This is a genomic window from Burkholderia sp. 4NA327C6, from assembly GCF_005502655.1.
Lineage (GTDB): Bacteria > Pseudomonadota > Gammaproteobacteria > Burkholderiales > Burkholderiaceae > Burkholderia > Burkholderia contaminans.
This window is the reverse complement of sequence record NZ_SCNZ01000045.1, coordinates 1-56,275: the sequence shown is the minus strand read 5'-3', so window position 1 is coordinate 56,275 and position 56,275 is coordinate 1. Positions and strand designations below refer to the sequence as shown.

General features: G+C 68.2%; 54 protein-coding genes (1 of these 54 cut by a window edge). 19 read left to right on the top strand and 35 right to left on the bottom strand.

Translation table 11 applies throughout. The features are described 5' to 3' along the window. The 13 genes from FFS49_RS32695 to FFS49_RS32635 all read right to left on the bottom strand — a co-directional run. A protein-coding gene (locus FFS49_RS32695) for a solute carrier family 23 protein (RefSeq protein WP_071335214.1) crosses the window boundary here: on the bottom strand, positions 1-246 show its beginning. The gene continues 1,062 nt to the left of window position 1, outside the view; the window shows 246 of its 1,308 coding nt (coding positions 1-246); it begins with the start codon at positions 244-246; the stop codon falls past the left edge of the window. Between the two features lie 287 nt (positions 247-533). Further along, entirely contained in the window at positions 534-1,775 is a 1,242-nt protein-coding gene (flgL, locus tag FFS49_RS32690) for a flagellar hook-associated protein FlgL (protein ID WP_105817502.1), read from the bottom strand. A gap of 22 nt (positions 1,776-1,797) precedes the next feature. Further along, the gene (gene flgK, locus FFS49_RS32685; RefSeq protein WP_105817501.1) at positions 1,798-3,780 is read right to left on the bottom strand and encodes a flagellar hook-associated protein FlgK; all 1,983 of its coding nucleotides are present in this window, start codon (positions 3,778-3,780) and stop codon (positions 1,798-1,800) included. A gap of 197 nt (positions 3,781-3,977) precedes the next feature. Next, positions 3,978-4,733: a flagellar brake protein gene (locus FFS49_RS32680; RefSeq protein ID WP_039369150.1), complete on the bottom strand. Its 756-nt coding sequence runs from the start codon at positions 4,731-4,733 to the stop codon at positions 3,978-3,980. Positions 4,734-4,953: 220 nt separating this feature from the next. Next, positions 4,954-5,937: a flagellar assembly peptidoglycan hydrolase FlgJ gene (gene flgJ / locus FFS49_RS32675; RefSeq protein WP_039369153.1), complete on the bottom strand. Its 984-nt coding sequence runs from the start codon at positions 5,935-5,937 to the stop codon at positions 4,954-4,956. Then, complete coding sequence (locus FFS49_RS32670; protein ID WP_105817500.1) at positions 5,938-7,128, bottom strand: flagellar basal body P-ring protein FlgI; 1,191 nt, start codon at positions 7,126-7,128, stop codon at positions 5,938-5,940. It lies immediately after the preceding gene. Beyond that, entirely contained in the window at positions 7,128-7,820 is a 693-nt protein-coding gene (gene flgH, locus FFS49_RS32665; RefSeq protein ID WP_039369155.1) for a flagellar basal body L-ring protein FlgH, read from the bottom strand. The genes FFS49_RS32670 and flgH overlap by 1 nt, the downstream gene beginning before the upstream one ends. Positions 7,821-7,840: 20 nt before the next feature. Continuing rightward, positions 7,841-8,629: a flagellar basal-body rod protein FlgG gene (gene flgG / locus FFS49_RS32660; RefSeq protein ID WP_039369158.1), complete on the bottom strand. Its 789-nt coding sequence runs from the start codon at positions 8,627-8,629 to the stop codon at positions 7,841-7,843. A gap of 34 nt (positions 8,630-8,663) precedes the next feature. Beyond that, positions 8,664-9,422, bottom strand: coding sequence for a flagellar basal-body rod protein FlgF (flgF, locus tag FFS49_RS32655; RefSeq protein ID WP_071335218.1), 759 nt, complete (start codon positions 9,420-9,422; stop codon positions 8,664-8,666). Between the two features lie 19 nt (positions 9,423-9,441). Then, on the bottom strand, positions 9,442-10,683 hold the full coding sequence (flgE, locus tag FFS49_RS32650) for a flagellar hook protein FlgE (RefSeq protein ID WP_039369164.1): 1,242 nt from the start codon (positions 10,681-10,683) through the stop codon (positions 9,442-9,444). 33 nt (positions 10,684-10,716) lie between these two features. After that, complete coding sequence (locus FFS49_RS32645) at positions 10,717-11,472, bottom strand: flagellar hook assembly protein FlgD (RefSeq protein ID WP_039369167.1); 756 nt, start codon at positions 11,470-11,472, stop codon at positions 10,717-10,719. Between the two features lie 48 nt (positions 11,473-11,520). After that, positions 11,521-11,946: a flagellar basal body rod protein FlgC gene (flgC, locus tag FFS49_RS32640; RefSeq protein ID WP_011353470.1), complete on the bottom strand. Its 426-nt coding sequence runs from the start codon at positions 11,944-11,946 to the stop codon at positions 11,521-11,523. 40 nt (positions 11,947-11,986) lie between these two features. Beyond that, entirely contained in the window at positions 11,987-12,475 is a 489-nt protein-coding gene (locus tag FFS49_RS32635; RefSeq protein ID WP_105817499.1) for a flagellar basal body rod protein FlgB, read from the bottom strand. 204 nt (positions 12,476-12,679) lie between these two features. Between FFS49_RS32635 and flgA the strand changes: the two genes are divergently transcribed. From flgA to FFS49_RS32615, 4 genes are all read left to right on the top strand, one after another. Then, positions 12,680-13,951 carry a flagellar basal body P-ring formation chaperone FlgA gene (gene flgA, locus FFS49_RS32630; protein WP_105817498.1) on the top strand — a complete coding sequence of 424 codons (1,272 nt, stop codon included), beginning with the start codon at positions 12,680-12,682 and terminating at the stop codon, positions 13,949-13,951. A gap of 118 nt (positions 13,952-14,069) precedes the next feature. After that, complete coding sequence (flgM, locus tag FFS49_RS32625; RefSeq protein ID WP_039369176.1) at positions 14,070-14,399, top strand: flagellar biosynthesis anti-sigma factor FlgM; 330 nt, start codon at positions 14,070-14,072, stop codon at positions 14,397-14,399. A gap of 73 nt (positions 14,400-14,472) precedes the next feature. After that, positions 14,473-14,913, top strand: a complete 441-nt coding sequence (locus tag FFS49_RS32620; protein WP_039369179.1) for a flagellar protein FlgN — start codon at positions 14,473-14,475, stop codon at positions 14,911-14,913. Between the two features lie 171 nt (positions 14,914-15,084). Then, the gene (locus FFS49_RS32615) at positions 15,085-16,440 is read left to right on the top strand and encodes an SGNH/GDSL hydrolase family protein (protein WP_105817497.1); all 1,356 of its coding nucleotides are present in this window, start codon (positions 15,085-15,087) and stop codon (positions 16,438-16,440) included. 19 nt (positions 16,441-16,459) lie between these two features. On the opposite strand, the gene FFS49_RS32610 is transcribed toward FFS49_RS32615, so the two are convergent. Continuing rightward, on the bottom strand, positions 16,460-18,310 hold the full coding sequence (locus tag FFS49_RS32610; protein ID WP_105817496.1) for a M24 family metallopeptidase: 1,851 nt from the start codon (positions 18,308-18,310) through the stop codon (positions 16,460-16,462). A gap of 423 nt (positions 18,311-18,733) precedes the next feature. On the opposite strand from FFS49_RS32610, the gene FFS49_RS32605 reads away from it, so the two are divergent. Further along, the gene (locus FFS49_RS32605) at positions 18,734-19,519 is read left to right on the top strand and encodes an XRE family transcriptional regulator (RefSeq protein ID WP_105817495.1); all 786 of its coding nucleotides are present in this window, start codon (positions 18,734-18,736) and stop codon (positions 19,517-19,519) included. Positions 19,520-19,571: 52 nt separating this feature from the next. On the opposite strand, the gene FFS49_RS32600 is transcribed toward FFS49_RS32605, so the two are convergent. From FFS49_RS32600 to FFS49_RS32585, 4 genes are read right to left on the bottom strand one after another with little or no spacing between them, the layout of a single operon-like run. Continuing rightward, the gene (locus FFS49_RS32600; RefSeq protein ID WP_039354830.1) at positions 19,572-20,813 is read right to left on the bottom strand and encodes a multifunctional CCA addition/repair protein; all 1,242 of its coding nucleotides are present in this window, start codon (positions 20,811-20,813) and stop codon (positions 19,572-19,574) included. After that, entirely contained in the window at positions 20,810-21,457 is a 648-nt protein-coding gene (locus FFS49_RS32595) for a glutathione S-transferase family protein (protein WP_105817494.1), read from the bottom strand. Before FFS49_RS32595 ends, FFS49_RS32600 begins: the two co-directional genes overlap by 4 nt. A 47-nt stretch (positions 21,458-21,504) precedes the next feature. Next, positions 21,505-22,464, bottom strand: a complete 960-nt coding sequence (locus FFS49_RS32590) for a complex I NDUFA9 subunit family protein (RefSeq protein ID WP_105817493.1) — start codon at positions 22,462-22,464, stop codon at positions 21,505-21,507. 57 nt (positions 22,465-22,521) lie between these two features. After that, positions 22,522-24,474 (bottom strand): lytic transglycosylase domain-containing protein, encoded by a 1,953-nt coding sequence (locus tag FFS49_RS32585; protein ID WP_039354823.1) that lies wholly within the window; start codon positions 24,472-24,474, stop codon positions 22,522-22,524. A gap of 8 nt (positions 24,475-24,482) precedes the next feature. Between FFS49_RS32585 and FFS49_RS32580 the strand changes: the two genes are divergently transcribed. Next, positions 24,483-25,091, top strand: coding sequence for a 5-formyltetrahydrofolate cyclo-ligase (locus FFS49_RS32580; protein WP_071335227.1), 609 nt, complete (start codon positions 24,483-24,485; stop codon positions 25,089-25,091). A 74-nt stretch (positions 25,092-25,165) separates the two neighbouring features. On the opposite strand, the gene FFS49_RS32575 is transcribed toward FFS49_RS32580, so the two are convergent. Continuing rightward, on the bottom strand, positions 25,166-25,678 hold the full coding sequence (locus tag FFS49_RS32575) for a winged helix DNA-binding protein (protein WP_039354820.1): 513 nt from the start codon (positions 25,676-25,678) through the stop codon (positions 25,166-25,168). Positions 25,679-25,826: 148 nt separating this feature from the next. On the opposite strand from FFS49_RS32575, the gene pxpB reads away from it, so the two are divergent. The 3 genes from pxpB to pxpA all read left to right on the top strand — a co-directional run bounded on the left by pxpB (position 25,827) and on the right by pxpA (position 28,385). Continuing rightward, on the top strand, positions 25,827-26,483 hold the full coding sequence (gene pxpB, locus FFS49_RS32570; RefSeq protein ID WP_039354818.1) for a 5-oxoprolinase subunit PxpB: 657 nt from the start codon (positions 25,827-25,829) through the stop codon (positions 26,481-26,483). Beyond that, positions 26,480-27,547, top strand: coding sequence for a biotin-dependent carboxyltransferase family protein (locus FFS49_RS32565; protein ID WP_039354815.1), 1,068 nt, complete (start codon positions 26,480-26,482; stop codon positions 27,545-27,547). The genes pxpB and FFS49_RS32565 overlap by 4 nt, the downstream gene beginning before the upstream one ends. 73 nt (positions 27,548-27,620) lie before the next feature. Beyond that, entirely contained in the window at positions 27,621-28,385 is a 765-nt protein-coding gene (gene pxpA, locus FFS49_RS32560) for a 5-oxoprolinase subunit PxpA (RefSeq protein ID WP_011353486.1), read from the top strand. 560 nt (positions 28,386-28,945) lie between these two features. Here pxpA and FFS49_RS32555 read toward each other — a convergent pair. The 10 genes from FFS49_RS32555 to FFS49_RS32510 form a co-directional block, all read right to left on the bottom strand. Next, on the bottom strand, positions 28,946-30,091 hold the full coding sequence (locus tag FFS49_RS32555; protein ID WP_039354812.1) for a TraB/GumN family protein: 1,146 nt from the start codon (positions 30,089-30,091) through the stop codon (positions 28,946-28,948). Beyond that, positions 30,084-31,100, bottom strand: coding sequence for a peptide ABC transporter ATP-binding protein (locus FFS49_RS32550; RefSeq protein ID WP_039354810.1), 1,017 nt, complete (start codon positions 31,098-31,100; stop codon positions 30,084-30,086). Before FFS49_RS32550 ends, FFS49_RS32555 begins: the two co-directional genes overlap by 8 nt. Then, on the bottom strand, positions 31,097-32,095 hold the full coding sequence (locus tag FFS49_RS32545) for an ABC transporter ATP-binding protein (protein WP_039354807.1): 999 nt from the start codon (positions 32,093-32,095) through the stop codon (positions 31,097-31,099). Before FFS49_RS32545 ends, FFS49_RS32550 begins: the two co-directional genes overlap by 4 nt. A gap of 2 nt (positions 32,096-32,097) precedes the next feature. Continuing rightward, on the bottom strand, positions 32,098-33,015 hold the full coding sequence (locus FFS49_RS32540) for an ABC transporter permease subunit (RefSeq protein ID WP_039354804.1): 918 nt from the start codon (positions 33,013-33,015) through the stop codon (positions 32,098-32,100). Between the two features lie 4 nt (positions 33,016-33,019). After that, positions 33,020-34,030 carry an ABC transporter permease subunit gene (locus FFS49_RS32535; protein ID WP_014895775.1) on the bottom strand — a complete coding sequence of 337 codons (1,011 nt, stop codon included), beginning with the start codon at positions 34,028-34,030 and terminating at the stop codon, positions 33,020-33,022. Positions 34,031-34,147: 117 nt separating this feature from the next. Next, positions 34,148-35,776: an ABC transporter substrate-binding protein gene (locus tag FFS49_RS32530; protein WP_039354798.1), complete on the bottom strand. Its 1,629-nt coding sequence runs from the start codon at positions 35,774-35,776 to the stop codon at positions 34,148-34,150. A 326-nt stretch (positions 35,777-36,102) separates the two neighbouring features. Continuing rightward, a complete protein-coding gene (locus FFS49_RS32525; RefSeq protein ID WP_039354795.1) occupies positions 36,103-37,410 on the bottom strand; it encodes an MFS transporter in 1,308 nt (435 codons plus the stop codon). A gap of 191 nt (positions 37,411-37,601) precedes the next feature. Further along, the gene (locus FFS49_RS32520) at positions 37,602-37,913 is read right to left on the bottom strand and encodes a high-potential iron-sulfur protein (RefSeq protein WP_039354792.1); all 312 of its coding nucleotides are present in this window, start codon (positions 37,911-37,913) and stop codon (positions 37,602-37,604) included. A 137-nt stretch (positions 37,914-38,050) separates the two neighbouring features. Continuing rightward, positions 38,051-39,160 carry an NAD(P)/FAD-dependent oxidoreductase gene (locus tag FFS49_RS32515; protein WP_105817492.1) on the bottom strand — a complete coding sequence of 370 codons (1,110 nt, stop codon included), beginning with the start codon at positions 39,158-39,160 and terminating at the stop codon, positions 38,051-38,053. Positions 39,161-39,332: 172 nt separating this feature from the next. Next, positions 39,333-40,313, bottom strand: coding sequence for an AAA family ATPase (locus FFS49_RS32510; RefSeq protein ID WP_047852328.1), 981 nt, complete (start codon positions 40,311-40,313; stop codon positions 39,333-39,335). A gap of 228 nt (positions 40,314-40,541) precedes the next feature. Between FFS49_RS32510 and FFS49_RS32505 the strand changes: the two genes are divergently transcribed. The 8 genes from FFS49_RS32505 (at position 40,542) to FFS49_RS32465 (ending at position 49,047) form a co-directional block, all read left to right on the top strand. Next, positions 40,542-41,261 (top strand): nitroreductase, encoded by a 720-nt coding sequence (locus FFS49_RS32505; protein ID WP_039354833.1) that lies wholly within the window; start codon positions 40,542-40,544, stop codon positions 41,259-41,261. A gap of 147 nt (positions 41,262-41,408) precedes the next feature. Next, positions 41,409-41,897 (top strand): hypothetical protein, encoded by a 489-nt coding sequence (locus tag FFS49_RS32500; protein ID WP_071335229.1) that lies wholly within the window; start codon positions 41,409-41,411, stop codon positions 41,895-41,897. Between the two features lie 5 nt (positions 41,898-41,902). After that, positions 41,903-42,718, top strand: coding sequence for an endonuclease/exonuclease/phosphatase family protein (locus FFS49_RS32495; protein ID WP_039354781.1), 816 nt, complete (start codon positions 41,903-41,905; stop codon positions 42,716-42,718). A gap of 363 nt (positions 42,719-43,081) precedes the next feature. Further along, positions 43,082-43,852 (top strand): ferredoxin--NADP reductase, encoded by a 771-nt coding sequence (locus FFS49_RS32490; RefSeq protein ID WP_071335230.1) that lies wholly within the window; start codon positions 43,082-43,084, stop codon positions 43,850-43,852. Positions 43,853-44,555: 703 nt separating this feature from the next. Next, positions 44,556-45,368 carry a quorum system sensor histidine kinase RqpS gene (rqpS, locus tag FFS49_RS32480; protein ID WP_105817490.1) on the top strand — a complete coding sequence of 271 codons (813 nt, stop codon included), beginning with the start codon at positions 44,556-44,558 and terminating at the stop codon, positions 45,366-45,368. Between the two features lie 7 nt (positions 45,369-45,375). Then, entirely contained in the window at positions 45,376-46,032 is a 657-nt protein-coding gene (gene rqpR, locus FFS49_RS32475) for a response regulator transcription factor RqpR (RefSeq protein WP_039354771.1), read from the top strand. A gap of 208 nt (positions 46,033-46,240) precedes the next feature. Continuing rightward, positions 46,241-47,647 (top strand): amino acid permease, encoded by a 1,407-nt coding sequence (locus FFS49_RS32470; RefSeq protein ID WP_039354768.1) that lies wholly within the window; start codon positions 46,241-46,243, stop codon positions 47,645-47,647. A gap of 374 nt (positions 47,648-48,021) precedes the next feature. Further along, complete coding sequence (locus tag FFS49_RS32465) at positions 48,022-49,047, top strand: XdhC family protein (RefSeq protein WP_039354764.1); 1,026 nt, start codon at positions 48,022-48,024, stop codon at positions 49,045-49,047. A 104-nt stretch (positions 49,048-49,151) separates the two neighbouring features. Here FFS49_RS32465 and FFS49_RS32460 read toward each other — a convergent pair whose 3' ends face one another. From FFS49_RS32460 to fliE, 6 genes are all read right to left on the bottom strand, one after another. Beyond that, positions 49,152-49,886 carry a PepSY-associated TM helix domain-containing protein gene (locus FFS49_RS32460; RefSeq protein ID WP_105817489.1) on the bottom strand — a complete coding sequence of 245 codons (735 nt, stop codon included), beginning with the start codon at positions 49,884-49,886 and terminating at the stop codon, positions 49,152-49,154. A 269-nt stretch (positions 49,887-50,155) separates the two neighbouring features. Beyond that, the gene (locus tag FFS49_RS32455) at positions 50,156-50,473 is read right to left on the bottom strand and encodes an EscU/YscU/HrcU family type III secretion system export apparatus switch protein (RefSeq protein WP_071335233.1); all 318 of its coding nucleotides are present in this window, start codon (positions 50,471-50,473) and stop codon (positions 50,156-50,158) included. Beyond that, entirely contained in the window at positions 50,470-51,828 is a 1,359-nt protein-coding gene (locus FFS49_RS32450; protein WP_137951040.1) for a flagellar hook-length control protein FliK, read from the bottom strand. Before FFS49_RS32450 ends, FFS49_RS32455 begins: the two co-directional genes overlap by 4 nt. 130 nt (positions 51,829-51,958) lie before the next feature. Continuing rightward, the gene (locus FFS49_RS32445) at positions 51,959-52,291 is read right to left on the bottom strand and encodes a flagellar protein FliT (RefSeq protein ID WP_039354754.1); all 333 of its coding nucleotides are present in this window, start codon (positions 52,289-52,291) and stop codon (positions 51,959-51,961) included. After that, positions 52,288-52,722, bottom strand: a complete 435-nt coding sequence (fliS, locus tag FFS49_RS32440; RefSeq protein WP_105817487.1) for a flagellar export chaperone FliS — start codon at positions 52,720-52,722, stop codon at positions 52,288-52,290. Before fliS ends, FFS49_RS32445 begins: the two co-directional genes overlap by 4 nt. Positions 52,723-52,916: 194 nt before the next feature. After that, on the bottom strand, positions 52,917-53,261 hold the full coding sequence (gene fliE / locus FFS49_RS32435; RefSeq protein ID WP_039354748.1) for a flagellar hook-basal body complex protein FliE: 345 nt from the start codon (positions 53,259-53,261) through the stop codon (positions 52,917-52,919). A gap of 248 nt (positions 53,262-53,509) precedes the next feature. On the opposite strand from fliE, the gene fliF reads away from it, so the two are divergent. Together fliF and fliG are read left to right on the top strand one after the other, a co-directional pair. Then, positions 53,510-55,273, top strand: coding sequence for a flagellar basal-body MS-ring/collar protein FliF (fliF, locus tag FFS49_RS32425; protein ID WP_046544212.1), 1,764 nt, complete (start codon positions 53,510-53,512; stop codon positions 55,271-55,273). Then, the coding region (gene fliG / locus FFS49_RS32420; RefSeq protein ID WP_137951039.1) for a flagellar motor switch protein FliG at positions 55,263-56,275 on the top strand (1,013 nt) is incomplete at its 3' end. The genes fliF and fliG, both read left to right, overlap by 11 nt.

The following is a 56,275-nucleotide window of genomic DNA, read 5'->3' as shown; positions in this document are numbered from 1 at the left end:
GCTTGGCACGCGGCCGCCGACCAGCACGAAGAACAGCAGCGTGCCGATGCCCGACATGAAGATGCACAGGTTCGGGTCGAAGCCCATCAGCAGCGGCGCGAGCACGGTCGAGCCGAACATCGCGACGACGTGCTGCACGCCCATTGCGACCATCTGCGGCCACGCGAGGCGCTCGTCGGGGCCGACCACGCGCGAGGCCGCGCCGGTCGATTGCACCCGCCAGCGCGGGAAATAGGAATCGGACATGGGGAAAAGGGCTCCTGTCGGTCGCCGGCTGCGGAGGATGCGCCGGTCTGGAATCTGGCGCGAGTTTACGGAGCGGAAATGGGGCTGGCAAGCGGGCCGCAAGCAGGCCGATAAGCGGGCCGACGAGCGGGGCCGACGAGCACGATGCGCGGCTTGCCGCGTGTGCGAAACGGGGCACGATGGTGCGCCCCGGTGAAGCGCCCGCCCGCGCGGGAACCTGCGCGGGCGGCGATCGGCGCCGGCCGGGACGCAAGCGTGCGCTCACATCGCGGCCGGCGCGGCTGACATCAGGGGTTGATGTACTGGAACAACGACAGGTTCTGCAACTGCGCGTAAGCCTTCTGCGAGCCCGTCAGCGCGTTCTGCATCTGCAGGAACTGGCTGATCGTCGTCACCATGTTGGTGCTCGTCAGGTCGGACAGGTTGCTGGTGACCTGCAGCGACGCGGTCTGGTTGACGGTCTGCATCGCCTTGACTTCCTGCTCGCGGCCACCGACCGATGCCTGGATCGTCGTGACGTTGCGCATCGTGTTGCCAAGCTTGGTCGAGCCGGTCATCAGCGCGTTCTTCAGCGCCGTGGTCGCCACCGGGTTGCCCGTCACGGGCGTCTTCAGCGCCGCGATCATCGCGTCGAGCGTCGAGAACACGTCCGAGCCGCCGCTCGCCTGCGGCGCCGGCTCGACAGCAAACTTGTCGCCGGCGGACGGCGTGCCCGACACCGCCACCGTCATTCCGCCGCCGAGCGAGATCGCCGCGCCCGACGAATAGGCCTGCGCCGGCGTGGTGGTCGGCGGGGTGACCGAGTTGTCGGTCACGGTGTAGGTCGGCGCGGCGGCCGTACCGCCAAATGTGATCGAGAACTGATGGCCGTTCGTCGCGATCGCCGGGTTCGTCACCGTGACCGCGCCGATCGTGCCGGTGCCCGTGTTGCCCGCGAGGGCCGACGGCACCGGCGAGCTGCCGATCGCCTGCACCGACATGAAGACGGCCGCGCCCGAGTCGCCCTGCGACACGGTGCTCGAATCGGCGATCTGCACCTGGCGCGTGCCGGTGTCGCCGACATAGTTGACGCTGCCGCTCGACGTCGTCGAAAACGGCGCCGCCGAATTCTTCGTGCCGGCGAACAGGTAGTTGCCCGCGCCGTCGTTGGTGTTCGCGAGCGTCATCAACTGGTCGCGGTAACCCTGCAGCTGCGTGGCGAGCGCCGAGCGGTCGCTGTCGGACATCGAACCGTCGCCGGCGCGCACGAGCAGCGACTGCGTGTTCGTCAGCACGGTGCTCACGCTCTGCAGCGTCTGGTCCTCGGCCTGCAGCGACGCGAGCGCCGCGTTCTGGTTGGTCGCGTACTGCGACAGCGTCGCCGACGTCATCGACAGCTGCACGGCCTGCGCCGCGCCGGCCGGATTGTCCGCCGCCGTCTGCAGGCTCACACCGCTCGAGATCTGCTGATACAGCTGCGCAAGCTGGGCCTGCTGATCGTTCATTTGTGAAACGTTCAGCTGGAAGAACTGGGCGCTGGAAATCCGCATCGCTTCTATCCCTCGAATCCGGTCAATTGAACAGGCCGAGCACGGTCTGGAACAGCGTCGCCGCCGTCTGGATCACTTTCGCGTTCGCCTGGTAGAACTGCTGGTATTGCATCAGGTTGGCCGCTTCCTCGTTGGTGCTCACGCCCGACACCGACTGCTGCGCCTCGGTGATCTGGCCGATCAGCCCGGTCTGCGCGGCGCTCGACGATTTCAACTGGGTCGTCGTGTTGCCGATGCCGTTCACGTAGCTCGCATACGCGCCCGTGAGCGTCGTCGTGCCGTTGCCGAACGCCTTCGAGTTGACCAGCTTCGACAGCGCGAGCGCGTTGGAGCCGTCGCTGGTGCCGCCCGCATACGGCCCGATCGTGAACGAGTCGCCGGTCGCCGGTGCGCCGGACAGCGTGACGCTCACGCCGTTGAGCGCGCCCGCGGCCGTTCCCGACATCGTCATCGTCGCGCCGGCCGCCGGATCGTACGGGACGGTGTCCGTCGGGGTGTTGATCGTGACCGACGTCGGCGGCGTGGTGCCGATCGTCACCGTGGTGCCGACCGGGAAACCCGTCAGCGTCTTCGCCGTCGCGTCATAGGTCAGCTTGGTCGTCGGCACTTGATAGCCCGCGGTTACGCCGCCCAGCGTGATCTTGCCCGTGCCCGTGTTGGTGCTCGCCGCCGACGTGACGGCCGGCGATGCCGCCGCGATCGCCAACGCGCTCGTCGTGGCGAGGCCGAAGCCGTTCAGCGCGCCGCGCGTCGGCAGCACGGTGAACTTGTCGCCGGCACTCATCGAGCCCGTCGGGATCGAGAAATTCAGGCCGCCGAGCGAAACAGGCATCGGCCCCGCCTTCTGGTCGACCACCGCGCCGCTCGCGCGGTCGGTCAGCGTGTAGTTCGCGCCGTCGAAGGACAGCGTGTAGTCGCTCGCCGTCGGCTGCGACGCGTTCGCGAACGACACGGACAGCGTCGCGTTGCCGGTATTGCCCTGGTTCGCGTACACGGTCGGCGACGGCGTCGTGAACAGGTTGCCGCCCTTGTTGCCCGACAGGTCGATGCCGAGCGCGTTCTGCGCGTTGACCTGCGCGGCGAAGCTGGTCGCGATCGCGCCGAGCTGGGCCTGTGCGGGGTCGAGCGTCTGGCTGCGGAACGCGAGCAGGCCGCCGAGCGTGCCGCCCGACAGCGACGAATCGGGCAACGCCTGGTTCGGCCCCTGCGGCTTCGCGCCGGCGATCCCCTGCGACACGACGGTCAGTTCGCTCGGATCCGACGGCGACGTGACGGCCGCAAGCTGGTAGCTCTTGTCGGCGACGACGAGCGGTTGGCCGCCCGACATGAACACGCTGTAGCCGCTGTCGTTGCGCACGACCTGGATACCGGCCAGGCCCGACAGGTTCGACACCGCGAGGTCGCGCTGGTCCAGCAGCTGGTTCGGCGGCTGCCCCTGGCTGCTCGCCGCCGAGATCTGCTGGTTCAGCTGCGCGATCTGCGCGGTGTACGTGTTGATCTGCGACACGGTGCTGGTGAGCTGCGTGTTCACGCTCTGGCGCAGCGCGTCGTACTGCTGGCCGGCCGCGTTGAGCTGGTTGGCCAGCGTCTGCGCGTTGCTGATCGCGGTCTGCCGCACCGACGGGTCGGACGCGTTGTTCGCGACGTTCTGCAGCCCGGTGAAGTAGTTCGTGATCCCGGTCGAGACGCCCGCCGTCGGGCTGCCGATGTAGTTGTTCAGCTGCGCGACGAGCGTGTACCACGTCGACAGCGCGCCGCCCTGCGTCTGCGCGGTGTTCAGCTGGTCGCTCAGGTACTGGCTGTACTGCCGCTGCACGGTGACGGTGTTCACGCCTTGCGGCATGTAACCGCTGCCCGAGTATTGGCTGCTCGCTTCCGCATACACGGGCCGCTGGACCGAATAGCCGGGCGTCGCCGCGTTGCTGATGTTGTTGCTGGTCGTCGTGAGGCCCCAGAGCGCGGCATTCAGGCCGCTGACGCCGAGGTTCATGAGTGTGTTGGACATGCGCGATCCTGATGAGCCGGCCGCGCGTCGCGGCCGCCGGGTTGCGTGACTCCCGGTATAACGGCCGCCAATCGAAAAAATTGAGGAAAAAATGTACGCGCGACGCGCACTCGTGCGTCGCCGGTTCTGGCGTGCGGCCGAGGGTGCCGCAAACGCCGTGCGGGCCGCCCCGGGCGGGGCCGGCCGCCGCTTGCGCGTCAGGCCCGCGCGAGCGAGCGGCGCTTCATCTCGAGCTGCGTGATCAGCCGCTGCAGCGTGTTTTCCGCGCTGCCCGGCAGCGACATGTAGCGGAAGCCGAGCTGGAAGCGCCGCGACCCGTTCGGCATCTGCGTCGAACGCTGCGACACGAGCTGCAGGTCGAGCGACAGCTTGCCGTGGCCCGTCAGCTCGAGCTCGACGTCGGGCAGCAGCGTGCCGACCTCGAGCGCCTCGACGCGTTCGTCGGCCGTGCGCAGCCCCACGCCGCCGAGCGACAGGTTGTGCACCTCGAACAGGAAGCTTTCGCCGTCCGGCAGCTTGCCGCGGCACAGGAACGGATCGACGATCGGCGCATCGACGCGGAAATATTCGCGGCGCTGGATGCACATCAGCACGTCGGGGAAATCGGCGACGAACGCGGGCAGCCCTTCGTAGCGCGTCTCGCGCGGCGTACCCGTGGAGAATTCGACGCGCACGCCCTCCGGCGCGGCCGCGAACGTGCAGTGCGACGCGCCGAGGATGCCGGCGTTCTGCTCCGCCAGCGCACCCCAGTCGAACGTAAACGTCCGTGCGCCGACATCCACCTCGAGCAGGCGCGTGACGAGCTGGCCGCCCGGGTACTGGACGGTCAGGAAATCGCCGCGATTGACGAGGTTGCGCAGCTGCACGCCGATTTCCAGCGGATTGCGGCGGGCATAGTCGGGCCCGGAGTGGCCTGCATCCAGGCTGGGGTCCGTCGACGTTTCGATATTCATGGCTAGCCGGTCTTTCTTGTCATGGGCGCCCGGGCAACCGGTGCGCAATAAAACCGGGCCAGAACGGGGGCCCGGTCGCAGGTCTCTCACACTTAGCGGCAGTGCTGACCGAAAGTTTAGATCGAATTGGGGATTTTTTTCGCGCAAACGTTGAAACCGCGCGCGGCGGGCTGCCGGGCGCGGTCCAGAGGGTGCAACAGGCGGGAGCCGACGGGGGCCGTCAGCCGATCTGCTGCATGATCGAGATCAGCTTCTTCGCGTAATTCGGGTCGGTCGCGTAGCCGGCCTTCTGCATCCCGTGCGCGAACCCTTCGACGCTGCGGCTCGCGCTCAGCACGCCCGAGTAGCGCGGGTTGTTCTTCAGCAGGTTCGCGTAATCGGTCATCGCGTGCTCATACGAATCGTACGCGCGGAATTTCGCGACCACGCGGCGCGGCGTGCCGTTCACGTATTCGGTGGTCAGCGCCGACACCGTGCGGCCCGTCCAGCCCTTGGTCGCCTTGATGCCGAACACGTTGTAGCTCGTCGAGCCGTCGGTCGCGCGGATCTCGCGCTTGCCCCAGCCCGATTCGAGCGCCGCCTGCCCGACGATGAAGCGCGCCGGGATGCCGGTCGACGCGCTGGCCGCCTGCGCGGGGCCCGCGAGCCGGTCGACGAACGCGTCGGCGTCCTGCACGCCGCTCGCGCCCTTCAGCGGCGGCGTCAGCGCGCTGCCGGCCGAATAGCCGCGCGTGCCGGCGAGCCCGCCGTTGTTGGCCGCGTTCGCGTAGGCCTTCGCCATCGCGTTCATCGCGGCGAGGCCGCCTTCGTTGCCGGACCCGCCGAGGCCGGCCGCGCCCAGCCCGGCCGCGCCGACGTCGGCCGCCGTGTCGCTGCCCGCGCCCTGCCCCGCATTGCGCAGCAGCTGCTTCATCAGCGCGTCGGCCACGCCGATCCCGCGCGTCGACATCTGCTGCGCGAGCTGCTGGTCGAGCATCGACGTGTACATCTTCGACGTATGCGAATCGAACAGCCCGCCGTCGGGCGACGCGTCGCGCATGCTCTTGAGCATCATCTGCGTGAACATCGCGTCGAATTGGCCGGCGACCGCCTTCGCGCCGGCCTGCGGCGACTGCTTCGCCTGCGCGCGCAGGGCGTCGAAACCCTGCACGTCGAGCGCAAAGCGCTGCGTGAGGTCGTTCGCGTTCGGGAGACTGGCTGCCATTTAGATGATCTCCAGGTCGGCGCGCAGCGCGCCGGCGGCCTTCATCGCCTGCAGGATCGACATCAGGTCCGCGGGCGTTGCGCCGAGCGTATTCAGCGCCTTCACGACGTCGGCGAGATTCGCGCCGGCCGTCACCATCTTCAGCGCGCCGTTGTCCTGCTTCAGCTGGATCTGCGACTGCTGCGCCACCACCGTCTGCCCGTTCGAGAACGGCCCCGGCTGCGATACCACCGGCTGCGTGTTGACCACGACCGACAGGTTGCCGTGCGCGACCGCGCAGCTCTGCAGCGTGACCATCTGGTTCATCACGATCGAGCCGGTGCGCGCGTTCAGGATCACCTTCGCCGCGGCCTTGTCCGGGCTGACGTCGAGGTTCTGCAGCCGCGCCATGAACGCGACCTGCTGCGCCGAATCGGCCGGCGCGGCCAGCTGGATCGTGCGGCCGTCGAGCGCCGTCGCGGTGCCCGGGCCGAAGCTCGAATTGACCGCGGACACGATCCGCTGCGCGGTGCCGTAATCCATGTCGTTCAGTTGCAGCTGCAGCACGCCGTTCATCTGCGCGATCGCGTTCGGCACCGAACGCTCGACGATCGCGCCGCCGACGATCCGGCCGGCCGCGAGCTGGTTCACCTGCACGCGGCTGCCGTTCGCGCTGGCGCCGGCGCCGCCGACCGCCATGTTGCCCTGCGCGAGCGCATAGACCTGGCCGTCCGCGCCTTTCAGCGGCGTCAGCAGCAGCGTGCCGCCGCGCAGGCTCTTCGCGTTGCCGAGCGACGACACGGTGACGTCGAGCGCCTCGCCCGGCCGCGCGAACGGCGGCAGCGTGGCGGTCACCATCACGGCCGCGACGTTCTTCAGCTGCATGTTGCTCAGCTGCGACGCGCCGCCGTTGGCCGAACCGTTGTTGATCGAGATGCCGAGGTTCGCGAGCATGTTCGCGAGCGTCTGCGTCGTGAACGGCGTCTGCATCGTCTGGTCGCCCGTGCCGTCGAGGCCGACGACGAGGCCATAGCCGATCAGCGGGTTGTCGCGCACGCCCTGGATCTGCGCGAGATCCTTCAGGCGTTCCGCGTGCGCGGGCGCCGCGCCGAGCAAGCACGCCGCGGCCACCGCCGCGAACGCGACGGCGAGCCGTGCGGCGGCCTGCGCGCGGGCCGGGAAGCGGTCGAGAAGCATCTTCTTCATCGTCATCACCACGGCGCGATGTTGAGGAAGAAGCGCTGCAGCCAGCCCATCGTCTCGGCTTCGTTGATGTAGCCCTTCGACGAGTATTCGATCTTCGCGTCGGCGACCTGCGTCGAGTAGACGGAGTTCGCGCCCGAGATCGTGTTCGGGTTCACGACACCCGAGAAGCGTACGAATTCGTTGCCCTGGTTGATCAGCATCTGCTTCTCGCCGCTGACCACCAGGTTGCCGTTCGGCAGCACGTTGGTGACGGTCACCGTGATCGTGCCGTTGAACGTGTTCGCCGCGCTCGCGCCGCCGGTCGCCGCGAACTTGTTGTTGCCCGCCGCCGACAGGTTCGCCTTCGCGAACAGCCCGCCGAGGAAGCCGGCCGTCGGCACGTTGAAGTCGGTGTTGCCCTGCCGGTTCGTGTTCGCGCCCGACGACTTGGTCGCGTTGATGTTCTCCGCGATCATGATCGTCAGGATGTCGCCGACGTTGCGCGGACGCTGATCCTCGAAGAGCGGCCGCCCCGCGTAGCCCGGGTTGTAGATCGAGCCGGGCGCCTGCATCGACATCGGCGTCGGCGGCTGCGCCGTCATCGGCTGCTGGATGATCGGATCGCGCGGAATCTGCGCGCAACCGGCGGCGAGCGCCGCCACCGCGACCGCGCATGCGGCGCGGACGGTGGCTGACGGGAGGAGGCGAACCTGCTTCATGGCGACGGCGGGTGTTCCGGTTAGCTCTTCATCTGCGTGACGGTCTGCAGCATCTGGTCGGACGTCGTCACGGCCTTGCTGTTGATCTCGTAGGCACGCTGCGTCTGGATCATGTTGACGAGCTCCTGCACGACGTTCACGTTCGACGATTCGACGTAGTTCTGGCTGAGCGTGCCCGCGCCGTTCAGGCCCGGTTGCGACACGTTCGGCGCGCCCGACGACGTCGTCTCGGAGAACAGGTTCTCGCCGCGCGCCTCGAGGCCGGCCGGGTTGATGAAGGTCGCGACCTGCAGCGAGCCGATCTGCACCGAATTGGTCGAGCCCGCCTGCGTGATCGTCACGACGCCGTCCTTGCCGATCGTCAGCGACGTCGCGTTCTGCGGGATCGTGATCGCCGGCAGGATCTGGTAGCCGCTCGACGTGACGAGCTGGCCCTGCGCGTTGGTCTGGAACGAGCCGTCGCGCGTGTAGGCGTTCGTGCCGTCCGGCATCACCACCTGGAAGAAGCCCGCGCCGTTGATCGCGACGTCCTTCGAGTTGCCGGTCTGCGTGAGGCCGCCCTGCGTGTACAGGCGCTCGGTCGCGACCTGCTGCACGCCGGTGCCGAGCTGCAGGCCCGACGGCAGTTCCGTCTGCTGCGTCGAGTTCGCGCCCGGCTGGCGGATGGTCTGGTACAGCAGATCCTCGAACACCGCGCGCGACGCCTTGAAGCCGTTCGTGCTGGTGTTCGCGAGGTTGTTCGAAATCACGTCCATCTGCGCCTGCTGCGCATTCATGCCGGTGGCGGCGATGTAGAGCGAACGGTTCATTTGTCAGGTCTCCTGCGTAGGCTGGCGCGGGCGCTCAGCTGAAGTTGAGCAGCTGGTTCGCCGTCTGCTCGTTCTGGTCGGCCGTCTGGATCAGCTTCGACTGAAGCTGGAACGCACGCGCGTTGTCGATCATCGCGACCATCGCGCTCACCGGGTTGACGTTGCTGCCTTCGAGCGAATTCGGCGTGACGACCACGTTCGGGTCGGCGTCGGCCGGATTGCCGTCGGCGGTGCGGAACAGCCCGTCGTTGCCGCGCGTGAGCGTGGCCGGGTCGGGGTTCACGAGCTTCATCTGGTCGACGATCGCGACCGCCGTCGGCGGGTCGCCCGGCATCAGCGCGGAAATCGTGCCGTCCTTGCCGATCGTCACTTCCGCGTTCGGCGGCACCGAGATCGGGCCGCCGTTGCCGACCACCGGCAGGTTGCTCGCGGTGACGAGCTGGCCGTTCTCGTCGACGTGCAGGTTGCCGGCGCGCGTGTACCCTTCGCTGCCGTCGGCCGCCTGCACCGCCAGCCAGCCCGCGCCCTGCACGGCGACGTCGAGCGGGTTGCCGGTGCGCGTGATCGGACCCGGCGCGTAGTCGGCGCCGGGCGTCGACGCGAGCACGTAGGTGCGCGTCGTCGTCGGGTCGACGTTGCTGCCGTCGCCGAAATTCATCGGCACCGCGCGATACGTCGCGAGTTGCGCGCGAAAGCCCGTCGTCGATGCGTTCGCGAGGTTGTTCGCGACCACCGCCTGCTGGTCGAGCGACTGCGACGCGCCCGTCATCGCCGTGTAGATCAGTCGGTCCATGGCTGCCGGTTGTCCGCGCTTACAGGTTGATGATCGTCTGGTCGACGGCCTGCTGCGTCTTGATCGTCTGCGCGTTCGCCTGGTAGTTGCGCTGCGCGGTGATCAGGTTGACGAGCTGCGACGTGAGGTCGACGTTCGAGTTTTCCAGCGCGCTGCCCTGCAGCTTGCCGTGGTTCGTGCTGCCCGGCGCGGAGATCTGCGGCACGCCCGACGCGGAGCTTTCCGCGTACTGGTTGCCGCCGAGGTTCACCAGCCCGTTCGGGTTGTTGAAGTTCGCAAGCGCGATCTGGCCGAGCACGGCGGTCTGGCCGTTCGAGTAGTTGCCGGTCAGCTTGCCGTCGGTGCCGATCGTGTAGGTCGTGAGCGTGCCGCTCGCGTAGCCGTCCTGCGCGAGGTTGTTCACGCCGTCCTTGCCGCCGTACTGCGTCGTGCCGGTCAGGTCGAGCGTGAGGCTCTGCGGCGTCGCCGAGCCGTCGGTGTTCGGCACCGTGAACTGGAACTGGCCGACCGACGTGGTCGGCGCGGGCGGCGTGCCCGTGGTCGTGCTCTGGATCGCGCCCGACGAATTGAAGGTGACCGTGCCGAGATCGGTCGTGGCGCCGCCCTGCACGCCCGCGTACGCTTCCCACGTGCCGGCCGCCGACTTCACGAAGTACATGTTGACCGCCTGCGAACCGCCCAGCGAGTCGTACACCTGGATCGACGTCGAGTAGTTGTAGGTCGTGTTGTCGGTCGCGCTGAACGGCGTCTTGGTCGGCACCGTGTCCTGCGAGTTCAGGTTGAACTGCGCGGAGATCTTGGTCGTCGCGGTCGGCGCGATGTTGGTCGTCGGCGCCTGCAGCGGCACGGTCTGCGCGGTGTTGATCACGCCGCCGTTGTTGGCCGCGTAGCCCATCAGGTTACGGCCTTGCGAGTCGACGATGAAGCCGTTCTTGTCGCGCTGGAACGTGCCGTCGCGCGAGTACGTCGTCACGCCGTTGTTCGACATCTGGAAGAAGCCGTTGCCGTTGATCGCGACGTCGAGCGACGAGCTCGTCGTGTTGATCGTGCCCTGGCCGAAATTCTGCGCCACCGCGTTCAGCGTCGTGCCGATACCGATCTGCGTGTTGGTCGACGTCGCGACCGAGTTCGCGTACATGTCGGCGAACTGCGCGGTGCTCGACTTGAAGCCGACCGTGTTCGCGTTCGCGATGTTGTTGCCGATCACGTCGAGCGCGTTCGATGCACCCGCGAGGCCGCTCAGACCCTGTTGATAACCCATTTCGGTCTCCGTTTCGAGATTGCTCGGTCAGTATCAGTTGGAGGGGGTGCCGCTGCCGGACGAATTCGACGCGGACGACGTGGTATTCGGGAAAATCGACGCAACCTGGGTCAGCCCCACGGTCGTGCCGTTTGACAGCACGAGCCCCGCCGTGCCGTCCGCCTGCTTGATCACGCTCTGCACGGTCGACGCCGCGAGCGTCGTGGCCGGCTGCGGCGTGCCGTTGCTGTCGGTGTACGACGCGCTGACTGTGTACTTGCCGTCCGGCAGTGCATTGCCCGCCGCGTCGGTCGGCGTCCAGTTGAACGGCACGGTGCCGGCCGACTGCGCGCCCGCGTTGATCGTGTTCACCACGGTGCCCGCCGCGTTCTTCACGGTGATCGTCAGGTTCGACACCGAGCTCGCGAGCGACACGCCGAACGGCGACGCCGCGCCGCTCTTCACCGCGACCGCGTTGCCCGGCGCGAGCACGTTCGTGCCGATCAGCAGCGCGGCCTGCGTCTGCTGGCCGGCCGTGAGCTGCGAGGACAGCGACGTGAGCGACGTGTTCAGTTGCGCGATGCCGCTCACCGTGTTGATCTGCGCGAGCTGCGACGTCATCTGCGAGCTGTCGACCGGGCTGGTCGGATCCTGGTTCTGCAGCTGCGTGACGAGCAGCTTCAGGAACGTCGCCTGCAGGTCGCTCGCCGACGTGCCGTTGGTCGACACTTTGTTGGTGTTCATCGTGTCGGTCGGCAGGTTCGACACGTTGGTGCCGTTGCCGCCGATCGTCGTGCTGGAGGAAGTCATCCTGGGTGGCCTTGTTTCTGGACTGTCTGTAAGGTCGGTCGGCGCGGCTTACGAGCCGATCGTCAGCGTCTTGAGCATCAGCGTCTTCGCGGTGTTCAGCGTCTCGACGTTGGCCTGGTACGAGCGCGATGCCGAGATCATGTTCACCATCTCCTGCACCGGATCGACGTTCGGCATCTGCACGTAGCCGTTCGAATCGGCGGCCGGGTTCGACGGGTCGTAGGTCGACTTCATCGGCGACGGGTCGTCCATCACCTTCGTCACGCGCACGCCGCCCACGCCCTGGCCGGATGCGGTGCGCGCGCCGCCGATCGGGTCGGTCGCGAACACGACCTGCTTGGCCTTGTACGGCTTGCCGTCGGGGCCGGTCGCGCTGTCGGCGTTCGCCAGGTTCGACGCGGTGACGTTCAGGCGCTGCGACTGCGCGGACAGCGCCGAGCCGGCGACGCCGAAGATGTTCATCAACGAAGGCATGGAAGCTCCTTTTGCTCGGATTCGGACGCGGTGCGCGCCATCACTGGTTCGACGTGATCGCGGCGATCATCGCCTTGATCTGCTGGGTCATCACGGTCATCCCGGTCTGGTAGTGCAGCGCGTTGTTCGCGAACTGCACCCGCTCGACGTCGAGATCGACCGTGTTGCCGTCGAGCGCCGGCTGCAGCGGCATCCGGTATTGCGCACGGCCGTAGTCGTCCGACGGGCCGCCCGTCGGGATCAGCTTCGCGGTGCCGGCCATGTGGCCCGCCGCCGTCGACACCATCGATATCCCGTTCGTCACGCCGGCCGGCTGCGCCATCGGCAGTTGCGCCGCGTTGCTCGGCGCGAGGCCGCCGCCCGCCTGCTTCAGCGAGCGCGCGAGCGTCGACGCGAAATCGACGTCGCGGGCCTGGTAGCCGGGCGTGTCGGAGTTCGCGATGTTCGACGACAGCAGTTCCTGCCGGTAGGCGCGCACGTCCAGCGCCTGTCGGCCGAACGCGAATTCCGCATCGAGTTTGTCCAGCATGTGTGCGTCTCTCCGTATGAAGCGCTGCACGCCCCTCATGCCGGATGGCGACGCGAGAGGCTTTTTTCCATGACAGCGATGGTAGGCGTCGGACGCAACCGGCAATCGGGCGAATAACGCGGCAAAGGCCCCCTCTATTCATCGTTTGCGCGACCGCCCCGCTCCCTAGAATGCGAAGCGGAGCAACGGATCGGGGATACGGCGATGACTGGCAGCGCACTTCGCGAAAGGAACGGGCGGCTCACGCACGTCCGGCGTGCGTTTGCGCTCGCCGCGGCGCTGTGGATCGCCGCCCCGGCCGCGCACGCTGACGACGGGATGATCGTGATTCCCGGGCGCGGCGAGACGGCAGAAACCGCAATCGCGCACGCCAATGCGGCGAGCGGCGGGCAGTTCGGCGGGAATGCGGCGATGGCGCCGGGTGCGGGCCTGGCGCCGGACACGGGGCGCGCAGCGAGCGGCGCGGGCGGGAGCGCGGGCGTCGCCGCCGGCGCGTCCGGTACCGGCTACGCGGCGCAACCGGCCGGCACGATGGTCGTGACGACCGTCCCGCCGCCGGCTCCTGCGCCAGCCCCGGCGCCGCGCCCGGTCTACGCAGCCGCCCGCATGAACGCCACAACCGGATATGGCGCGCCGCGCGCCGCCGATCCGAACGCGATCGCGACGGTCGTCGCCGGCACAGCCGAACCCGCGTCGAATTCCGCACGATCGACCCCACAGCCGGCCATGGCCGCACGCGTGGCGACGGCCCGTGCCGCGTCGGCCGCACCGGCCCCGCGCGCCGTCCCGGTTTCCGCGAACCCGGCCCCGGCGGCCAATGCCGCCAACGCGGCCCAGCCCGCGACGCCGCCCGGCCAGCAGGATCCCGAGTCGATCCGCCGCGCGGCCCTCGCGTTCCTGCAGCAGCAGATCGCGGGCCTGCCCGGCAAGGCCACCGCGACGGTCACGACCGCGTTTCCGCGCGGGCTCGCCGCATGCACCACGCTCGAACCGTTCATGCCGACCGGCGCGCGCCTGTGGGGCCGCACGACGGTCGGCGTGCGCTGCGCGGGCGAGCGGCCGTGGACCGTCTACCTGCAGGCGAAAGTCACCGTGCAGGCCACCTACTACGTCGCCGCTCGCCAGATCGCGCCCGGCGAGCCGCTTTCCGCGGCCGACCTGGTCGCCCGCGACGGCGACCTGACGGTGCTCCCGCTCGCGGTGATCACCGATCCGGCGCAGGCGATCGGCGCGACCGCGCTCGCGCGCATCTCGGCCGGGCTGCCGCTGCGGCAGGACCTGCTGAAGAGCGCGGCGTCGGTGTCGGCCGGCCAGACGGTGCGGGTCGTCGCGGCCGGGCCCGGCTTCACGATTTCGGCCGAGGGCAGCGCGCTGGCGAATGCGGCGCCCGGCCAGTCGGTGCGGGTGCGGATGGCAGCGGGCCAGATCGTCACGGCGATCGTCAAGGACGCCGGCACCGTGGAAATTCCGCTATAGGGACGGATCCAGCGGCAAGAATGTAAAGAATTGTTTATTCGGAGCATTTGGGGCTCGCGATGCTAAAGTTCGGGCCGACCCGGCCGTTATCTGGGTCAAACCGAACAGGAAACCCATCGTGAAGATCGATTCCACTCCGAACCCGAGCCCCCTGGCGCCGACCGGCAACGGCGCGACCCGTGCGCCATCCGGCACGGCCTCGTCCTCGTCCGCGCAGGCGGCCGATGCGGGGTCGACCGGCGGTGACACGAGCGTGAACCTGTCGGGTCTGTCCGGCCGGTTGCGCTCGGTATCCGCGTCCGGCAACGGCGATATCGACGCGGGCCTGGTCCAGTCGATCAAGGACGCGCTGAACAACGGCACGCTGACGATCGACGCGAACAAGATCGCCGACGGCGTATTGAATACCGCCCGAGAGTTGCTGCAGCAGCAGCGCCCGGGCAACTGAAGCCGGCCTCGCAAGGCCGGCCCCCCCGGTTTGCCGGCGCATTTACCCGCGCCGGCGCGACGAGCATGACGCGATGAGAGAAGAGCTGCTGGCCACGGTCAACGACGAACACGCGACGGTCGAGGCGTTCGCGTCCCTGCTCGCGTACGAGGAAAAGGCGCTGACGATGGCGCAGCCGCTCGAGATGCTGCCCGGAATCGTCGAGAAGAAAAGCGAGCTGATCGACCGGCTCGCGCAGCTCGAACGCACGCGCGACACGCAGCTTTCCGCACTCGGCTTTCCGGCCGGCAAGAAGGGGATGGACCAGGCCGCCGAGCGCGATGCCCGCCTCGCCGGCCGCTGGCAGTTGCTGCAGCAGTCCGCCGAACGCGCGCGCCAGGCCAATGCGAACAACGGGATGCTGATCCGGATCCGGATGGACTACAACGAGCGCGCGCTCGCGGTACTGCGCTCGGCGCCCGCGCCGGCCGGCGTCTACGGCCCCGACGGGCGCGTGTCGGCTCTCGCGCGCTGATACACTGACCGACCGGCGGCAGCGCCGCCACCGTACTTTCCGCATTGCGCCGCCATGCGCGGCATTTCACGTTTCGACAGACCGGGCCCGAGCCCGGCATTCACGGTCCCTTCCGATACACGGTCGCGCAGCCGCGCCGCCGTCCCGTCACAACAATCAGAAGAGGGCCGCATGCCATATTTCCGCATTCCGTTTTCATCCCGCGTCGCCGCTGTTTCCGCTGTCGCCACGCTGGGCGCCGCGTTGACGCTCCCCGTCGCGCACGCCGCCCGCCCCGCGCCGCTGCCCACGCCGACGGGCGACATGGCGCTGTCGCCGGCCGGCCCCGACATCGTGCCGCCGGCCGCATCGAGCCCGCCAAGCGCCACGCCGCGCGCGTCGCGCCGCGGATCCGACACCTACACGTACCTGCGCTGCTGGTACCGGATCGACGCGGATCCGCTGAAGCCGGCCGCGACCTACGAATGGGCGCGCAATCCCGTCGGCGGCGACTGGTATCGCGTGTCCGGGTACTGGTGGGCAGACGGCATCACGCAGTGGAAGAACATGTTCTACAGCACGACGACGCAGGACACGCTCGCCGACGTGTGTCGCAAGACGCTGGCCGCGAAGGGCATCCAGTCCGACCTCGTGCAGGCGGTCGCGGCGAACAACGCGCTGTCGTTCAACTACACGGTGTGGACCATCGACGCCGCGCAGCAGGACGCGCGCGTCAACAAGCTGATCGTGTTCGGCGACAGCCTGTCCGACACGCAGAACATGTTCAACGCGAGCCAGTGGAAGCTGCCGAACGGCACGAGCTGGCAGGCGGGGCGCTTCAGCAACGGCCCGGTGTGGGCCGAATATCTCGCGAACGCGCTGCGGCTGCCGTTCTACAACTGGGCGATCGGCGGTGCGGCGACCGACCAGTACCTCGTGGTGCCGGGCCTCGTGCAGCAGATCGACTCGTGGCGCGAATACATGGATCGCGCGCCGGACTACCGGCCCGCCAACACGCTGTTCGCGGTGTTCGCGGGCGGCAACGACCTGGTGAACTACGGGCGCTCGCCCGAGCAGGCGGCGAATGCGGTGCGCGACAGCCTCGAGCGGCTCGCCGCGGCCGGCGCGACGCGGATCCTGCTCGTCACGCTGCCGGACGTGTCGCGCGCGCCGGTGTTCGCGACCCGCACCGACACCGCGAGCGTCGCCGCGCAGGTGAAGGACTACAACCGGCGCCTCGCGGACGCGGCCGCCGCGCTGCGCGCCCGCTACGGCGCGACGCTGCGGCTCGAGGTATTCGACGCGTATGCGCTGTTCGACGACCTGCTGAGCCACCCGGCCCAGTACGGCTTCGACGACGCGAAGCGTTCGTGCCTCGACATCCCGAAGCCGTCGTCGCTCACCTACGTGAGCGCGCAGACACCGCGTGCCGACTGCCGCGATCCGGCGCGCTTCGTATTCTGGGACACGCTGCACCCCACCACGCGCACGCATGCGTGGCTCGCCGAGCGGATCGCGCCGCTGGTGCGTGCGCGCCTGCTGAACTGACCGGCGCGGGCGGCAGTGCCTACAGCAGCGGACACGCGGTGACCTGCGTGCCGCGCTCCACGCACAGCCGCTCGTAGTCGCGCAGGTACGCGCGCTCGTCGTCGTCCAGCAGGTCGAGATCGATCAGGTCCCAGTCGTAGCCGACCGTCACGATGTTCTCGAACGTGACGGTATCCGGCTGCGCGTCGTCCCGGTGGATGATCACGATGTTCTCGATCCGCACGCCGCCCTTGCCCGGCACGTAGATGCCCGGCTCGACCGAAACCACCGCATTGGGCACGAGCCCGTACTTCGCGCCCGGCGCGAACCGCACGCCGCCCTCGTGCACGTGAATCCCGACGCCGTGCCCGGTGCCGTGACCGAAATCGTGGCCGTGGTCGCGGCACACCTGCCGCACGAGCGCATCGACGTCGCCGCCCTTCGCGGTGCTCGGGAAGCGCGTGACGAGCCCCTTGATGCAGGCCTTCAGCGCGACCGTGTAGATCTCGCGCTGCCACGGCTGCGCGACCGTCTCCGGCCGGGTCCGGCGCAGTACCACACGCGTGCAGTCCGTCGCGAAGCCCGCTTCGTAGTACGCGCCGCTGTCGAGCAGCACGAGTTCGCCTTCCGTCAGCTCGACGTCGGCGCTCGCCGCGGTGTAATGCGCGAACGCGCTGTTCGCGCCGTTCGCCGCGATCGACGGAAACGTCAGCGCCACCGCCGAGCGTGCGCCGTACGCGTCGTTGATCGTGCGCGCCAGGTCGTATTCGGTGTGGCGCACGCCCGGCTCGCCGGCCTTCGCCCAGCGCATCGTCTCGGCGATCGCCGCGGAGCTGCGCGCGAACGCGTCGCGGAACCGGGCGAGCACCGCCGGCGTCTTGCTGGCGCGCATCGCCTCGACCGGGTTGAAGTCGGCCTGCCGCGCTTGCGGCCACACGCGCTTCACCGCGTCGACGAGCGCGCAGTTCACCGATTCGAAGCCGTAGCACACGTGCTCGACGTCGAACTGTGCGAGAAAGCGCTCGAGCGCCGCGACATCGCGCCGGATCACGTGCAGCGCCGGATACGACGCGAGCGTGACCTCGCAGCGGTCGCAGCCTTCCGGCAGGAACAACGCCACCTGGCCGCCGACCGCGAACAGGAAGCCGAGGTGCGACGACGCATTCGGAATGTGATAGCCGCGGCTGTTCAGCAGATACGCGAGATCGTCCGACGCGCAGGTGAAGAACGCGGTCTTGCCGTCCGGCGCGCCGGTATGCGCGGCGAGCTGGCGGTTCAGCGTGTCGAGGTTCTGCGCGACGCTCAGGCCCGTCGCCGCTTCCGGCACTTCGAAGATCGGCCGCTCGACGACCCAGCCCGGCAGCGCGATCGCACGATCGATCTCCCGGTCGGCGAGGCTCGTCCAGTCGAGCGACGCGGCCTGCGTCTGCTCGAACAGGCGATCGCGCTGCGCGACGCTGATCCGCCGCGCGTCGTAGCCGACCCGCGCGAGCCGGCTGCCGTGCGCGACCAGCCAGTCGGCCATCGCCTGCCAGATCGTCACGTTCATCCCGAGCTTCTCGATGCGCACGCGCGCCGGATCGCACTGCTGCTCGGCCTGCAGGTGATAGCGGCCGTCGACGAACAGCACGAACGGGGGCAGATCGAGCGCCTGCGCGGTCGCCGCGCTCAGGAAGATCCCGCAGCCGGCCGAGCCGTCGAAACCCGACACCGCGTAGCGCGGATTGTTTAGGAGCGGCAGGTACTCGGTCACGTATTCGTCCTGCGACGTGACCAGCACCGCGTCGAGCCGCGCGGCATCGAGCAGGCGCGACAGGCCCGCCTGCGTGTCGACGACGGACGCGTCGTACGGGGGAAGGCCGGAGAAGCTGTATTTCAGTCGATCGATCATCGGAAGCCCGTTATGCATTGTTGTCGGCGGCCGGCGGTGACGCGGCGGGGGTGCAGGCCCGAGGCAGGCCTGATGCGGCACGGCGCCGCTGCGGGTGGACGTTCGGCCCGGCGCGGCACGGCGCCGGACCGCCGTGCCGTTCCGGCAGCAGGTCCTTAAAAAAATTTTCGTCCCACTTAACTTTTTTTGATACGCGCGACAGAATCTAGAGCACGTCGAAATTGAGGTCAAGCTCAAATTTTCGTAGGGCTAAAATCGGCGCGGCGCCTGCGCATCTCGGCACAACGGGAATTCGTCCGGCGATGCTGCGCGGTACAATTCGCCGTCCCGACGGCCGTGCTTCGGGCGATGCGCGAAAATCACCGTCCGGCGACTGCACCGCCCGTCCGCTCGCCTCCCGACTCGTTGTCACGAAAGAGATTCATGGATTCAGACATCATGCGTATCGGCCAGCGCATTCGCCGCCTGCGCCGGGAAGCGAAGAAGACGCTGCTGGAAGTCGCGACCGAAGCGAAACTGTCGGTCGGGTTCCTGTCCCAGGTCGAGCGCCACCTCACCGGTATCTCGCTGTCGTCGCTCGTCAACGTCGCGAAGGCACTCGGCGTGCCGCTCGGCGCGCTGGTCGACCAGCCGCGCCAGGCCCAGCCCGATTCGTACGAGGGCCGCCGCAAGCCGTACGCGCTCGACGCCAGGTCGCAGTGGTACGAGCGCCTCTCCACCACGTTCGACGGCAGCCAGATCAATGCGGTCAAGGTGCAGATGATGGAAGGCTACCGCTCGGAATGGGTCGCGCACGGCGGCGACGAATTCGTGTACGTACTGGCCGGCCGGATCTGCTACACGGTCGGCAAGAAGGATTACCCACTGTCGCCCGGCGACTCGCTGCACTTCGACGCGCGCAAGCGGCACCGGGTCGCCAACGTGGGCGACGGGCCGGCCGAGGTGATCACGGTCGGCACGCTGCCGCTGTTCGACGACCGTGGCACCGGGTTCGTGTCGGCGACGATGGACGCCGGGAAACCGGCGCCCGCCGCGCGTGCGACGCCGGGCGAGCCGCGCGTGAGCCGCCGCGGGCCGGCGCCCAAGCGGGCGGAGCGCGATCGCGACGCCGGCACGACGGGAAAGGCAAAAAAGGCCGCGGCCAAGCCGCGCGCATCCGCCGGCAAACGCCCGGCGGCCGCGAAGCCGGCGCGCAAGAAGAAGTCTTAACGGTTGCCGGCAGGGCGACGCACGCCCTTCCCGCCGGCCCTATTCACCGCCCCTATTCGCCGATCTCGAGCGCCTGCGCGACGGCCTCGATCCGTGCGCGATGCACGGCGTCCTTGATCTTCTCCGTATCGTTGCCGATGCCGCGCGCGATTGCGCCGGCATCGACGCTGCGCGCGGCCGCGAGCGCGACGCGCAGCCGCTCGGCCTGCGGATACGGCTGCGCTTCGAGCCCGAGCCGCCCGCGCGCATCCGATTCGCATGCCTGCAGCATTTCGGCGAAACGTGCCGGCTTGCGCAGCGCGTCGCTGCGCTCGAACAGCCGCACCAGCGCGGCCGCACCCATCTCCATCACGCGATGCAGGTTGCCGTGCTCGCGCGCGACGACCAGCGCGAGATCGCGGCATTCGTTCGGCACGCGCAACCGCTCGCACAACGGCTTGAGCAGGTCGACGCTGCGCCCCTCGTGGCCGACGTGGCGCGGCAGCACGTCGGCGGGCGTCGTCGCCTTGCCGAGATCGTGCGTGAGCGCCGCGAAGCGCACCGGCAGCGAATAACCCTGCTTCGCCGCGTAGTCGACGACCATCATCACGTGCACGCCCGTGTCGACTTCCGGGTGGTAGTCGGCGCGCTGCGGCACGCCCCACAACGCATCGACTTCCGGCAGGATGCGCGCGAGCGCGCCGCACTCGCGCAGTACCGCGAACATCCGCGACGGCTTCGCTTCCATCAGCCCGCGCGCGATTTCCTGCCACACGCGCTCAGGCACGAGCGCGTCGACCTCGCCCGCGTCGACCATCCGCCGCATCAGCGCGAGCGTTTCGTCCGCCACCGTGAAATCCGCGAACCGCGCGGCGAAGCGGGCGATGCGCAGGATCCGCACCGGATCCTCGACGAAGGCGTCGCTCACATGCCGGAACACGCGCGCACGCAGGTCGGCCTGCCCGTCGAACGGATCGATCACCGGCCCGACCAGGTCGCCCTCCGGGCTCACCTCGCGCGCCATCGCGTTGATCGTCAGGTCGCGCCGCGCGAGATCCTCGTCGAGCGTCACGTCCGGCGCGTAGTGGAACTGGAAGCCGTGATAGCCGGCCGCCGTCTTGCGCTCGGTGCGCGCGAGCGCGTACTCCTCCTGCGTCCGCGGATGCAGGAATACCGGGAAATCCTTGCCGACCGGCCGGAACCCCTGCGCGGCCATCTGCTCGGGGGTCGCACCCACCACCACGTAATCGCGGTCCTGCACGGGCACGCCGAGCAGCTCGTCGCGGATGGCGCCGCCTACTGCGTAGATATTCATGGCTGAGGCTCGTATTCGGCGATCACGTTCGTCTCGCGGCGCGCGGCGTCGATCCAGCGCTGGACGGCCGGCAGCGCCGTCACGCGCGCCGCATAGCCGGCCGCTTCCGGCGACAGGCCCGGCGCGTACGTGTTGAAGCGCATCACGACGGGCGCGTACATCGCATCGGCAATGCCGAATTCGCCGAACAGGAACGGCCCGCCCGACGCCTCGAGACACGCGCTCCACAGCGCATCGATGCGCGCGACATCGGCGAGCGCGTCGGGGGTCGCGCCGCGCCCCGGCATCGACGCGCGCACGTTCATGCCCATCTGCGTGCGCAGCGCCGCGAAGCCCGAATGCATCTCGGCCGAGACGCAGCGCGCATGCGCGCGCTCGAGCGGATCGGCCGGCCACATCGGAAACTGCGGATAGCGTTCGGCGAGCGTCTCGGCGATCGCGAGCGAATCCCAGATCGCGACGCCGTGGTCGTCGACCAGGCACGGCACCTTGCCGGACGGCGAATACTCGCGGATGCGCGCGGCCGTGTCATCGTGGCGCAGCTCGATCGCGATCTCGTCGAACGGGATGCCGAAATGCGTGAGCAGCAGCCACGGGCGCATCGACCACGACGAATAGTTCTTGTCTCCAATGACGAGTTTCATGACGGTGATCCGGAAAACGCGAAAGTGAAAGGGAAGACGCTGCCGGCCTAGCGGCGCGAGCGGAACCAGTCGAACCGGGAGCGCTGCGCGGCCTGACCGAGATACGCGGGCGCGATGCTTTCGAGACTCGCGGGCGAGATCCCGAGTTCCGGCGCGAGCGGCCCCGACAGCACGTTCGGCACCGACATCGTCGCGAGATTGTCGCGCGTGAGCACGGGCTCGCCGGGCAGGCATTCGAACACGCTCGCCTGCAGCCGCGCGAGCGCGTCGGGCAGCCGCACGATGCGTGCCTGCCGGCCGACCAGCGTGCCGCAATAGCGCACCAGCTGCTCGAGCGTGTAGACGGTCGGGCCGCCGAGTTCGTAGGTCTTGCCGTGTGCGGCCGCGAGATCGAGCGTGTTGACGAACGCGCGCACGACATCGCCGACGAACACCGGCTGGAAGCGCGCGTCGGGCATCGCGAGCGGCAGCACCGGCACCGAGCGCTGCAGGGCCGCGAACGTGTTGAGGAACGCATCGCCGGGGCCGAACACGACCGACGGACGGAAGATCGTCAGCGCAAGCGAATCGGTCGCCGCGATCGCATGCAGCGCGGCCTCGCCGTCGCCCTTCGAGCGCTGGTACATGCTCACGCCGTGCGAATCGGCGCCGAGCGCGCTCATGTGCAGCAGGCGCTGTACGCCCGCCTCGGTGCAGGCGGTCGCGAGCGCGGCCGGCAGCGTGACGTGTGCGCTCGCGAAACCGGGCCCGTACGGCGTGCCGCGGCCGCCGTGCAGCACGCCGACGAGGTTGATCGCCGCGTGCGCACCGGCCACGAAGCGCGCAAGCGTGCGCGTGTCGAGCGCGTCGAGCTCGACGATTTCGACCGGCAGCATCTGCAGGTGGCGCGCGTGGTCACGCCGGCGCGTGCCGATCCGAACCTGCTTGCCGGATTCGATCAGCGCATTGACGAGCCGGCTGCCGATGAAGCCGGTGCCGCCCAGCAGCGCGACGGTCTGGCGATCCATGTCGTGAGCCTCAAAAGAACACTGCCGCGTCTCGCGCGGCAGTGTGAAGATTGCGTATCAGGGCGAGATCATGCCTAAACGTTTCTTCAACGACTGCGGCTTGCCCTCGAAGAGCGCCGCGTAATAGACGGTGTTCGACAGCACGTTCTTCACGTAGTCGCGCGTCTCGTTGAACGGAATCGTTTCTGCGAAGATCGCGCCTTCGACCGGCTGCGTCAACACCTGGCGCCACTGGCGCGGCCGGCCCGGGCCCGCGTTGTAGCCGGCCGTGGCGAGCACCGGCGAGCTGTCGAAGTTGTTGTAGATGTCCGCCAGATACCAGGTGCCGAGCTGGATGTTGGTATCGATGTCGTGCATCTGCGCGCGCGAGATCGTGCCCATGCCGAGCTTCTTCGCAACCATTTGCGCGGTGGCCGGCATCAGCTGCATCAGGCCGCCCGCGCCCACCGACGAACGCGCGCTGATGATGAAGCGCGATTCCTGGCGGATCAGCCCGTACGCCCACTCGATGTCGAGGCCCGTCGATTGCGCATAGCGCTCGACGATGTTGCGGTACGGCGACGGGTAGCGCAGCGTGAAATCGTGCTCGGCCTTCGTGCGGTCGGCCGTGTTGACCGTGCGGTCGAGCAACTCGACGCGCTTGCCGTATTCGGCCGCGGCCAGCAACTGGCGATCGGTCATCCCGCGCAGCGGCCAGTTCCATTCGCGGTTGCCTTCGAGGCGCAGGTTCAGCGCGTAGAAACGCTGCGCGAGCGCGAAGCCGGGAATCTTGCTCATCGCATCGATCTCGGCGTCGCTCACCTTCGTGCGCGGCGGGATCGTCGTGCGCTGGCCGAGCTCTTCGCCGGCGAGCTGCCCGTAGAAGTTGAACTGGCCCGCGACCTGCTCGAATTCCTGGTTCGCCTGCAGCGTGTCGCCGCTCTGCTTGAGCGCGCGCGCATGCCAGTAGATCCACGCCGGATCGTTGCGCAGCGACGGCGGCATCTGCTCGATCGACCAGCGCACCATCGGCCAGTTGCCGGCGAGCAGCGCGGCGCGCGTGCGCCATTCGTAGCCCGGGTTCGACAGCGGCGCATTCGTCGATTTCGCATACCAGACCGATGCGAGCGGCGAGCGCTTGATCGCGCCCTGGTAGCCGATCGCGCCCCACGCGATCGCCTGCTCCTGCTTGGTCAGCGACGGCGCGACCGTGGTCAGCATCCCGGCGGCGGCGTCCGGATCGTTGCGCGCCATGCGGCTGAGCGCGATCAGGGCGATCTGGTGCGAGGTGGCGTCGGGGCCGACGCCGCGCGCGAGGTACAGCGGCGGCGCGCTCGTCGCCTGGTCGAAGCCGACCGGGCGCGGGCCGAGCGCATCGACGATCTTGCCGCCGAGCGTCGTGTAGTTCTGCTCGTATGCGAGGCGCGCCTGCTGCCACACGTCGTCGCTCGTGAACTGCTGGTTGACCGTGAGCGCGGTGATCAGGTCGACGCACGCGTCGCCGTAGTTCTTCGGCTCGACGAGCAGCGCACGTGCCGCTTCGGCGACGTTCTCGCCGCGCGCCGCGCGCGATTCCAGCGCATAGCACTTGACCTGCGTGTCGTCGTCGAGCACGAAGCGCTTGTATTGCTCGTCGAAGTTGCGCCAGTCGTGGCGCGCGCCGAGCACGAGCAGGTAGTCGTTGCGCAGGCGGTCGGCGATCGCCTGGCCGTCGTAGCGCTGCAGGAACGACTGCACGGGCGCGTCCGGCGCGTCCACGCGCGCGCGGCCCGTCGAATCGAACAACTGCGGCTTGATCTGGAAATACTCGACGTAGGACGGTACCGGATAGTTCGGGATCATCGACGCGAGCTGCGCGGCTTTCGCGGCGTCGTTGCGACGCGCGGCTTCACGAAGCTGCACGAAGGTCTGGTCGTCCCCGGAGACCGTATCGTCGTTCGGCGCGGCGCATGCGGCCGTGCCCGCGACGAGCGCTGCGGCCGAAAGCGTCAGCGCGACCGCGCGATATACTCGAAAAAGGCTGTTCGACATCGTTTTGAATGGAGCACGAAGTGAGCGAAAGCATAGCACGCAACCCTGTGCCGAACCCGAAGGTTGCACTACGCAAAACGCTGTCCGGCGCGCGTCGCGACGCCGCGTCGCAACCCGCCGCGAACGCCGCGCTCGACGCGCGGCTGCGCACGCTGCTCGAACGGCTCGCGCCGCGTACGGTCGGGTTCTACTGGCCGCTGCCGGGTGAATTCGATGCGCGCGACGCGGTGCTCGCGTGGTGCGCGGCCGGTGCCGGCAGGCAGGCCGCACTGCCCGTGATCGACGAACGGCACACGCCGCTCGAGTTCCATGCGTGGGACGCGCACACGCCGATGCGCGAAGGTCATCACCGGATTCCGGAACCGGCGTCGGGAATCGTCGTCGTGCCCGACCTTTTGCTGATTCCCTGCGTGGGATTCGATCGGCAGCGCTACCGGCTCGGCTACGGCGGCGGCTACTACGACCGCACGCTTGCCGCATGGCCGGGCAGCGAACCGCCCGTGACGGTCGGCATCGCGTATGAAGCGTGCCGCGTCGACGCGCTGCCGGCCGAAGCGCACGATCTCGCGCTGCACTGGATCGTGACCGACGGCGCGCTGCACCCGGCCGCCGGATGACGCGGCGGCCGGCGCCGCATCCGTCGTCGCGCGCCCGTCAGCGCAGTGCCGCGCGCCACCCGCGGCGCAACCGTTTACAGCGACGCCGCCGCGCGCGCGGCCGTGTCGTACAGGCCCGATGCGTTGCGCAGCAACTGCGCCGCGTCGCCGATCTGCTCGTTGGTGAGCCCGCTGTCCTTCAGCGTCTCGATCAGGCAATGCTCGCGCACCTCACGGTACTTCAGGCACAGCTCGCGGCCCGCGTCGGTCGCGAAGAAGAACACTTCCTTGCCGTTCTTCTCGCTCTTCACATAGCCGCGGGCGATCAGTTTTTTCAGCGCATAGGTCGCGACGTGCGTATCCTCGATATTGAGCACGAAGCAGATGTCGGCGAGTTTCTTCTTGCGTTCGCGATGGCTGACGTGATGCAGCAGCGACACCTCGACCGCCGTCATGTCCTTCGCGCCGGCCGCCGACATGCAGCGCACCATCCACCGATTGAAAGCATTGCCTGCCATGATGAGGCCGTATTCGAGTTCCGACAGCTCCGCGCTCGAATCGGAAACGAGGTGTTCGGATGACACGATCTTGGTCGCAGGACGCTTCATGGAAAGGCGGAGCAAGCCGGATGACAGGGTGTGCCGAGTGTACGCCAGAAGCCCCGACATACGGGCTAGGCGAAAACGCTTATTGGGAAGTTGTCGATATTTTATCGACAATGTGCGCTAACATTGCCGTCCGAACCGTGCCAGTCCGATGACGCAACCCCGCATTTATCCGCTCGGTGATACAGCCCTCGTCTGCGAGGTGCCGCCACCCGCCACGCTCGATTGCCAGCGCCGCGTCTGGGCCGTTGCCGAGGCCGCGCGCGCGTGGCCCGACGTGATCGACGTCGTGCCCGGCATGAACAACCTGACGATCGTATTCGATGCGCTCGCCACGACGGCCGATTCGCTCACGCCGGCGCTGCGCGACGCGTGGGAGACGGCCGACGTCGAGCACGCGGACGGCCGCGAGGTCGAGATCCCGGTCGAATACGGTGGCGCCGCCGGCCCCGATCTGCCCGCCGTCGCCGCGCATACCGGCCTGTCGGTCGACGAAGTCGTCGCGCGCCACGCGGCCGGCGCCTACGTCGTGTTCTTCGTCGGCTTCCAGCCGGGCTTCGCGTATCTCGGCGGGCTCGACGCCGCGCTGCACATGCCGCGCCGCGCGGCGCCGCGCCTCGAGGTGCCGGCCGGCTCGGTCGGCATCGGCGGCGCGCAGACGGGTATCTACCCGGCCACGTCGCCCGGCGGCTGGCAACTGATCGGCCGCACGTCGCACGTGCTGTTCGATCCGGCGCGGCCGCAGCCGACGCTGCTGCTGCCCGGCGACCGCGTGCGCTTCACCATTGCGGGAGTCGACGCACGATGACCCAGAGCAACGTACCGGGCACCATCGAGGTGGTGCGGGCCGGCCCGCTGACTACCGTGCAGGATCTCGGGCGCCGCGGCGCGCGCCATCTCGGCGTCGCGCAGGGCGGCGCGCTCGACGGCCTCGCGCTCGAAGTCGGCAACCGGCTGGTCGGCAACCGCCCCGATGCGGCGGCGGTCGAGATCACGATCGGCCCGGCCGCTTTCCGCTTCACGCGCGCGACCCGCATCGCGATCACCGGCACCGAGTTCGGTGCGACGCTCGACGGCCGGCGCGTATATTCATGGTGGAGCCTGCCGGTCGAGGCCGGGCAGACGCTCGTGCTGCCCGCCGCGAAACGCGGAATGCGCGGCTACCTGTGCATCGCCGGCGGCATCGACGTGCTGCCGATGCTCGGCTCGCGCAGCACCGATCTCGCCTCGCGCTTCGGCGGCCTCGGCGGCCGCGCGCTGCGCGATGGCGATCGCCTCCCGGTCGGCGTGCTTCCGGCCGGGATGGGTTGCCTCGCGGCCGACGCCCCCGAATTCGGCGTCAAGGCGCCGGCGTGGTGCGCGTTCGTGCGCGTCGACGAGCCGCCGCGCCGTCACCGCCCCGCGCATGCGCCGTGGGCGATGCCGGTGCGCGTGCTGCCGGGCCCCGACTACGCGTCGTTCGCCGCCGATTCGCAGCAGGCGTTCTGGGATGAAGAATGGCTGGTCACGGCGAACAGCAACCGCATGGGCTACCGGCTTGCCGGCGTCGAACTCGTGCGCGAGCGGCCGGCCGAGCTGCTGTCGCACGCAGTGCTGCCCGGCACGATCCAGGTGCCGCCGAACGGCCAGCCGATCGTGCTGATGCACGACGCGCAGACCACCGGCGGCTACCCGAAGATCGGCACGGTGATCCGTGCGGATCTGTGGAAACTCGCGCAGGCGCGGCTCAACCTGCCGATCCGCTTCGTGCGCACGACGCCCGACGCCGCGCGCGCCGCGCTGGCCGCGGAACGTGCGTATCTGCGGCAGATCGACGTGGCGATCGACCTGCGCGAGGAAGCGCGCCGCCGCGCCGAGTCGCGTGCGGCGTGACAATAGCGGTAGCGGTACCGGAGGCAGTCGCAGTAGAGAAGACGGGCCACGCAATCAGTGGACGAGGAACATCATGCAAATCGATCTGAATGCCGATCTCGGCGAAGGATGCGGTTCGGACGAGGCGCTGCTCGACCTCGTGACGTCCGCGAACATCGCATGCGGGTGGCATGCGGGCGGTGCGAACGCGATGCGCGACTGCGTACGCTGGGCCGTGCAGAAAGGCGTGGCGATCGGCGCGCATCCGAGCTTTCACGATCCGGAGAATTTCGGCCGCAAGGAAATGCAGCTGCCGGCCAGCGACATCTACGCGGGCGTGCTGTACCAGCTCGGCGCGCTGTCGGCGATCGCACAGGCGGAAGGCGGGCGCATCGCGCACGTCAAACCGCACGGCGCGCTGTACAACCAGGCCGCGCGCGACCCGATGATCGCCGATGCGGTGGTGTCCGCGATCCGCGATTTCGACCCGTCGCTCGCGGTGTTCGGGCTCGCGAACAGCGTGTTCGTCGCGGCCGCGCGGCACGCGGGGCTCGCCGCGGTGGAGGAAGTGTTCGCCGATCGCGGCTACCGCGCCGACGGCTCGCTCGTGCCGCGCAACCAGCCCGGCGCGCTGATCGACGACGAGGACACGATGATCGCGCGCACGCTCGACATGGTGCGCAGCCGGCAGGTGCGTGCGATCGGCGGCGAATGGGTGATGCTCAATGCACAGACCGTCTGCCTGCACGGTGACGGGCCGCATGCGCTGGTATTCGCGAAACGGATTCGCGCCGCGCTCGAGGCGGTCGGCGTCGACGTGGTCGCGCCCGGGATGCTGCAGGCCGACGAACGCGCCTGATCCGGCCGATCGCACGCGCGAACGCACGATCCGTCGTACAAAAGAAAAAAGCGCCCTCGTGGCGCTTTTCCGTTGGCGCAATCGCTGCGGCTTCGCCGTCTGTCGATTCACCCCCCGAAACCGTCTTGCGACGGTGACCGGAAAATTATTCCGGATTAAAAAACGTCCGCCGCCGCCCGATCACTGCCTTTCCCCGGTGGGACGACGGAACGTCGCTTATCCCGCAAGTCGGCCTGCATGCCTGATTGTTGTTCGACGATGTTTGGCCCCGCCGTACATGCAGACACTTCCGCGGCCGGCACGTGCACCACGTGCCGGCAACGCGCTCACCCCGCGCTTTATTTTCTGCTACCCCGTAGAACTTTTTCTATTCTTTTCATTTTTTCAACTTGTGGATCGAAGAATAGATATTGGCAGATCGGGATGTCAATCGTTTGAAACGCTATTTTCTGATGATTCGAGGGTTTTCCTTATCGAATCGCGTGCCCATACAGGCGTTCGAGCCGTTCGCACGACGTCAATCAAACAGGGGAGGATCGGTTCGGGCGCGGTGACGGCGATCAGTTCGCGTCGACCCTGTAACCTTGTTGACGCAACAATTCGAGCACGCCGCGCGGGCCGCCCAAGTGCAGCGCGCCGATCGCGACGAACAGCGGCCGGTTCGGTGCGGCGATTGCCGTCATCCGTGCAACGAAGCGCCGGTTGCGCTCGTACACGATCTTGTTGTCGATCGCGTCCGACAACGCCTTCGAACGCGCGAGCCGCTCGCTCTTCGCGACCGCCCATGCCGAGATCGCATCGGCGTCGCCAATTCGCCACAGTCGATGCAGCGCCTTGATGTCGTCGGCGTTCTGCGCGGGCGTCTGCACCATGTCCTGCGCGAGCATCTCGCGCTGCTCGGCGAGCGTCAGCCCGGTGAACGCGCGCATCTGCTCGGCGAGCGTCTCGAGCCCGATCACGCGGCCGCCCTTCTTCTTCAGGAACACGTTCTGCAGCTGCGCCTCGGTGCCGTATTCCGTCTGCAGGCCGGCCGACAGCGAATCGTAGGTCTCGACGACGAGCGCCGCGAGCCACGGCCGCATCTTGCGGATCTCGGCGAGCGCGGCCGGATTGCCGCGCAGGCGCGCCGCGAGTCGCTGCCACAGCGGCTCGGGCAGCAGGCGCTGCAGGCACGGGTAGCGGCAGACGCCGTACTTCGACACGTCGTCCTGCGATTCGAGCAGGTCGTCGGGCGACAGCTCGAGCGCGAGCGTCGGCGACGCGGCGAGCGCCGCGAGGATGCGCGGCCGGAACGGCTGCGCGCTCGGGTAGTCGGACGGGTCGCCGGTGTGCAGCGTGCCGAGCACGTAGAGCGTGACCTTGCCCTTGGTCGCGACGTAGAACGGCATGCGCGCGGGCTGCACGCGCACGGTGCCGCGCGATACCGTGCCGTCGGACACGGCGGGCGCGTGAAAGCCCGGCAGGCTCATGCCGGGCGGCGGGACTTGCGACGGATGGATCGGTGAAGTGGCCGGCGCGCGCCCTTCGGCGCGCGCGGATTCGACGGGAACCACGAGGCTGGCCGCCACACACGCGCCGGCCAGCGCCGCGCCCGTGACGGTACGCACGCTCCAGCGCCGCGCGTAGCGGTACGCGCGCATCACGCGCGCGCTGCTTGCCCCCGCACGGCGCACGCCGGACGCGCGCGCCGCCAACGCTTCAGGCATTCTCCTCCCCGACTTCCTCGGCCCGATGGCAGGCCACGCGCCGGCCGTCGACCTCGCGCAGCTGCGGCTCCTCCACCCGGCAGCGCTCGACCGCATACGGGCAGCGCTGATGGAACGCGCAACCTGACGGCGGATTGAGCGGCGACGGCAGCTCGCCCTGCAGCTTGATCTGCACGCGGCGGTCTTCCTCGAAGATCGCCGGCGTCGCCGACATCAGCGCACGCGTGTACGGATGGCGCGGCCGCGCGTAGATCGTCGCCTTGTCGCCCAGCTCCGCGACGCTGCCGAAGTACATCACCATCACGTCGTCCGCGACGTGCTCGACCACCGACAGGTTGTGCGAGATGAACACGTAGCTCGTCTTGAACTGCTCCTGCAGATCCATGAACAGGTTCAGGATCTGCGCCTGGATCGACACGTCGAGCGCGGACACCGGCTCGTCGGCCACGACGATGCGCGGATCGAGGATCATCGCGCGCGCGATCGCGACACGCTGGCGCTGCCCGCCCGAGAACATGTGCGGATAACGCTTCGCGTGCTCGGGCCGCAGGCCGACCGTGCGCATGATCTGCGCGATGCGCTGCGCACGTTCCGCGGCGGTCAGGTTCGCGTTGATCTCGAGCGGCTCGGAAAGCGTCTGCTCGACGGTCTTGCGCGGATTCAGCGACGCGAACGGGTTCTGGAACACCATCTGCACGCGGCGGCGCAGGTCGGCGACCGTCTCGCGGCTTGCGCCGGCGACGTTCTTGCCGTCGATCGTCAGGCTGCCCGACGTGGGCGTCTCGATCATCGTCAGTTGGCGGGCGAGCGTCGACTTCCCGCAGCCCGATTCGCCGACGACGGCGAGCGTCTTGCCGCGCTTCAGCGAGAACGACACGCCGTTCAGCGCCTTCACCGTGCCCTGCCCGAACATCCCGCGCTTCACCGAATAGTGTTTCGCGAGGCCGTCGGCCACCAGCACGGCTTCCTCGTCGTGCGACACGCGAGGCGTTTGATTGACTGCATTCATCGTGCACCTCCCGTCAGGTCGAGGTTGGAAACGTTGAGCGGCTTGATGCAGCGTGCGCGCATCGCGTCGTTGCCCTGCACCAGCGTGTCGAGCGCCGGCCGCGCCTTGCGGCAATCGTCGACGACGTACTTGCAGCGCGGCGCGAACAGGCACCCGGACGGGCGATCATCGCGGCCCGGCACCATGCCCGGCAATGCGGCAAGGCGACGCGCCCCCTGATTGTGCTCGGGAATCGCCGCGAGCAGCGCTTCGGTGTACGGATGATGCGGCGCGCGGAAGATGTCGGGCACGCTGTTGGTCTCGATCACCTCGCCCGCGTACATCACCGCCACGCGCTGAGCGACTTCCGACACCACGGCCAGATCGTGCGAGATCAGCACGAGCGCCATCCCGCGCTCCTTCTGCAGCTTCACGAGCAGGTCCATGATCTGCGCCTGGATCGTCACGTCGAGCGCGGTGGTCGGCTCGTCGGCGATCAGCAGCTTCGGGTTGCACGCCACCGCCATCGCGATCATCACGCGCTGGTTCATCCCGCCCGACATCTGGTGCGGGAACGACGCGATGCGGTTCTTCGCGTCGGGAATGCCGACCTGGTCGAGCAGTTCGAGCGCGCGCCGGTGCAGCGCGTCGCCGCGCAAGCCCTCGTGCAGCTTCAGCACTTCCTTGATCTGGTAGCCGACGGTATAGCTCGGGTTCAGGCTCGTCAGCGCGTCCTGGAACACCATCGCGATGTCCTTGCCGACGATCTTGCGGCGCGCCTTCGGCGACGCCTTCAGCAGGTCGACGCCGTTGAACGTGACTTCGTCTGCCGTCACCTTGCCCGGCGCGTCGATCAGGCCCATCAGCGCCATCATCGTCACGCTCTTGCCCGAGCCCGATTCGCCGACGACGCCCACCACCTCGCCCGGCGCGATCGACAGGTTGATCCGGTCGACGGCGGGCAGGCCGTTGAAATTCACCGCGAGATTGCGGATGGTCAGAAGATCTTGGCTCATGGTCAGGCCATCCGTTTCAGTTTGGGATCCAGCGCGTCGCGCAGCCCGTCGCCGAGCAGGTTGATCGCGAGCACCGAAATCAGGATCGACAGGCCCGGCATCGTCACGATCCACCATGCGTTGTCGATGTAGTCGCGCGCGGAGGCCAGCATCGCGCCCCATTCGGCGGTCGGCGGTTGCACGCCGAGGCCGAGGAAGCCGAGCGCGGCCGCGTCGAGAATCGCCGACGAGAAGCCGAGCGTCGCCTGCACGATCAGCGGCGCCGTGCAGTTCGGCAGCACCTGCGAGAACATCAGGCGCAGCGTGCCGGCACCGGCCACGCGCGACGCCGTCACGTATTCCTTCTGCAGCTCGCCGAGCGCCGATGCGCGCGTGAGGCGCACATAGGCCGGCAGCGCGACGATCGCGATTGCGAACATCGTGTTGGTGAGGCCCGGGCCGATGATCGCGACGACCGCGACCGCGAGCAGCAGCGACGGCAGCGCGAGCAGCACGTCCATGATGCGCATCACCGGCGTGTCGGCCCACTTCTGGAAGAACGCGGCGACGAGCCCGAGCACGATGCCGGGGATCAGCGCGAGCACGACCGACACGAAGCCGATCCAGAACGACATCCGCGCGCCGTACATCAGGCGCGAGAGAATGTCGCGGCCCGCTTCGTCGGTGCCGAGGATGAACTTCCAGTTGCCGCCGTCGAGCCACGCGGGCGGGATCTTCACGAAGTCGCGGTATTGCTCGACCGGGCTGTGCGGCGCGAGCAGCGGCGCGAGCAGCGCGACCAGGATCAGCACGATCACGACGATGCCGGCGCCGACGGCGCCGCGGTTGCGCGAGAAGTTCGCCCAGAACTCGCGCAGCGCGAGCGCACGGCCGCCGGCCGGCGCGGATTCGGTCGGCAGGGTATTTTGCAGATTGCTCATGGGATTACCTCGTGTGGCGGATGCGCGGATTCAGCACGCCGTACAGCAGGTCGACGACCAGGTTCACGACGATCACGAGCGTCGCGATCAGCAGGATGCCGCCCTGGACGACCGGATAGTCGCGGCGGCCGATCGCATCGATCAGCCACTTGCCGACACCGGGCCACGAAAAGAGCGTCTCGGTCAGCACGGCGCCCGCAAGCAGCGTGCCGATCTGCAGGCCGATCACGGTGACGACCGGGATCAGCGCATTGCGCAGCGCGTGCACGACGACCACGCGCGCGGGCGACAGCCCCTTCGCGCGTGCGGTGCGGATGTAGTCCTCGCGCAGCACTTCGAGCATCGACGAGCGCGTCATCCGCGCGATCACCGCGAGCGGGATCGTGCCGAGCACGATCGCGGGCAGGATCAGGTGGCTGACCGCCGACTTGAACGAGCCTTCATCCGGCGCGAGCAGCGCGTCGATCAGCATGAAGCCCGTCGGGTGCGGGAAGTCGTATTCGACCGCGATGCGCCCCGACACGGGCGTCCAGCCGAGGTATGACGAAAACACCATGATGAGGATCAGTCCCCACCAGAAGATCGGCATCGAGTAACCGGTGAGCGCGGTGCCCATCACGCCGTGGTCGACGACCGAGCCGCGCCGCAGCGCGGCGATCACGCCGGCCGGCAGCCCGACCGCGAGCGCGAACACGAGCGCGCACAGCGACAGCTCGACGGTCGCCGGGAAGCGCGCGAAGAACTCGCCCGCGACGCTCGTGTTGGTGATGATCGACGTGCCGAGGTCGCCATGCAGCGCCCGGCCGATGTAGTGGATGTACTGCATGGGCAGCGGCTGGTCGAGCCCGAGGCGTTTCATCGCCTCCGCATGCATCGCGGGATCGACGCCGCGCTCGCCCATCATCACTTCGATGGGGTCGCCCGGTATCAGGTGAATCAGCGCAAACGCCAGGATGGTGATGCCGATGAAAGTCGGGATCACCATGCCCACGCGGCGCAACACGAATGTGAACATGATGCGTCTCGGATTTTCTTGTGGGAAATGTGCGACCGGCGACGGGAAGCTTTTGGCCTCCCGCCGCCGGATGAATTAGCCGGTCTCGGTCTTCGTAGACAGCTTACGACACGCGTGTTACTTCACGCTAACACCGTCGAAGCGGGCATAGCCGAGCGGCTCGATACGCATGTCGACCACGGTCTTGCGCACCGGCTGGTAGACCGTCGAGTTCGCGATCGGCGAGAACGGCAGCTGTTGCGCGAAGATCTGCTGAGCCTGCATGTAGAGCTTCGTGCGCGCGTCCTGGCCCGTCGTCGTGCGGCCCTTCTGGACCAGCTCGTCGAACGGCTTGTAGCACCAGTGCGAGAAGTTGTTGCCCTTGATCGCTTCGCAGCCGAGCAGCGTGCCGAGCCAGTTGTCCGGGTCGCCGTTGTCGCCCGTCCAGCCGATCAGCATCGTGTCCTGCTCACCCGAGTGCGCGCGCTTGATGTACTCGCCCCACTCGTACGTGACGATCTTCGCCTTCACGCCGATCTTCGCCCAGTCGGCCTGGATCATCTCGGCCATCAGGCGGGCGTTCGGGTTGTACGCGCGCTGCACCGGCATCGCCCACAGCGTGATCTCGAAACCGTTCGGGAAGCCGGCCTTCGCGAGCAGCGCCTTCGCCTTCGCGGTGTCGTTCGGCGCCATCTTCAGGTTCTTGTCGTACGACCATTGGGTCGGCGGCATCGGCGCGTTTGCCGCCTGGCCTGCGCCCTGGTAGACGGACTCGAGGATCGCCTTCTTGTTGATCGCCATGTCGAGTGCCTGACGCACCTCGAGCTTGTCGACCGGCTTGTGCTCGACGTTGTACGCGAGATAGCCGAGGTTGAAGCCTGCCTGCGACGGCATGTCGACGTTCGAATCGGCCTTCAGCGTCGCGATGTCGGCCGGACGCGGATAGCTCATCACCTGGCATTCGTTGCGCTTGATCTTCTGCACGCGCACGCCCGGATCCGGCGTGATCGAGAAGATCAGCTTCGAGATCTTCACTTCGCCCTTCTTCCAGTAATCAGGATTCCCGTCGAACCGGATCGTCGCGTCCTTCGTGTAGCTGCGGAAGATGAACGGACCCGTGCCGACCGGTTTCTGGTTGATGTCGGCGGCCTTGCCTGCCTTCATCAGCTGGTCGCCGTATTCGGCCGACAGGATCGACGCGAATTCCATCGCCATGTTCTGGATGAACGGCGCGTTCGGCTCGGCGAGCGTGAACTTCACGGTGTACGGATCGACCTTCTCGACCTTCGTGATCAGCTTGTCGAGGCCCATGTCGGTGAAGTACGGGAACGACACCGGGTACGCCTTGCGGAACGCCTGGTTCGGGTCGAGCATGCGCTGGAACGTGAACAGCACGTCGTCCGCGTTGAATTCACGCGTCGGCTTGAAGAAGTCGGTCGTATGGAACTTCACGCCGTGACGCAGGTGGAACGTGTACACCTTGCCGTCCGACGACACGTCCCACTTCTCGGCGAGGCCCGGCTCGACCTTCGTGCCGCCGCGCTCGAATTCGACGAGGCGGTTGTAGACGGTGAACGTAGCTGCGGTGAAATCGACGCCGGTCGTAAATTGCGCGGAATCGAAACCCGCCGGGCTGCCTTCTGAGCAGTAGACGAGCGTTTTGTTCGGGATCTGTGCGAATGCAGAACCCGCGACGCCGAGCGATGCCGCTGCCACGCCTGCAATGGCGGTAACACGCAGGGTGTGCAACAGACGGTTGTATTCCATGTTTCCTCCAGGTCTCCAGATCGGAACCGGCCCGCCAGGGGCCGGCGTACGCGGATATTACTTGAGCTAACGATGTGGCAACAAGCTGGAGAAAAAACTCTTCTAGATGCCCGCCGGGTTTTTGCCGATGTTTAGTGGGGGTAAAAAATGCGACAACGCGCGCGAGCACCAATTTCGTTCATTTCGCGCAAGTTTCGTTCGACAACTAAACAATTCGGGCGCGAACACGAAGGATCGACTCACCGCTTTGCCACGGACTGCAGCACATCATTGCGTTTTGCGAAATGATCCGGTGACCGTCGTCAAATCGTCATGTCGTCGAGTCGTCACGCGGGCGCATCGAGGTCGGCGCTGCGCACGGGCACGAATGCGACCGCGACGATCGACAGCGCGATCCCGGCCATCACATAGTAGGTCGGCGCGAGCGGCGTACCCGTTACCTTGATCAGCCACGTGACGATGAACTGCCCGAAGCCGCCGAACAGCATCACCGCGACGTTGTACGCGATCGACAGCCCGGTCGAGCGCACGTTGGCCGGGAACAGCTCGGCTATCATCGCGCCGAACGGCCCGTAGTAGCCCGCGAGCGTGACCGACAGCACGGCCTGCACCGCGATCAGCCGCGCGATGCTCGGCGCCGCGTCGAGCCAGGCGAACAGCGGATACATCAGCACGAGCGTGAGCGCGAGCGACCACAGCGACAGCCCCTTGCGGCCGATGCGATCCGACCACGCACCGGCGATCGGCGACAGCACCATCAGCAGCAGGTTGCCGACGATCACCGCGTAGAACGATTCCGCGTAGGGCAGCTTCAGCTGCTTCACCGCGAAGGTCGGCAGATAGCTGATCAGCACGTAGATCGTCACCGTCAGCGCGATCACCGAGCCGAGCCCGCACAGCACCTCGCGCGGGTGGCGCGTGAACACTTCGCCGAGCGTCGCGCGGCGCGCGCTTTGCTGCGCGTGCAGGAACGCCTCGGAATCGGCGAGATGGCGGCGGATGTAGAAACCGATCGGGCCGATCACGAGCCCGAGGATGAACGGCACGCGCCAGCCCCAGCTGCGCAGCGCCTCGTGCGACAGCCCGCGCGTGACGGCCGCGCCGACGAGCGCGCCGATCAGCAGCGCGGCCGCCTGGCTCGCCATCTGCCAGCTGCCGTAGAAGCCGCGTTTCGAGAACGGCGCGGCCTCGATCAGCAGCGCCGTCGCGCTGCCGAATTCGCCGCCCGCGGAGAAGCCCTGCAGCAGGCGGCCGAGCACGATCAGGATCGGGCCGCCGATGCCGATCGCCGCATACGGCGGCGCGATCGCGAGCAGGAAGATGCCGGCCGTCATCAGGAGGATCACGAGCGACAGCGCGGCCTTGCGGCCCGCGCGATCCGCGTACAGCCCGAACACGATGCCGCCGATCGGGCGCATGAAGAACGCGACGCCGAACGTCGCGGTGGTCAGCAGCAGCGACGAGTATTCGCTGGAGGTCGGGAAGAACAGCTCGGCGATCACGACCGTCATGAAGCCGAACACCGTGAAGTCGTACCACTCGAGCGCGTTGCCGATCACGGCGGCCGCGACTGCACGCCGGTTCAGCGCACGCTCGGGCCGGATCGTTTTCGTTGAATTCGCAATCGTCGCCATGCGTGCCTCGTCCTCGTCAGTTCGCCGTGCCGGGCTGCGCGGCGCGCGGGATGCCCGCGGCGCGCCGGTTTGCAGCGAGTGTAGAAAGCGACGGAACCGTTTTCAAGCAATAAAAAACGCCCACCGTCTTTCGACGGCGGGCGTTGTGCGGTTTCCGCCACAATGCGGCATCGCACGATGCCGCACGGGCCTCAACCCATCTTCGAGAAGGCGCTGCACCAGCCTTTCGCCGACACCTGCTTGCCGGGGAAGGCGCCGCACGGGCCCGAGGCCGAGCCCTTCTTGCCCTGGTACAGCATGCAGGCCGCGCAATCCTGGCCTGCTGCGTATTTCGGGTACTTCGTCTTGTCGACCTTCGTCGCATCGGCCTTGTAGCCGAGTGCCGTCGCGGTCGGGTCGCTTTCCGCGAGCATCGGCGCATCGGCCAGCGCTTCACGCGACAGCGCCAGCGCGGACACGGCACCAATGCTCGTAATCAGGAAACTCCGACGGGATGTTTTCATGGGGGACTCGCTCCAACGTTATCGGTTTGAAAGCTGTTCTGGCGACAGCCGTTCGACAGAATAACGCTCAAGCAAATGGTTGTGCGCGTCGAAATGTCATAGATAAGAAATTCGACACACCGGGCGAGTGCGCCGCGTCAACGATAAGCCGCCATGTCGCCCACCCGCTGCGCGAGCGCGAGCGACGCGGTGAGCCCCGGCGACTCGATGCCGAACAGGTTCACGAGCCCGCGCACGCCATGCTGCGCGGCCCCTTGCACGATGAAATCGGCCGGCGGCTCGCCGGGGCCCGCGACCTTCGGCCGGATGCCCGCATACGCCGGCTGCAGCGCGCCATCCGGCAAGCCCGGCCAGAAGGCGCGGATCGACGCGTAGAACGCGCTCGCGCGCGCCGGGTCGACTTCATAGCGCAGCGCATCGCACCATTCGACGTCCGGGCCGAAACGCGCCTGCCCGCCGAGATCGAGCGTCAGGTGCACGCCGAGCCCCGCGCGGTCGGGCATCGGGTAGATCAGGTGGGAAAACGGTGCACGCCCCGACAGGCTGAAGTAGTTGCCGCGCGCGAGATAGAGCGGCGGCACCCAGCGCGGGTCGAGGCCGCGCGTTCGGCGCGCCAGCGCCTGGGCGCCGAGGCCCGCGCTGTTGATCACGCAGGCGGCCTCGATCTCGGTCGGCTCGTCGCCGCCCGTGCGCACGACGAAGCGCCCGCCGCGCAGCACGTCGATCGATTCGACCGGGGATTTCAGCGCGCACACGGCGCCGTCGCGCTCCGCGTCGCCGAGCAGCGCGAGCATCAGCTGGTGGCTGTCGACGATGCCGGTGGACGGCGAGAACAGCGCCTCGACGCATTCGAGCGCGGGCTCGAGCGTCTGCGCCTCGGCACGCGTGAGCGGCATCAGGTCGAGCACGCCGTTTTCGGCCGCGCGTGCGGCGATCGCCCTCAACTGCTTCACCTGCGCGGCGCTCGTGGCGACGAGCAGCTTGCCGGCGCGCCGGTGCGGCACATGATGCGTCTCGCAGAATTCGTACAGCAGGTCGCGCCCGTGCACGCACGACGTCGCCTTCAGCGACCCGCGCGGATAGTAGAGCCCCGCATGGATCACTTCGCTGTTGCGCGAACTCGACCCGGTGCCGATCGCATCGGCCGCCTCGAGCACGAGCGTTTCACGCCCGCGCGCGGCCAGTTCGCGCGCAATCGCCAGACCGACGACACCCGCGCCGATCACGACACAATCCATCTGCTCCATGACGTTTCGCGCCGCTAGCGCGTCGAGGGGAGAGAAGGGAATTGTACGTCCCGGTTCATCCGCTTGCCGAAGGTCGTGCAGCGTGTCGCGACGACGCGCATGACGCGCGACGCACGGCACGACGCACGGCGCGGCACGGTGCACATGCCGCCGCCGTGCGCGCGCCGCTCGTTCAGAAGCCGATCGTCCGGCGCTTCGCGGCGCCTTCGTCGGCCCGGATGTCGCGCGGCCCGATCGCGTCGCGGCCGGCGAGCCGTGCGGCGCCGAACGCGTGCAGCAGCGCGCGGCGCATCGTGCGCGGCGGGGTCGCGGCCAGCACGTCGAGCGCGTCGTCGCCGAGCGTGTCCGGGAAGCGCCGCCCCCACGCATGCGACGTGCGGATCTCGTCGTAGATCGTCTGCGCGATCCGGCGCGCGCCGGCCGCGTCGGGCGGCTCGATCTCGTACACGTTCATCCGGTTGAGCAGCGGCTCCGGAATCGCGTGCGCCTCGTTCGCGGTCGCGATCCAGATCACGTTGCCCGCATCGATCGGCACTTCCGCGAATTCGTCGATGAATGCGCGCGCGGTGTCGTGCTCGAGCAACGCATACAGCGCGCCGAGCGGATCGTATTGCGCATCGCTGCCGGCCTTGTCGATCTCGTCGACCGCGATCACCGGGTTCGCGTAGCTGCCGTTCACGAGCGCATCGAACACCTTGCCGGGCTTCGCGTTCTTCCATTGCGACGACGCCCCCGACAGGATCCAGCCGGCCGTCAGCGAACTCATCGGCACGTAGTGGTAAGCGGTGCCGAGCAGTTGCGCGAGCGCCTTCGCGAAGTGCGTCTTGCCGATGCCCGGGGGCCCGAGCAGCAGGATCGGCATCAGTTCGAGCCGGTCGTCCGTTTCGAGGCACAGCGCGACCTGCTTGCGCACGTCATCGAGCGGCTCGGCGAAATTGGGCAATGCCTCGCCGAGCGCGTCGAACGACGGCATCCGGTTCGGCTTCACGCAGAAGCGCAGATTGCCCGTCTTGAGCATCCTCTCGTAGGTGGCGCGCAGTGCGTCGCTCGCGCTCTCGTTCAGGTCGTTCAGCGCCGTCTCGACCTGCTCGAGGTCGTACACCGTGCTGAAGGATGCCACCGCCAGTTCCTGTTTCACCATCGCCGTCGTCATACCAACCTCGCTGCTGCTTGCCGTCACATGATCATCAGACCCTTACGATTTCAGTGTAGCGATCCCGCATCTCCGCGCAAGCAAGCAGCCGCGTGCGTCTGCTGCTAACACCCGCGCGCGCTGCACGCCGGCGCGCCGCGGCGTATGATCGATGGTTCCCCCACCCGCCACACCGGCCTTGCCGACCGCGCCCGCGCGGCGCGTCGGGCCCGCCCCGAAGGTATGCCGATGTCCGTCCCCTCTGCTGTCCCGCGCGTCGATGCCGATGCGATCGACGCCGTCGACGCTGCGCTCACGTCGCGCCGCGCGGTCCGCGCGTTCCTGCCGACGCCCGTGCCGCGCGACACACTCGAGGCCATCCTCGAAGCCGCGAGCCGCGCGCCGTCGGGCACCAACATCCAGCCGTGGCGCGTGTACGTCGCAACGGGCGCCACGCGCGATGCGCTCGCCACGGCACTCACCGCGGCCCACGACGATCCCGCGCGCGACGAGAAATACGTCGCCGAGTACGACTACTACCCGCGCGAATGGGTGTCGCCGTACATCGACCGGCGCCGCAAGGTCGGCTGGGACCTGTACGGCCTGTTGAACATCGGCCGCGACGAGAAGGCGCGCATGCATGCGCAGCACGCACGCAACTTCCGTTTCTTCGATGCGCCGGTCGCGCTGTTCTTCACGCTCGACCGGGTCATGACCTACGGTGCCTGGCTCGACTGCGGGATGTTCCTGCAGGGCGTGATGACGGCCGCGCGCGCACGCGGGCTCGATACCTGCCCGCAGGCCGCGTTCGTGCCGTTTCACCGGATCATCACCGAACACCTCGGTATTCCCGCCAACGAACAGCTCGTCTGCGGGATGTCGCTCGGCCATGCGGACCCCGACGCGATCGAGAACCGCCTCGTCACCGAGCGCGCGCCCGTCGCCGAGTTCACGCGCTTTTTCGCTTGAAAACGCACGACGCGGCCCTACCTTTCGAACAGGAACGCATCGTGCGGCGAACCTGCGGCGACGCGTCCTGTCACATCGCGATCGAAATCGATCGGGCGTAAGATGTGCGTCCGTTCCCCGCTATTTCCGCGTTTCCGGAGACGTTTCATGCTGAAACACGGCCTGGCCGTCCTGCTCGCGAGCATCGCGCTCGCCGCCCATGCGCAGAGCCCCGCACCGGCCTCCGTCTCGTGGGAGATCCAGGTCGTACGCGACGGTCAGACCATCGACACGTTCCAGCAGCGCACCACCGTGGGTCAGACCCGTACCGATACCCATCGCTATCCGTCCGCCGTGCCGGTCGGCTGCGGCAATGCCGCGCGCGTCGTGCCGACCGAGCGTTCGCGCTCGGTGACGGTCGCCCCGCTCACCGTCGATACCGGCGCGAACACGGTGTCGCTCGCGCTCGACGTGCAGGAAACGATCGACGACGAAGGCGCGAAGCCCGCCGATCCGTGCGTGCCCGCGTCGCCGCGGCAAATCGTCGCGAGCCACCCGGGCCTGACGGTCGGCGCCGACGCGTGGACCGACTGGACGCTCGTCGAGCAACATCCGCACCTCGTGTACCGCGTGCGTGCGCACGTCGCGAAGGATTGAGCGTCATGTCCGCCGACGCCCTGTCCCTGCCGTTCGCCGAACCGCACGCCGCCCCCGACGAAATCACCGCGGTGAGCTGGAACCTGCACAAGGGCCGCTCGCCGCTCGGCTTCACCGCGTGGAACGCGATGCGCAACTGGATGCAGTCGACGCACGCCGACGTGTATTTCCTGCAGGAAGCGATGGCGCGCCGCATGCCGCGCCCCGTGCTCGCGCCCGGCTTCGGCGCGCCGATGGACGACGCGGTCGACGACGTCTGGCACTGCCAGGCCACCGAGATCGCACATGCGCTCGACTGGCAGATCGCGCTCGGGCCGAACGTGTTCAAGCCGTCTTGGCGGCATGGCAATGCGATCCTGTCACCGCATCCGCTCGATCTCGGCGGCCGCTGGGACATCTCCGCGCACCGTTTCGAGCGGCGCGGGCTGCTGGTCGCGCGCGCGACGCTCGCGGGCGCCCGCCCGGTCACGCTGCTGTGCGCGCACCTCGCGCTCACGCGCGCCGCGCGGCTGCGCCAGATGCACTGGATCGCGCACTGGATCGTGCGCAACGCAGGCGACGGCCCGCTGATGCTCGCCGGCGACTTCAACGACTGGCGCAACGATTCGGTCGCGCTGTTCGGCGAGATCGGGCTGTCCGAGGTCGCGACGCTGCTCGGCGAATCGGGCCGCACGTTCCCCGCGTTCTCGCCGGCGCTCGCGCTCGACAAGATGTTCGTGCGCGGGCTGACGCCGCTCGAATGGCGTGCGCCGTCCGGCGAGGCCGCGTGGCTGTCGGACCACCTGCCGTACATCGCGCGCCTGCGCCTCGATCCGCAATAACGCTCCCGATCCCGGCCCGATAGCAGCCGGATTGCGCGCCGCCACAGCACAGCCGCGCGCCGCCCGCTCGACGCACTGTGCGGCGTGGCGCTCGTCGGCCTCGGCGCGAAACTCGTGGCCGAACGCCGAAAAACCGAAAGCTGATTGAAATAATTCGTTGCGCCAAATCCGCGCGGCCACGCGGGTCAAGCCCGCGATCCGCGTCAACAGGGTAAAATAACGAGTTCCTCAATCGTCTGTCATCGAGAAGGCGCGTGTCCGACGCGCCGGCCGGCCGATCCGTGATCGGGCCGTCGCACTCGGTTTTTTGCCCGTTTTTGGGCCCGTTACTCGCGTTCGCTACGCGCGTCCGTTTTCAAAGCCATGAGCAAATACGACACCGCCACCGTCCAATCCGTCCATCACTGGACCGACACGCTGTTCAGCTTCACCTGCACCCGTGAGGCGAGCCTGCGCTTCAACAACGGCGAATTCACGATGGTCGGCCTCGAGGTCGACGGCAAGCCCCTCGCGCGCGCCTACTCGATCGTCAGCCCGAACTACGAAGAGCATCTCGAATTCTTCAGCATCAAGGTGCAGGACGGCCCGCTGACGTCGCGCCTGCAGCACCTGAAGGTGGGCGACACGGTGCTGATCGGCAAGAAGCCGACGGGCACGCTGGTCGCCGACAACCTGCTGCCGGGCAAGACGCTGTGGATGCTGTCGACGGGCACGGGCCTCGCGCCGTTCATGTCGATCATCCGCGATCCGGACATCTACGACCGCTTCGACAAGGTGATCCTCACGCACACGTGCCGCCTGAAGGGCGAGCTCGCGTACATGGACTACATCAAGCACGACCTGCCGGGCCACGAGTACCTGGGCGACATCATCAAGGAAAAGCTCGTCTACTACCCGACGGTCACGCGCGAATCGTTCGACAACGAAGGCCGGATCACCGACCTGATCGCAACGGGCAAGCTGTTCACGGATCTCGACGTCCCGCCGTTCTCGCCGGAAAACGACCGCGTGATGCTGTGCGGCAGCACCGCGATGCTGAAGGACACGACCGACCTGCTGAAGCAGGCCGGCCTCGTCGAAGGCAAGAACAGTGCACCGGGCCACTACGTGATCGAGCGCGCGTTCGTGGACTGATCGATCCCTTAGGGCCTGTTCCCGCCAATAACGGGCTTGCGCTGGCCGTCAGAAGGGCCGAGCGCAAGGATTGCGACGAAGCGAATACTCGACGTATTCGCGAGGAGCATGACGCAGCGATCGGCCCTTCTGACGGCCAGCCCCACGAATGCATTTTTCCAAACAGGGGAACGCGCCTTGCCGGCCGTATTGCGGCGTCGTTCGTCGCTTGTTTGGCTCGGCCAAACGGCGCTCCTCGCTCCTTGCACTACAGCCGGCAAGGCACGTTCGCAAGCCCGTTATTGGCGGGAACAGGCCCTAATTGCGTACCATCAAGAACCGGAGCGAAAGCTCCGGTTTTTTTTCGTCCCTACTTGGCGAATTCGTAACAAATTGGGATCATCCCATCTCAAATAGTTACATTTGGATACGTCATCGTCCGGCGCTCGGGTGTCAGTGTTTTTCCTACAACACGTTCATCCCAATCATTCACATTTACCCTTAAATGTCCGCCTGTCATGACTTTTTCGAAAATTTTGAGATATTATTCGCCGCGCGTGGTTGCCGTTCGGATGAGAGTGGAAGGGTCGGATGCAAGTGTTACAAGACGTAACTTTTGTTACCTCGGCAGGGGGCGATTCTCTGGCGGCGACCGTCATCGGAACGGCAGCCGATCCACGCAGCCAGCCGGTGTCTGAACCGCTTTCTGACAGCAGGGAGAGTCATGGATACGTCGCTTAACGCGCCCTTGGGCGCCCACGCCCCGTTCCCGTCGCAACAGCTCGTGCCGGGCTGCGTCGCGACTCCGCCCATTGCCGACGCCGCATCCAAACGTGGCGCCGCCGCGCGGATCGCAGCGCTGTCTGCCCAGTTGCTCGCCGCCGATGAAGCGGCCCGCCGCCATCTGGCCGGCGAGTTGCACGACGGGCTCGGCGCCGAACTCACCGCTGCGCGATTCGCGCTCGCAAACGTTCAAACGTGGCTGCCGGCCGATGCGCCGGACGGTTGCCTGCGCGCGCTGGAGCTGGCGCAGCAGGCGCTCGACGCCGCGACCGACGCGAATCGCCGGCTGATCGACGAGCGCGACACGCCGGCGCTCGACGCGGGCCTGGTCGGCGCGTTGTCGTCGTGGGCCGACACCCATGCCGCCCGCACCGGCCTGCGCACCAGCTTCGTCTGTGCGGCCGACGCACGCCTGACGCAGATCGCCGGCGCCAGCGCGCTCGCGGTGTTCCGCGTCGCCCAGGAAGCGTTGTCGAACGTCGCGAAGCACGCACGCGCGACGTCGGTCGACGTGCGGATCGCCACTGACGGCACCCACCTGTCACTGATTGTCTCCGACGATGGGACCGGTTTCTCCCGTAGCCGCCGCACCGGCTACGGTCTGGCCGGCATGCGCGCCCGCTGCGAGGCGTTCTGCGGCAGCTTCGAGACGGCCACGCCGGCAACCGGCCACGGCACGCGCGTCACTGCGCGCTTCGCTTGGGATTCGCTGCTCGCGGTGCCCGTCGCGGCGCGCCGCGCGTCGCTTTCGTGAGGTCGTCATGAGCCTGAACATCCTGCTCGTGGACGATCATGCGATCGTCCGGCAAGGGATCCGCCAGTTGCTGATCGACCGTGGCGTCGCGCGCGACGTCACCGAGGCCGAAACCGGCGGCGACGCGATGGCGGCCGTCGACAAACAGGAATTCGACGTGATCCTGCTCGACATCTCGCTGCCGGACACGAACGGCATCGAGGTGCTCAAGCGCCTCAAGCGCAAGCTGCCGCGCACGCCCGTGCTGATGTTCTCGATGTATCGCGAGGACCAGTACGCGGTGCGCGCGCTGAAGGCCGGCGCCGCCGGCTACCTGTCGAAGACGGTCAACGCCGCGCAGATGATCGGCGCGATCCAGCAGGTCGCGGCCGGCCGCAAGTACGTGAGCCCCGCGATGGCCGAGGCGCTCGCCGAATACGTGTCGTTCGAGAACGAGCCGCTGCCGCACGAGAAGCTGTCCGATCGCGAATACCAGACGCTCTGCATGCTCGCGTCGGGCAAGCGGCTCACCGACATCGCGAACACGCTGTCGCTGTCCGTGAAGACGGTGAGCGTGTACCGGTCGCGTCTGCTCGAGAAGATGCGGCTGTCGAACAACGCGGAGCTCACGTTCTACGTGATGAGCAACCGGCTCGTCGACATGGCGCCCACGGCCGGCGCCTGATTTCCCCGATCCATCCGGTTCTCCCTATCCAGCGACGCGGCGCATGCCGCGCCGCTGCCCGCTGCCGCCCGCCTGAAGCGCAAGCGCTTGTTTTATCGGACGATTTATCGACGCACTGCAGCGGGGCTTGTGCGTCAAATCGGCTAAAATTGCGGGTTTTCACTCAGTCAGCGCTATCGCGCCCGCGCGCGCTGGCGATTCCTCCGCAATGTCTCTCTTCCGCAAGAAAAACGTCGATCGCATGATCGCCGGCGCGCATGCCGCCGGGCTCAAGAAAGCGCTCGGCGCGATCGACCTCACCTTCCTCGGCATCGGCGCGATCATCGGCACCGGCATCTTCGTGCTGACCGGTACCGGCGCCGTGCAGGCCGGCCCCGCGCTGATGCTGTCGTTCGTGATCGCCGCGATCGCGTGCGGCCTCGCCGCGCTGTCGTACGCGGAGTTCGCGTCGACGATCCCCGTCGCCGGCTCGATCTACACGTACTCGTACGCCACCCTCGGCGAGCTCGTCGCGTGGATCATCGGCTGGGACCTGATGCTCGAATACGGTCTCGCATCGTCGGCCGTGTCGGTCGGCTGGTCGGGCTACCTGCAGTCGCTGCTGCAGGGCTTCGGGCTCACGCTGCCCACCGTGCTGACGGCCGCGCCCGGTGCGGTGCCGGGCGTCGTGACGTGGTTCAACCTGCCCGCGTTCCTCGTGATGATCGTGATCACGACGCTGCTGTCGATCGGCATCCGCGAGTCGACCCGCATCAACAACATCATGGTGTTCATCAAGGTGTCGGTCGTGCTGCTCGTGATCGCGGTCGGCGTGTTCCACGTGACGCCCGCGAACTGGAAGCCGTTCATGCCGCACGGCTGGAACGGCGTGTTCGGCGCGGCGGCCGTGATGTTCTTCGCGTTCATCGGCTTCGACGCGGTGTCGTCGGCGGCCGAGGAGGTGAAAAACCCGAAGCGCGACCTGCCGATCGGCATCATCGCGTCGCTCGCAGTGTGCGCGGTGCTGTACGTGACGGTCGCCGCGGTCGCGACCGGCATCGTGCCGTCGGCCCAGTACGCGAACATCTCGCACCCGATCTCGTACGCGCTGCAGAAGGCCGGCGAAACGTGGGTGGCGGGCTTCATCGATCTCGGCGCCGTGCTCGGCATGCTGACCGTGATCCTCGTGATGAGCTACGGCCAGACGCGCGTGATCTTCGCGATGTCGCGCGACGGGCTGCTGCCGGCGGCGCTGTCGCGCGTGCATCCTCGCTACGCGACGCCGTTCCTGACGACCTGGCTCGTCGGCCTGTTCTTCGGGCTGATCGCCGCGCTCGTGCCGCTCAACGTGCTCGCCGAGCTGATCAACATCGGCACGCTCGCCGCGTTCTCGATGGTGTCGATCGCCGTGCTCGTGCTGCGCCGCACGCACCCCGACTTGCCGCGTGCGTTCCGCTGCCCCGGCGTGCCGGTGGTGCCGATCCTCGCGGTCGCGTCGTGCCTGTTCCTGATGCTGAACCTGCAGCCCGTCACGTGGGCCGCGTTCGGCATCTGGCTCGTGATCGGCCTCGTGATCTACTTCCTGTACTCGCGCCACCACTCGAAGCTCGCGCACGGTCACCACGACGCGCACTGAGCGCCGCCGTGCCGCTCGCGGCACGGTACGCACCCGCGGGGCCGGGCACCGGCCCGCTCCGTGCCGTTCGAGTACTACGTGCGCAGCGGCGGCGTCGAGCTCGGCTCGCCGAACGCGTATGACAACAACATCCGCAACCTGACGCAGTACCTGGGCTCGCTCTGACGGAGCGACCGGCCGGGCGGATGCCTCCGCCCGGCGACCTGCCGGCGGCCCCTCCCGGGCCGCCCTGCCCGCCTTCCTCGCCGCCCCGCCTATCCCTTCCCCATCTTGCACACTCCCCCTTGCCTGCACGCTTGCCGCGCCCGGTTCATAATCGCGCCATCGAACGGCGGCCCGCATCGGCGATGTCGCCCGGCAACAGGAAGAAGATGATGGAAAGCGTCGATCTCGATGTATTGAAATCCAGCGCGCGCTGGCTCGAAGAAGGGCGCCGCGTGCTGCTCGTGACGGTCGTGAAGACGTGGGGCTCGTCGCCGCGCCCCGAAGGCGCGATGCTCGCGGTGCGCGAGGACGGGCTCGTGGTCGGCTCCGTGTCCGGCGGGTGTATCGAGGACGACCTGATCGCCCGCGTGCACGCGAGCGGGATCGCGGCCGACGCGCGCCCGGAAGCGCTCAAGTACGGCGTGACGGCCGAGGAAGCGCACCGCTTCGGGCTGCCGTGCGGCGGCACGATCCAGCTCGTGCTCGAGCCGCTCACGCGCGACAGCGGGATTGCCGCGCTGTGCGCGGAAGTCGAAGCCGGCCGCCTCGTCACGCGCACGATGACGCTCGCGACCGGCCGCGCATCGCTGTCGCCGGCGCAGGCAGCCGACGGGCTCGCGTTCGACGGCGAGCGGCTCGTGACGATCCACGGGCCGCGCTACCGGATGCTCGTGATCGGCGCCGGCCAGTTGTCGCGCTATCTGTGCCAGATCGCGGTCGGGCTCGACTACCAGGTGACGGTGTGCGATCCGCGCGAGGAATACACGGATGCATGGGACGTGCCGGGCACGCGCGTCGTGCACACGATGCCCGACGATACGGTGCTCGACATGAACCTCGATGCGCGTTCGGCGGTGATCGCGCTCACGCACGACCCGAAGCTCGACGATCTCGCTCTGATGGAGGCGCTGAAGACGCCTGCGTTCTACGTGGGCGCGCTCGGCTCGCGGCGCAACAACGCGGCACGGCGCGAGCGGCTGCGCGAATTCGACCTGAACGAAGCGGAACTGGCCCGGCTGCACGGGCCGGCCGGCATCTACATCGGCAGCCGGACCCCGCCGGAAATCGCGATCTCGATTCTCGCCGAGATCACCGCCGCGAAGAACAACGTGTCGCTGCCGACGATCCTGCAGGTCGAGGGCGCGAAGGCCGCGCGCGAGATCGCCGCGAACAGCGGCGCGGCCTGCGGCCTCTGATCGCTGGCGTCTCCGGCGCGCGGTCGCGCCGGGCACGCGCCCGCGACGGGCGAAGCGGACGAAACCGACGAAAGCGCACGCGCCCGGCCGGCGCGTGCCGCCGGTCAGGCGAGGCCGGCGGCCAGCGCCGCGGCGACCGAACCGACCACCAGCACGACGCCGACCGTGCGGCGCTTGTTCAGCTCGGTCCACAGCAGCACGCCGGTCAGCGACAGCAGGATCAGCGAGCCCGCGATCGTGTCCATCAGCAGCACCCAGCCGAGATTCATCCCGACGCCGCGATGCAGGTTGTTCAGCGTCGTCAGGAACGTGTTGCCCGTGCGCTTCACCGCGACGTAGCCGTTGCCGACCCAGTATTCGGCCTGCACGTTCTGGTGCGGGCCGAACAGGCCCATCTGCCAGTGCTCCGGCTGCATCACGCGCTTGTCGCCCCACGCGACGGGCTGCGCGGGCTCCTTGCGCACGCGGCCCGGCTTGCCGTCGAAATGCAGTTCGTGCTGCAGCCACTTCGTCATCGCGGCGGGCGTCTTCGGCGCCGGATCGGGCAGCGCGATCTGCATCTCCTCGACCTGCGGCTCGCCGGTCGAAATCTTCAGCGGCGGCGCGCGGTGGTTGAGCAGCACGCCCGTCACGCCGAACAGCAGCCCGAGCACCGCGCCCCACAGCCCGACCCAGCCATGCACCTTGCGCAGCCACTTGATGAAGGTCGCGCGGCGCGAACGCTGGCGGCGCGCGGCCAGTTCGTCGTCGCTCAGCGGGCGGGCCGCCGGGTGCAGCACGGTGACGCCCGCGCGGGAAGCTCCCGTCTTGGGCGGATTGATCGTTTCGGGCGCGTTCACGCGAGAGATTCCATTCGTTCAAAGCAACGGGCGGCGCGCAAAGCGTGCGCGCCGCCCGGGCAGCATGAAAATGAGAATGGATATCATTACACAAATCTATTGCCGGCTCAATCCGCCGGGATACGCAGCGGCAAGCCCGTCGAGCGAGGAAAGGCGGACGAAGCGCGAGCGTTACGGCACGATGCCGATCGATAGGCGAAAAATACCGGCAGAATGACCTTGCAAGGTCAAGACGGCATTTCGTCAGAAATCGCGCGACGTCGAGCCGTTCAGCGCAGCGGCGGCAACGGAAAGCGGGATGCGGCGTCGTCCGCCGCGGGTTCGGTACGGTCGAGCGAGTACAGCCACGCGAGCAGATCCGCGACTGCCTGGTAGAGCTGCGGCGGAATCCGGTCGTCGAGATCGACCTGCATCAGCAGCGACACCATCTCCGGCGCCGTATGCACGTACAGCCCGGCGTCGTGCGCGCGCGCGACGATCATCTCGGCGAGCGCGCCGTAGCCCTTCGCGACCACGCGCGGCGCGGCATCGCCGCCCTTCGGATCGTAGACGAGCGCGGCCGCGCGCTTGCGGGACGTCATGCTCATGGCAGCGTCTCGTCGTCGGTATCCGGCGCACGCGTCGCCGGGCCGCTGGCCGAGGCCGACGCCGAACCCCGCGCATACGCGGCGGCCGCCGCCTGGGCCGCAAACAGGTCGAAGCCGTCCGGGCCTTGGTCGACCGCACGGATCGACAGCCCCCCCACCTTGAGCCCCGACACTTCGAGCCGCTGCCGCAGCGCGGCCTCGTGCCGCGTGAGGCGGTCGGCACCCGTCTGGTTCGCACGCAGCCGCGCGACGAGCTGCGTGCCGTTCAGCACCAGCTCCGCGTCGACCGTGCCGAGCGACGGCAACGTCAGCGTGAGGCGCGTGCGCCAGGCGATGCCGTCACCCGTGTCGCCGTCGCCGCGCGGCGCACGGTTGCCCGGATCGTCGGGCTCGATCGTCCAGTCGAGCCGCGCGCCGGGCCACGCCTCGCCCGCCCAGCGGAACTGGTCGGTCGCGAGCGCGTCGAGTTGCTGCCTGACGAGCGGCACGGCGGCCGGATGCACGGTCGCAAGCGTCTGCGCCTGCGAATCGGACGACGCGGTGGCCAGCTCGGCCCGCGTGGGCGTCCAGCGCGGGTCGGGCCGGTCGCCGAGCAGATCGGCCGTATCGTGCGGCAGCGACGCCCCTTGCCGCGCGCCTGCCGGCAACGCCTGCGCGGGATCGCGAGCCGGCGCGCCGCCCTGGGCCGGCGCGCCCGGCTGCGCGGTTGCGCGCGCGGTCGCGGGCAATGGCGGGCGCTGCGCGAGCAGCTCGTCGAGCAGGTCGGTCGAGCCGTGCTCCGCGGCCTCCGGATCGGCCGGCGCGGGCGCGGCCGCGAGGCGCGCCTGCGGCTCGCGCATCAGCGCAGCGAGCGGACGCTGGCCGGCCAGCCACTGTGCGAGATGGGATTCGTAGAAAAGGCCGCTTTCGCTCACGGCTTGCGCGAGCGCCGCGCGCGACGTCGCAGCAGATGAAGCCGGCGTGGCAGACGCAGCCGACGACGCAGCGGCTGAAGCGGGCGTGGAAGACGCAGCCGGATCGGCGGCGGCTGGCACGCGGGCCGGCGCAGCCGTGTCGGTCAGCAGCACGGTGGGATCGGCCAGCAGCGGTGCACGCCCGGCAATGGCCGGCGTCGAGTCACCGCCGGCACGCGAGATCGCGTCGAGCACGCGCCCGACATCGGACAGGGCCGTCTGGGCCGAAGCGGGTGGTGCGGCGGGCGGGCTGCCGGCCGAAGGCGTGGACGACGCGCCGGCGCCCTGCGTGCCGACCTGCGAAGTCGCGCCGCCGCCGGCGGGCGCCGACACGGTGCCGGTCAGCAGGCTGTCGAGGCGGCTCGCCAGCAGTGCGGCCGCAACGGAGTCGATACCGGTCATGATCGGAGCCTGCTCATCTCAGCCACATCGTTGCGAATCCGGGAACGGCACGCCGGTGCCGTCCGCGGGAACTGCGCGCCTGCCACAGCGGGCCCGTGCGCCCCCGCGCCCGTTTCCCCGGAAACGGGCCCTACCCGCGCGCGCGGTAGAGATCGGTCAATACCTTGGTCGAGCGCCGCGCCTCGAACAGCGCGGACAGCCGCGCGACGTCCGGGCTCGCGAGATCGCGAATCGCGGCGTCGTCGGCCAGGATGCGGCGGATCAGGTCGAGCTTGCGGCCGAGATCCGACTCGTCGAGCACGACGCCCGGATCGGCTTCCTTCAGCCCGTCGACCAACTGCATGAATTCGGCCTGCAACCCCGGCAACGCGCTCCAGTCGGCGCTGCGGGCGGCGCCCAGCATCCGGCCCGACACGGCGGCGAGCGCCTCGTAACGTTCGAAGTATTCGGCCTTGCGATTCATCTCGATGCTTCCACTGCCTGTTGCGCCGCCATCCGCGCGACTTCCGGGCCGATGCCCGTCCATGCTTCCTCGAGCGTCGCGAGCAGCCTGTCGACCTCGATCAGCATGGCGTCGCTCGCCTGCGCATTGGCTTCGAGCAGACGCCGGCCGATATACGCATACAGCGCATCCAGCCGCGCCGCGATCTCGCCGCCCGCATCGAGGTTCAGCGACGCCTTCAGCCCGCTGTCGACGATCCGGATCGCCTTGCCGATCGCTTCGCCGCGCGCGGGCACACTGCCTTGCTGCAGATGCATGCGCGCCAGCGCAACCGCCTGCCGCGCGCCCTGGTACAGCATCGCGATCAACCGGTGCGGGGAAGCGCCCATCACCCCGGTCTCGACGCCGACACGCGCGTATGCACTGGCTCCAGCGTGTCCTGGGGAAAACATGCGCTTCTCCTTGTTATGTCCTGGCTATACGGGAGCCGCCGCCGTGCATCGCACGACGCGGCCTTCACCGGAGTTATCGGAAGGGATTTGGAAAGCTTTAGGCAAGCGGCGCGTGCCGCCTGGCGCAGCAAGGCCGGCCCGCGGACCAGGCCGGATGGGCGCCCACTGATCGCTTTCCCCGAATAGCCGCCTTGTCAAACCGCCATCTGCATGACTTCGTTGTAAGCGCTCACTAGCTTGTTGCGGACCTGGAGCCCGAACTGGAAGCCGATGTTGGCTTTCTGCATGTCGACCATCACGTCGTTCAGCGACACGTTCGGCGCGCCGACCTCGAACGCCTGCGCCTCGCCGAGCGCGTGCTGCTGGTCGCCGCTGATCTTGTCGAGCGACGCCTTCATCGCGCTGGCAAACGTGCTGGCCGTCGCCGCGCCCGAGCCGGCCAGGGCCGCCGTCGGGCTCGCGACGCCGCCTGATGCCTGCGCGGCCATCGACTGCATCTGTTGCAACACCGAACCGATTCCGCTGACGTTCGCAGTCATGCTGTCCCCAAACCTGAGAGAGAGACCCGGACGCACCGGGAGATCCGCCGGTGCCGCACCACGCGCACCATGCCGGATTCCGAAAAAGGATAGCAGCGCGCCGCGCGTCAAAGCCGCGAAAGTACGGGGGAAACCCCGCTCTTTTCGGTCGATCGGAGTGCGGCCCGGGTCACGATAATCGCATCGTGTCATTGTCCGCCCGCTCGTCCGAGCGAGCTCAGTCGTCCCGCTCCGGAGAAACTCGACGCATGGATTCGCAGGCCAACTCGCTGATCAACCCAGACGCCCGCGCGGGCCTCGCCAGCCCGGTGCCCGGCGCCGCCGCGGCCGCCGCGTTGCCGGGCGCGGGTGGCGCAGGCGCGGACTTCGGGCTTGGCGGCTTCGCGGAACGCATCCCCGGCATCTCGCGGATGAAGGGCAACCCGAAGCTGCCGTTCCTGATCGCCGTTGCATTCGCGATCGCCGTCATCACCGCGCTCGTGCTGTGGAGCCGCGCGCCCGACTACCGCGTGCTGTACAGCAACCTGTCGGATCGCGACGGCGGTGCGATCATTGCCGCGCTCCAGCAGGCAAACGTTCCCTACAAGTTCGCCGATGCCGGCGGCGCGATCCTCGTGCCGTCGAACCAGGTGCATGAAACGCGCCTGAAGCTCGCCGCGATGGGGCTGCCGAAGGGCGGCTCGGTCGGCTTCGAGCTGATGGACAACCAGAAATTCGGCATCAGCCAGTTCGCCGAGCAGATCAACTACCAGCGCGCGCTCGAAGGCGAGCTGCAGCGCACCATCGAATCGATCAACGCCGTGCGCGGCGCGCGCGTGCATCTCGCGATCCCGAAGCCGTCGGTGTTCGTGCGCGACAAGGAAGCGCCGAGCGCGTCGGTGTTCGTCGACCTCTACCCGGGCCGCGTGCTAGACGAAGGCCAGGTCCAGGCAATCACGCGGATGGTGTCGTCCGGCGTGCCCGACATGCCCGCGAAGAACGTGACGATCGTCGACCAGGACGGCAACCTGCTGACCCAGACCGCATCGGCATCCGGCCTCGACGCGAGCCAGCTCAAGTACGTGCAGCAGGTCGAGCACAACACGCAGAAGCGCATCGACGCGATCCTCGCGCCGATCTTCGGCGCCGGCAACGCGCGCTCGCAGGTCAGCGCCGACCTCGATTTCTCGAAGGTCGAGCAGACGTCGGAAAGCTACGGCCCGAACGGCTCGCCGCAACAGGCCACGATCCGCAGCCAGCAGACCAGCAGCGCGACCGAACTCGCGCAGGGCGGCGCGTCGGGCGTGCCGGGCGCGCTGTCGAACACGCCGCCGCAGCCGGCTTCCGCGCCGATCGTCGCCGGCAACGGCGCGAACGCGCCGCAGACGACGCCGGTGAGCGACCGCAAGGACCAGACGACCAACTACGAAGTCGACAAGACGATCCGCCATCTCGAACAGCCGATGGGCAGCGTGAAGCGGCTGTCGGTCGCGGTCGTCGTCAACTACCAGCCGGTCGCCGACGCGAAGGGCCACGTGACGATGCAGCCGCTGCCGCCCGCGAAGCTCGCGCAGGTCGAACAGCTCGTGAAGGATGCGATGGGCTACGACGAGAAGCGCGGCGACTCGGTGAACGTCGTGAACAGCGCGTTCTCGACCGCGAGCGATCCGTACGCCGACCTGCCGTGGTGGCGCCAGCCGGACATGATCGCGATGGCGAAGGAAGCGGCGAAGTGGCTCGGCATCGCGGCAGCCGCGGCGGCGCTCTACTTCATGTTCGTGCGCCCGGCGATGCGCCGCGCGTTCCCGCCGCCCGAGCCGGCCGCGCCGGCGCTCGCCGCGCCGGAAGATCCGGTCGCGCTCGACGGCCTGCCGGCGCCGGAGAAGGCCGAGGAACCCGACGCGCTGCTGCTCGGGTTCGAGAGCGAGAAGAACCGTTACGAACGCAACCTCGACTATGCGCGCACGATCGCCCGCCAGGATCCGAAGATCGTCGCCACCGTCGTGAAGAACTGGGTGTCCGATGAACGCTGAAGGCTTGACCAAGAGCGCGCTCCTGCTGATGTCGATCGGCGAGGAAGAGGCCGCGCAGGTATTCAAGTTCCTCGCGCCGCGCGAGGTCCAGAAAATCGGCGCCGCGATGGCCGCGCTGAAGAACGTCACGCGCGAGCAGGTCGAGGGCGTGCTGCACGAATTCGCGAAGGAAGCGGAGCAGCACACCGCGCTGTCGCTCGATTCGAGCGACTACATCCGCTCGGTGCTGACCAAGGCGCTCGGCGAGGACAAGGCCGGCGTGCTGATCGACCGCATCCTGCAGGGCAGCGACACGAGCGGCATCGAGGGCCTCAAATGGATGGATTCGGCCGCCGTGGCCGAACTGATCAAGAACGAGCATCCGCAGATCATCGCGACGATCCTCGTGCACCTCGACCGCGACCAGGCGTCGGAAATCGCGTCGTGCTTCACCGAGCGGCTGCGCAACGACGTGATCCTGCGGATCGCGACGCTCGACGGCATCCAGCCGGCCGCGCTGCGCGAGCTCGACGACGTGCTGACGGGCCTGCTGTCCGGCAGCGACAACCTGAAGCGCAGCCCGATGGGCGGCATCCGCACCGCGGCCGAGATCCTGAACTTCATGACGAGCGTGCATGAGGAAGGCGTGCTCGAAAGCGTGCGCCAGTACGACGCCGAACTTGCGCAGAAGATCATCGACCAGATGTTCGTGTTCGAGAACCTGCTCGACCTCGAGGATCGCGCAATCCAGATGGTGCTCAAGGAAGTCGAGTCGGAAACGCTGATCATCGCGCTGAAGGGGGCGCCGCCGGCATTGCGCCAGAAATTCCTCGCGAACATGTCGCAGCGCGCGGCCGAACTGCTCGCCGAGGATCTCGACGCGCGCGGCCCGGTACGCGTGTCCGACGTCGAGACGCAGCAGCGCCGCATCCTGCAGATCGTGCGCAACCTGGCCGAGAGCGGCGCAATCGCGATCGGCGGCAAGGCGGAAGACGCATATGTCCTGTCTCTTATACACATTCT

Bases quoted from the DNA above. Each gene is read 5' to 3' on its own strand.
- FFS49_RS32680 (WP_039369150.1), bottom strand. From the start codon at position 4,733: ATGAATATCGAAACGTCGACGGACCCCAGCCTGGATGCAGGCCACTCC.
- FFS49_RS32550 (WP_039354810.1), bottom strand. From the start codon at position 31,100: ATGAATGCAGTCAATCAAACGCCTCGCGTGTCGCACGACGAGGAAGCC.
- fliE (WP_039354748.1), bottom strand. From the start codon at position 53,261: ATGACTGCGAACGTCAGCGGAATCGGTTCGGTGTTGCAACAGATGCAG.
- FFS49_RS32465 (WP_039354764.1), top strand. From the start codon at position 48,022: ATGGAAAGCGTCGATCTCGATGTATTGAAATCCAGCGCGCGCTGGCTC.
- fliF (WP_046544212.1), top strand. From the start codon at position 53,510: ATGGATTCGCAGGCCAACTCGCTGATCAACCCAGACGCCCGCGCGGGC.
- FFS49_RS32545 (WP_039354807.1), bottom strand. From the start codon at position 32,095: ATGAGCCAAGATCTTCTGACCATCCGCAATCTCGCGGTGAATTTCAAC.
- flgA (WP_105817498.1), top strand. From the start codon at position 12,680: ATGACTGGCAGCGCACTTCGCGAAAGGAACGGGCGGCTCACGCACGTC.
- FFS49_RS32515 (WP_105817492.1), bottom strand. From the start codon at position 39,160: ATGGAGCAGATGGATTGTGTCGTGATCGGCGCGGGTGTCGTCGGTCTG.
- FFS49_RS32580 (WP_071335227.1), top strand. From the start codon at position 24,483: ATGGAGCACGAAGTGAGCGAAAGCATAGCACGCAACCCTGTGCCGAAC.
- FFS49_RS32505 (WP_039354833.1), top strand. From the start codon at position 40,542: ATGTCCGTCCCCTCTGCTGTCCCGCGCGTCGATGCCGATGCGATCGAC.
- FFS49_RS32445 (WP_039354754.1), bottom strand. From the start codon at position 52,291: ATGAATCGCAAGGCCGAATACTTCGAACGTTACGAGGCGCTCGCCGCC.
- FFS49_RS32510 (WP_047852328.1), bottom strand. From the start codon at position 40,313: ATGACGACGGCGATGGTGAAACAGGAACTGGCGGTGGCATCCTTCAGC.
- FFS49_RS32520 (WP_039354792.1), bottom strand. From the start codon at position 37,913: ATGAAAACATCCCGTCGGAGTTTCCTGATTACGAGCATTGGTGCCGTG.
- flgK (WP_105817501.1), bottom strand. From the start codon at position 3,780: ATGTCCAACACACTCATGAACCTCGGCGTCAGCGGCCTGAATGCCGCG.
- pxpB (WP_039354818.1), top strand. From the start codon at position 25,827: ATGACGCAACCCCGCATTTATCCGCTCGGTGATACAGCCCTCGTCTGC.
- flgC (WP_011353470.1), bottom strand. From the start codon at position 11,946: ATGCCTTCGTTGATGAACATCTTCGGCGTCGCCGGCTCGGCGCTGTCC.
- fliS (WP_105817487.1), bottom strand. From the start codon at position 52,722: ATGTTTTCCCCAGGACACGCTGGAGCCAGTGCATACGCGCGTGTCGGC.
- FFS49_RS32670 (WP_105817500.1), bottom strand. From the start codon at position 7,128: ATGACGATGAAGAAGATGCTTCTCGACCGCTTCCCGGCCCGCGCGCAG.
- FFS49_RS32535 (WP_014895775.1), bottom strand. From the start codon at position 34,030: ATGTTCACATTCGTGTTGCGCCGCGTGGGCATGGTGATCCCGACTTTC.
- FFS49_RS32575 (WP_039354820.1), bottom strand. From the start codon at position 25,678: ATGAAGCGTCCTGCGACCAAGATCGTGTCATCCGAACACCTCGTTTCC.
- FFS49_RS32620 (WP_039369179.1), top strand. From the start codon at position 14,473: ATGAGAGAAGAGCTGCTGGCCACGGTCAACGACGAACACGCGACGGTC.
- flgL (WP_105817502.1), bottom strand. From the start codon at position 1,775: ATGCGGATTTCCAGCGCCCAGTTCTTCCAGCTGAACGTTTCACAAATG.
- FFS49_RS32490 (WP_071335230.1), top strand. From the start codon at position 43,082: ATGAGCAAATACGACACCGCCACCGTCCAATCCGTCCATCACTGGACC.
- FFS49_RS32605 (WP_105817495.1), top strand. From the start codon at position 18,734: ATGGATTCAGACATCATGCGTATCGGCCAGCGCATTCGCCGCCTGCGC.
- FFS49_RS32645 (WP_039369167.1), bottom strand. From the start codon at position 11,472: ATGACTTCCTCCAGCACGACGATCGGCGGCAACGGCACCAACGTGTCG.
- FFS49_RS32500 (WP_071335229.1), top strand. From the start codon at position 41,409: ATGCTGAAACACGGCCTGGCCGTCCTGCTCGCGAGCATCGCGCTCGCC.
- rqpR (WP_039354771.1), top strand. From the start codon at position 45,376: ATGAGCCTGAACATCCTGCTCGTGGACGATCATGCGATCGTCCGGCAA.
- pxpA (WP_011353486.1), top strand. From the start codon at position 27,621: ATGCAAATCGATCTGAATGCCGATCTCGGCGAAGGATGCGGTTCGGAC.
- FFS49_RS32540 (WP_039354804.1), bottom strand. From the start codon at position 33,015: ATGAGCAATCTGCAAAATACCCTGCCGACCGAATCCGCGCCGGCCGGC.
- FFS49_RS32450 (WP_137951040.1), bottom strand. From the start codon at position 51,828: ATGACCGGTATCGACTCCGTTGCGGCCGCACTGCTGGCGAGCCGCCTC.
- FFS49_RS32495 (WP_039354781.1), top strand. From the start codon at position 41,903: ATGTCCGCCGACGCCCTGTCCCTGCCGTTCGCCGAACCGCACGCCGCC.
- flgE (WP_039369164.1), bottom strand. From the start codon at position 10,683: ATGGGTTATCAACAGGGTCTGAGCGGCCTCGCGGGTGCATCGAACGCG.
- flgH (WP_039369155.1), bottom strand. From the start codon at position 7,820: ATGAAGCAGGTTCGCCTCCTCCCGTCAGCCACCGTCCGCGCCGCATGC.
- FFS49_RS32565 (WP_039354815.1), top strand. From the start codon at position 26,480: ATGACCCAGAGCAACGTACCGGGCACCATCGAGGTGGTGCGGGCCGGC.
- FFS49_RS32590 (WP_105817493.1), bottom strand. From the start codon at position 22,464: ATGGATCGCCAGACCGTCGCGCTGCTGGGCGGCACCGGCTTCATCGGC.
- FFS49_RS32615 (WP_105817497.1), top strand. From the start codon at position 15,085: ATGCCATATTTCCGCATTCCGTTTTCATCCCGCGTCGCCGCTGTTTCC.
- FFS49_RS32530 (WP_039354798.1), bottom strand. From the start codon at position 35,776: ATGGAATACAACCGTCTGTTGCACACCCTGCGTGTTACCGCCATTGCA.
- FFS49_RS32585 (WP_039354823.1), bottom strand. From the start codon at position 24,474: ATGTCGAACAGCCTTTTTCGAGTATATCGCGCGGTCGCGCTGACGCTT.
- FFS49_RS32455 (WP_071335233.1), bottom strand. From the start codon at position 50,473: ATGAGCATGACGTCCCGCAAGCGCGCGGCCGCGCTCGTCTACGATCCG.
- FFS49_RS32525 (WP_039354795.1), bottom strand. From the start codon at position 37,410: ATGGCGACGATTGCGAATTCAACGAAAACGATCCGGCCCGAGCGTGCG.
- FFS49_RS32595 (WP_105817494.1), bottom strand. From the start codon at position 21,457: ATGAAACTCGTCATTGGAGACAAGAACTATTCGTCGTGGTCGATGCGC.
- FFS49_RS32470 (WP_039354768.1), top strand. From the start codon at position 46,241: ATGTCTCTCTTCCGCAAGAAAAACGTCGATCGCATGATCGCCGGCGCG.
- flgF (WP_071335218.1), bottom strand. From the start codon at position 9,422: ATGGACCGACTGATCTACACGGCGATGACGGGCGCGTCGCAGTCGCTC.
- FFS49_RS32635 (WP_105817499.1), bottom strand. From the start codon at position 12,475: ATGCTGGACAAACTCGATGCGGAATTCGCGTTCGGCCGACAGGCGCTG.
- FFS49_RS32600 (WP_039354830.1), bottom strand. From the start codon at position 20,813: ATGAATATCTACGCAGTAGGCGGCGCCATCCGCGACGAGCTGCTCGGC.
- rqpS (WP_105817490.1), top strand. From the start codon at position 44,556: ATGGATACGTCGCTTAACGCGCCCTTGGGCGCCCACGCCCCGTTCCCG.
- flgG (WP_039369158.1), bottom strand. From the start codon at position 8,629: ATGAACCGTTCGCTCTACATCGCCGCCACCGGCATGAATGCGCAGCAG.
- FFS49_RS32555 (WP_039354812.1), bottom strand. From the start codon at position 30,091: ATGCCTGAAGCGTTGGCGGCGCGCGCGTCCGGCGTGCGCCGTGCGGGG.
- FFS49_RS32610 (WP_105817496.1), bottom strand. From the start codon at position 18,310: ATGATCGATCGACTGAAATACAGCTTCTCCGGCCTTCCCCCGTACGAC.
- flgJ (WP_039369153.1), bottom strand. From the start codon at position 5,937: ATGGCAGCCAGTCTCCCGAACGCGAACGACCTCACGCAGCGCTTTGCG.